The sequence below is a fragment of the Microcoleus sp. LAD1_D3 genome, assembly GCF_036702135.1.
Taxonomy (GTDB): domain Bacteria; phylum Cyanobacteriota; class Cyanobacteriia; order Cyanobacteriales; family Microcoleaceae; genus Microcoleus.
In genome coordinates this window covers 57,205-107,962 of sequence record NZ_JAUBSB010000014.1, presented here as the reverse complement: position 1 = coordinate 107,962, position 50,758 = coordinate 57,205, and the positions used below count along the sequence as shown (strand labels likewise).

The window sequence follows — 50,758 nt, the reverse complement described above, 5'->3', positions numbered from 1 at the left end:
AGGGTGAGAATAACCGCTTTGTATTTCAGGGTGTGCATATGCTGTTTGATGGCAGACCGGATCGCCCCTGGAAGCAAAATGAAACCCGCAAAAACGAATTGGTTTTTATTGGTCGCAATCTAGATGAAGCACAGCTAAAAGCAGGGTTTAAAGCGTGCCTGATATGAAAACAAAAACAAAACTAGAATTCAAAGAAACCTGGCGAGGTGGCTTGTCAGATTATGTCACGGCGATCGCGTGGTCGCCCGATCGTAGCAATCTGGCGGCTAGTTCTGCGGCTGGCGAAGTATCGTTATTTGCAGCCCCAACCTTTGGGGCAACTTCTCTACAAGGTGAAACTGGGCAATCTGTAGACTGCTTGGCGTTCTCGCACGATGGGCAATTTCTGGCAATTGGAGGGCAGGATGGACAGGTTAAAATCTGGTCGCTTCAGTCAGAGGTACCAGAACTAATCACTACCCTAAAAAACAAATCTGTTTGGGTTGAGCGCCTCTGCTGGAGTCAAATAACTCATCAACTTGCTTTTAGTTTAGGCAAATACGTTCAAATCTGGGATGCAGACACCTGCGAAGTGGTAACAACGCTCAACTTTGAATCCTCAACAGTGCTAGATCTAGACTGGCGCAGCGATGGAAAGTATCTCGCACTGAGTGGCTATCAAGGAGCTAGAATCTGGGATGCGAGTGACTGGGACGCAGACCCAGAAACGTTAGAAATTCCCTCTGCGACAGTGGCGATCGCTTGGTCGCCTAATAATAAATTCATCGCAGCAGGCAATTTAGATAACACGCTCGCGATCAGAGAGTGGGATGATAATCCCTATCCCTGGATTATGCGTGGCTTTCCTGGTAAAGTACGGCAACTAGCATGGTCACAGATGCCAACTAGCATTGGCGTGCCGATGTTAGCCTCCTCTAGTGGATCTGCTGTCGTAGTATGGGAACGCGATCGAGATGAGCGGATAGGTTGGGCAAGCCAGATGTTAGGGAATCATGAAGCGACAGTACAGGCGATCGCCTTTCAGCCTAACTCACTTTTACTGGCATCAGCAGCAGAAGATGGTTGGGTTGCCCTTTGGCATAGAGGGACTCGCCTGATTCAATCTCTAAAAGGAGCGCCCAATGGCTTCTCCTGTCTTACTTGGCATCCGCAGGGACATCAGCTTGCCGCCGGAGGACTTAATGGTGAGTTACTCGTGTGGTCACTCCATGAGCGGGGTCAGGGTTTTGGTAGGCGATGAACACTTTTCCCAGTAGGTATTGTTGTCCATTAAAGAATTATTTGTCATTTCATAACTCTCCCCTACCATGTAATATCAGATCTGGTAGGGCACAGGCAATCGCCCGGCACAATTGTGTGAGAAGTTGGTGGCAGGGTGCGATCACTCCTTATAGTTTTTCGACCTTCTTTCGAGGAAAGACGCGACAAAAGAGACATTGAAGCGTAATAAATCCCTCATTATCGCTGGGAACCGTTATTTGAAAAGCTACATCAGCCATATTACTTGACCATACAGTTGTGCTGACATTATTTCCGAAAGCATCTGCCAAGCAAATCGCCTCAAACCTTCTGATTGCACCGAGTCATCCTTCCACCCGCAGCCGGGAGGAGGACAATCCCCCGCAGCGGTACCCTTAAATTATCAGCAACGGGAAAACACTCGCTCGACACCCCATTTGAAAGTGCAGCCGACTAATCCCCCAACAAACACCCAGAACGCGCATTGAGGCCACACACTTAACACCACAAACTCATGCGGCCACGATTGCCACAAGCGAAACATGATTGCAGCGATCGTGGTCAGTAAGACTATTTTGCCAACAGTTGCTTCACCGATCGTCCAACCGCGGTACATTCCCCGGCAACAGGCGATCGTAAATTCAATAAACAGCACCAAGTTCAAAACGCTGATGATGGCGCTGTTGATGTTGCTGTTGATGTTGTGCAAAAAAGTTAGTGAATTCATAGGGTTGATTTTTTAGACTACTCCTCAATCTAGCAAGCTTAACAGAAGTTGTGTAGCCACTGCTTTTCAAGTTTCCTCACCAACGCTCGTCATCCCAGGAATCACAAACTAAAAAACCCAGGGGTCGCCGGGACTGTGTGCGATCGTCAAGCGAGTTTCTACTGCTGTGTACTTTGTGTGCTCTGATTTGGCGATCGCTCAAGAGTCAGACAAGCGTGAAATGACTGACTCGCCGCTCGAACAAATCAATTTGCTGGACACCGACTATGCCCACATCCTTGCCAGCAGCAGCCATCCATCATTTGAACTACAACTGGCGGGGATTAACCAATCAGAAGCCCACATCAAAACCAATTTCCTCACTCTGGTGCGCCAAAAACCCGAGACTCCCGAACAATGGGCTACTTTAACCGAAGCATGGGAAATAGCTTGCGAGTATGAGCCCACCGTTGAAGATTTTCGCTTATTGGCAGAATTTCTGTGGGAAAATCAAGGAAGCGTTGAAGTTGACCTTAACTGCTGATAATTTTGAATTGAATTTACTTAACAGAGTGATCGCCCTATTTTAAAAAGATGAGCTTTTACCGCTATGCCTAAACCAAAGAGGTATCCCGACAATTGGCAAGAGATTGCGCTCTCGGTGAAAGAAAACGCGGGGTGGCGTTGTGCTAAGTGCCATCAACAATGTCTCCGACCCGGTAAACTCCGACCCGGTAAACAAAGCGGCTTAACCAAATCAGAACGGTGTGCTTTAACTTTGGCGGTGCACCATCGCAATCGGATACCGGAGGACAACCGCCCTGAAAACTTAATCGCTCTGTGTACCGCGTGTCACCTGTCCTATCACAACCGCGGTCAGTCTAACGTATCTCCAGGGCAGTTATCCCTGTTCCCTGATGATGGCATTGATTGGGATATCATTAATTTTTCTGAGGAATCGGCACGGGGCAATTAATTTGATCCGAATCCCCTGCCATCTTCTTCAGGCAATCCAGCGCCGCCAGACAATCTTCCAACGCTCGGTGGCCTCCACCAGGCAGGGGAAAATACTTATAATCTTCGTAATAGTAGCTCCAATCTCCTCCCCACTGTGCTGCCCATTCCATGAGGCATTCGGAGCGCTTGGATAATTGCAGTACGGGTAGATTGTGAAGCCTGCAACAATAAGCCAATATTTTGATATCGAAACTAGCATTGTAAATAATCACTCGTTTCTTTTTCAAAGCTGCATCAATGCGGGGATAGACTTGGGGAAAAGTAGGAGCATCGGCTACCATTTCATCTGTTATCCCGTGAATATCTGTTACTTCTGCGGGGATGGGAATTGAAGGTTTGATGAGGGTATCGAGCAAGGTTTCTTCAGTGCGATCGATAATTGCTATCTCTACAATTTCAGCATCATCTAACCCCGTAGTTTCAGTATCCAGAATCACCCAATCGTTCTGGCTTAATTGTTCTCTTGCCCAAAGAACAGCACTCACTCTATCTCGTTCTATGAAACCTACTTCTCGATACCATTCCCGATAATCCCGCTTGATTTTAGCTTTGAGGCGATTAGCGGCCAGGGTTTCCAATTGCTTGGCAGAGGGCTTTCTTTTGGGTCGGCAGGATTCAGGATTAGTCGAATCGTAGAGGAACACGTCGTATTTTCGCGTTTCGATGATGCCTGAAGGTTTCAGAGGCGATAGACCAAGTTCTCCGAGTTGCTTTTTAGTTTTCAGGTGCGGTGGCGGTTCGTTAGGTTCGCCCCACCAACTGTACTTTGGGAGTTCCACCATTGCAGTTTCCCTATCTCTGCCATTTTATTATCGCATCATTGAGGAAAATGAAAGCAACTACAAATACAGTATTTGTTGGTAACTAAGCGCCTGACTTTTACTCAAGTTTCTGATGCAGTGACCGGATGTGATATTGCCAATGCACTGATGCACTCGAACAAACCACCAGATTGTCTGGTGAGTTATTGGTTTTGTCATGGTCAAGATGATGGACAACTTCACCGGGTCGGAGTTTGCGCCCGATCGTCTGTTCGGCGATAACGCGGTGCAAATAAACAACTTGGTAGCTCATGAGTTTTCTAGGTAAATTGGGAAAATTGCTTGAGATGTGTCCAAAGTAGGGGTATGGGTTGAGGCATGAATCTGCTCAAACCAATCTTTATCAGATTCAAAAACTGCTGCCAGAGCCGGGATTAACAATTGCCATTGTTCATACGGAATATCAGCGCAATCATTTTCTATTCGGCTGAATTCACAGAAACTTCCATTTTTTCCTGTGTGAGCGGTCAATCTACGAGCCAGTTCTATTTGACTCATAGATTGATACAATCAGGCAGTTTTGATTAATCTGCCCAAGGTCATTTTGCAGTTCATAAAGCTTGAATTAATTGCTAAGATTTAGTCATGGGTTGTTGACGTTGCTGACTTCTTATTATTCAATGCCCAGTTTACTGCTTCGTTGAAAGCTTCGTCAGTCGGGTTATCTAAGAAACCGATCGAACACAGCCATTTTAGTTGTATGTCTCGTCCGCCACGACAGATTTGCGTGTTATTGGTGCTATGACAAATGTGTTGCCCGTTTCCCATCAAGTTTTCGTAGTAGACGGTCAACTCTGATGGAGATAGAGGTAATGGTTTTTCACCACTAAACGGACAAGTTTTGCATGGCTTTTGTCGAACCGGGTAGGTTCTCATGTCATTTGGATCGAGTGTCATCAAATTGTTCCTAGTTTACGAAAATCAGGGACTGGTCGTTGGTCGAGGCAATGATAAAGATGCAGACAGAACTCATGAACATTTACCCATTCAGATCGAGGAGGCAGAACCTGAAGTGCTACAGTATCCGCACCTAAGAAAAGCTCTTTGACTTTGACCAAATCTATCCAGGTCGGAACTGATTTCTTCCGAGACAGTGAGAGATGAACCCACCAATGACCATCTCTTTCTATGCAACAAGAAATTATTACAATCAAACCGTCACGACTTTTATAAGCTCCGCCATCAGGTCCGATCGCCTGAACTGACCAATTACATGGCAATTCTTCAGCAGTCGGGGGATTCCACTCAACAGTTGTAGATTTCATGAGACTGCCGGGAGCGACCCGGCTATGCGCTGATTAATTAGTGAGAAATTCCGCTCGGTGGTAGTTCAGAACTAACGACAGCATTGACTGAATCGCATTCAGATACTTGAATCGCTTGATAAACTTCACTGAGTGCCTGAATAGCATCTGCCAAACCTAATTCGTTTTGTGTGACAAAATTCTCACGGCTGGCGAGCGTGTGGTACTCGGGCTGATTTAGTAACAGTCGCAGTGTTTCTTCAGCACCAGCAATGATTGACATGATTTGTTCGACTTGCATTGCCATGAATCTTATTCCTTAATTGATTAAACTCATCAACTCAAAGCGAAGCATTCAAACTTAATCACGGTAAAGTTCAACCTCAATAATGGAACAATGAGGATGCTCAGAATCTTGGTTCTCTTGAACTAATCGTTGTTGAGCTTCCGATCGAGTATCAAAGAAATGGGCTGCTTCAAATTCTTGACTCCACATCCCTTTCATTTCGAGTAACCAGTAAACGCAGCCATATTCAGTAGCACTGCCAACCCATTGGAGTTTAGACTAAGCACAAATTGACTCAGCTAACGCTGAGTGAAATTCTAGTGAATTTAGAAAGAGTTTTCCAGGTTAAATTACGAATTTGGGAGATTTTTGGAACCGACCTTTACCCTTTTTGACCACGGGATAGCGACATCTTTGAGCGCGAAGTTTACCGGGTGACCATCCAGCCGATTTTCCTCGGAGTTTGGGAGCAACAGCCGGACTCCCAATCCTAATTAAAAGTGGAAGCATTGATTGTGCAACCCTTCCAGGTGTCAATTCAGGGAGAGGCTTTTGCCAGGGTAGACGAATTTCCCTGACTAAATCTTGAGCTAACCATAATTGCCAAGTTAGCAATGGCATTAAATCACTCCATCGTGCACATTGTTCTGGAGTGCTTAGCTTCGGAATTGTCCAATGCAAGGTTTGTTTCGCTAAACGATACCAGTGTTCGATGGCAAAACGACGTAGATATAGTTGCCAAATTTCTGTAAGAGGTGGCATTTGAACACCAACCCAAACTAACCACAAAGGTTGAGTTTTTAATTGACCCGTGAAAGTGTCTAAGCGTTCTACTAAAATCAAAGTCATCGGATGTTTGGGACTACCTCGAAAATGTAAGTTATCCCATGTTCTCAACCTGATTCGTCCGAGTTTCGGCTCAAGGGATTCCAGGGTTTGTTCTGGTTCCCACCAGCTTGAGGAGTCGTTAAGCTTAAACTGGTTTCCATGAATTTTTGGTCTGCCTCTACCACTATAGGATGAAGGTGCTGACCACAAGCAACGATTAGAACGAAGACGCATTAGCTTATCGGCGGCGATTGCTGCGGTGGCTTTTACCAGAGGGGCACATCCATACTCACTATCAAATAGGGCTAGAGGTCGATGCTGAAGATCTTGACACACTTGTGCTAATTGTTCAGCGCCTTTAGCAATCGGGTTTTCCCAACTGGTAATACGTTCGTGTCTTAAGGGGAGTGCCCAACTGCCACTGGTCGAAGGTATCCAGGCAATCGTACTATAGCCTTGACCGATACCAACAGGTATGCCATGAGGTGTGGCTGTGGGTTGATGTTCATAGATCCGCTCTTTGAGGGTAGGTGCATGGGGTCTTAACCATGCCGTATGATCGATGGCTAATACTGGACGTTCTACCTCTGACATCTGCTGGATGTATAGTTGCATCAATTGTTCTCGGTCTGGTCTACAGTCTTGTAGTGCTTCGTAGACGCTTGACCACTCACGCCGAAATAAGGGATTGAGGGCTAAATCTCCTAAACATGAGACGTGGCGAGTCGTCATTATCGCGTCTGCTAGTTCAAAGGTGGCGTCTTTGGCATTGCCGAGACATTCATAAGCAAGTTGACGAAATTCCCGTAATTGTTCAAACTTCATTGCAGGTAGATTTGAGATTTTTTAGCTGAATTCTCAATCTTCTACCCTGATGCTGTCTGTTGAAACTATCGCAGACAGTTTTTTTCTCTTGTTGCAAGTCTCGGAGAACGTCAACGCTCGCTGGTATCTATCTTATGGTTGAGTCTGATAGCTGGTCGCCAGCTACCGCCGTTCTTGAGAACTGTTCCCTACTCTCACAGCGATCACACTTTTTAACCTGCTTAGTCTAAACTCCAACAACCCAATAACTCGCTTTAAGAATCGCAAACTTGATTTCAGACTTAGGCTTAGACATAATTTAAGACCGGGAGCGACCCGGCAATCACGCTATTCACTGCACAGTTGATAGGCAAATATCAAGCACAGGATGAAATTGCTTTCCAATCCGTAGCCTTCCCAGCGACTATTTCTGATTCCAACAATGTGACGGCATCGCTTAAGCCATTCAACACCGCCTCGTTTAGTAATTTCTTCAAAGAGTCGTGGATGTTGCTGTAATTTGCACACAATGATTTCTGTCATAATCTCGATCGCTTCCTGCATATCACGACTTTTGTACTCTTGATAGGCAGATTCAGCATCACGGAAATTCACGCCTCTGAATGTTACCGGGTAGCGATTTTTGATGTTGCCCTTTCGGAAAGCTAGCTCTGTGGGATTGGTCAAAGCTGCACCAATCCCAATATCAGAGCCAGACCAGATATTAATGCCTTCCATCTACTTATTAGCTCCAACTAAATAGACTGAGCGATTTGATAGGCTTGCTGATAGAGTGGATCATTACTCTTTGGCTGCTGACCTTCTTTTTGATCGCTGACGGCTAAAGCTACCTTGATTTTCTGACTTTCAGTTTGTGAAGGTAGTGTTTGATTTTGCTGGTAGTAATTGGCAGAAGTCTGAAAAAAGTTAGGGAGGTCGGCTTCATATTTCAGAAACCGAACTAATTCTTTTAAGTTCATAGCATTGAGAAAAGCAACACTACCTCAAAGCGAAGCATTACTCTGACTTGTGACGGTTGCCTTCAAATTCTTCGAGTTGAATGCCGATCTGATAAGCTTCCTGATATTCACCAAAATATTTCTCAATTTCTTGGGTTTCTTTCTGTGTCTCTATCTATAGCAAATAGATAGTAGCAGTAGCAGTCAAAGTGATGGCAGTTAGACTTGTAAGTAAAAATTTTTGCATTCTCAGGGAAATAAAGCCGGGAGCGATCCGGCCAAACGCTCTTGAATTAGTGTTGAATCAGTCGATCAAACTTTTTAACTATTTCGTTGGGGGTTTCTTGGCAATCAGCCCCGCCAAACCGTTTGAGCATGAGATTTGCCCAAATAAAATTGACAATCCCTGATGCTGCACAGACTTCATCTTCGTTGCGATCGCCACTCATCCATGAATCCCCCCAGTCAACCGGGTCAGCATCAGAATGAATGCCAGCAACAGCCTGTAACAGCATTCCGTGTCCTGGTTTCCGACATGAGATTGAGCCACCGCTGTTACCGATCGGCGCCTGAAAAGAATTGATTTCACCAGAGCGAGAAACTTGAAAACAGTTTTCACCCCAGCTTGGACAAAAATAAATCTCCGACAACTTGGGAAAAAGCTCTAGGGTAATCTTCTGTTCCTCGATCGCATCCTCTAAACTTTTCCGTGGTTTGTTGGTAGCAGGGTCAATTGCAGCACATCCACCTTGATTGGTGATGCCAATGAGAATGAATCCGATCGAACTCAAATATTCGGTTGCTGCTAAAGCTCCGGGAATGGCTTGTTGATCATCTGGTCGGTTAATGAATGTTTCTCCGCTTTTCGTTTGGCGGAGTGTACCGTCTAGGTCAAGGAAAAATATTTTCATAGGTGAAAGGTCAAAGTAGATTGAACTTGAATTTTGCCGAAAATCGGCAGACTTACACATTCCGACGCGGAGGTGATGCCCTGAGCCTTGCACTACCCTTCGACGTAGTTTATCCTGAGCGTAGTCGAAGGGCTCAGGAACCGCGTAGCCGAAGGGTAGCCAAAGGGTGATGTGTAAGTATTTCTAACTTTTATAACCACAAATCCTCAACTTGAATCAGAGTTCGATCGGCTTCAAGTTTTTGTCGCAGAGAGCGGACATTCAGGGCGTCTGTGAACTGAAGCACTGGAACAAATTACCAGATTTTCTGGCGAGTTGTTAGATTTGTTCTCGTCCAGGTGATGAACAACTTCACCGGGTCTGAGCTTACGATTGATGCTGTGTTCGGCCACCACCCGATGCAGATACACTCTTTTATAGGTCATAGGTTTTGCGATTGAAGTAAATGGGAAATACTGCTACGGCCTTTTCTAAGTCCAGAGGCTCAACTTCGGTTTGTTGACGGATTGCTTCAAGCCAAACAACATCAAGAGCAAATATTGCAGCAATTCTGGGTATCAGCCAGTCATACTCATTCGATCGCACATTAACTCGGTTGTTTTCGATTTTTGCTAGCAGGCAGCGGTCGATCGTCTGAAAACTGTCTGACGGTAAAATCAGCAATTTACACAAGTCTTTCTGGCTAAAACCATGCTGTTGTCGAGCAGTTTTAATGGTTTTGCCTAACGTTATCTTGCTTTGGTCGTACATGATAAGAGTTCTGGGAGCGACCCAGATATGCGCTTTTAAAGTGTTAGATGCCCAAATTGTTCATTTGCTAATTTGAGGATTTTCTCAATTAGTTGATCTCTTTGTGCCTCAAATTCTGCATGAGGCAGTTTGGTTAGCCGATGTACTTCGGAACGTGACCATCGGCTCTCAGAGTCATATCCTTGATCGCCACTCATCACTACAATCTCAATTGATGTAGTTTTTGGCCATCTGGTAATTTGCAAATGATACTCGCTCCAATCATCGTGACTACTAAGCTGGCGAGTTTCTTTTGTGTATTTTACCAATTTGCCATCTTTACCTGTCCAAGTACCATTTTCTATGTCGAACTCTAGCATTATTTTACCTCCATCTCAAACCCTCACAAGCGAAGCAAAATCTTAGTATTTGCTAGAAACATTACAAGAAACGTTACCAGAAACATTGCTAGAAACGAGAAACAAGAAACCGTTATTATATCAACCACCAATTTAAAGACTGACTCAAGAGTGTAGCTTTATTGATAACCTGAGTAACGATCGACTTAGAAATAATCGGAGTATTTGATAAACCTAATTCAGAAACAGCATCAAGACAAGCACTTTCCCAAGCACTATCCTTGTTTAGAAAGAGTTTGATTGGTGTTTTTCCGATCGTCACATATTTTTGTTGATAAAAACAAACCAATTTGGCTGCGTTACCGGGGAAAAAATGGGGGGCAACGACTTCATGATTGACCTCACAAGGTACGAGTTCACCTTCAGGGTTAATCCATGAAGCTTCTTCAATTACAAGACATATTCTAAGTTGCTTTTCGACTTCTTGAGGTATTGAAAAATCTGGGTTGTGCATAATACTATCCGCTAAATCACTACTTTAGGGCGAAGCTAATAATGTTCGCTAAGTAAAGAATAGCGTTAAAATAGAATAATATTGAGTTTAAAAGTGAGGAAATATGGGTGAAGCAAAACGGAGACGACAAAAAGCAGTAGGATTTGGTAAACCTGAGCCTGAAAGTTTAATTATTGGATGCTATCTTGCTCCAGCAGTAATAAGTGATCGACATACAGTTTACTTAGGAATCAGGAGAAAGAACTGTAATGTAGTAAGCAGCACACCGTTGTCTGTGCATACAAAAGTAACAGATGCTTTCCAAGTTCTGACAGACTGTAATAAACTCTTGAAAAAATGCTCTTTTTCAATGAACCAATCAGATGAAAAAGTTTTTGAGTTATTCAAGGAAATGCTACTGTCTGAGTACGGGAATCATAGTGAGCAAGGCGATCGATATCAAGTATCAGGGAACATAGATGCTTTCTATGCCTGGATGAACCAAGGCAACTACCGAGATAAGAATAATCCACCGCCAGGGGTGACAATTACCCATTTAACATCGGTAGTTAGGAAACGCTACAGAGTTTTTAGCAGTGGGATCAGAGAAGAATCACCTAAATTCTATGGAAATCCCGAAGATAACTCGGTATTTCATGTAGGCGAAAGCTTTGACCGTCCCATTGCCGGAACCCAAAACGAAATGTTTGTCTGGCAAAGTTATGTAATTGCAGGATTCTTCGCTGATTACCTGAATGATCATGATAAAGATTCCCTGAGCGCTGAGGAAGCCCAAAGACTAACTCACGAAGTACAGGATTTGATGAATCAGGAGCGATCGCCAGGAGTTACCATAGGACGCTCTTGAAACTATCTTCATCAGTTCCGGGGCTTTTTTGTATTTGTTACCAAAATGCCGATACGCTAAGCCCCGTAAGCAGCGGGCAACTTAACGAGAGCCAAAATTAGTCTTGTTTATACAGTGTCTCAAAAAGTTGCCTAAACTCTTCTATGCTCTTGGTCTTTCCAACTTTTTTGATTAAACTAAACGAATAATCTTCAGGGTTAAATTTGAGGTTCAGTTTTTTGTATTTAATACCTCCCCCACCGAGCGAAAAAATTCGTTTTTTTGAATTTTGTGCCGAGGAAAAAAGCTCCCACCAACAAGTGTTACAACTTGAACTTAATTTAATCATTTCATTTATATTATTTTTCCACCCTAAGTGAGGTATAAAATCTCTTGTAGGTTCTTCTCTTCCTAGGTGACTTACGAACAAAAAAGAGGTTTGGTAATCACTCGCTAACTTCCTCAGTTTTAAGCAACTAGCTTCACTTAGATGAATGGAGGCGCTAAAACAGTCAATAATTAATAAGTCGGGTTGAAAATCTTCTAAGTGAGTCGCTAGCATTTCTATTTGGTCGATGCTCCAACGCAGAATAACACGGATATTTTCAGCATTTTCCGTAGAGAATCCTCGGCGAGTTAAGCTATGTCTGAGTGACTGAGGAGAGTCGCTGGATATAATTAGCACTTTCCCTTGTTTAGTTTTTTGTTCTAAAAAGCAAGAGTTTCCTGTAGCTACACAGAACGCTAAGTCGATCGCTAACTTGCTTTTACCAACTTTAGAGTTCCCAAACAACATGGTTATTGTGTTGGGCGGTAAGTATTTAGACAAAAAATTATTAGTTGGCATTCCGTCTTAAGAGGGAAATGAGCGATGGACAATATCAACTCTATTTATTGGATTTAATATATCACTAATTTTTTCGTTTTGTATTTCAAACCACAACTTCCAAAAATTTAGATAGCGACTAGGAAAACAAATATAGGTTGCCCCCTTCGCATCAGCTTTAAAAACGATGCCAGCAATTGCAGTAGAGTTTCCTGCGGGTAATATCACAAAAGCGGGAGGCTGTCTCAAATGTTCCGATTTAGTTGCATGAGGACAGACAGAAACAAACCTATTTATTAATTGTTGTAATACAATATCTATTTTAAGTTTTAACTCTAGATGTACCATTTCTGTTGGGTCTTCACACGGTAATAATTCGTCATCACATATTAATTTGTATATATCTTGAGAGTTTACTAGACCTGTCCAGAAATCTAAAATACTAAAACATTCTATTGCTGTCCATGAAGGCTCATCCAATAAGTTGGTTAAACCTGTTAAATCCACCATTGTCTTTACCTTTTATTTTCACGATTAAAGTTTATTACAATTTCGATCGACTGGTCGAACAAATAGAAACGGGAATAACGCCCGTCTCTATTATAATCGGTTTTTAGAAATGGTTATACAAAAACTCTTCTAAAGTTAGATGAGCTTCCTCACCAAAAATTGATGCCAAATCGCTAATAGTGCCAATGTGTCGAGTAGCTTCATTGTCAGGAAAGTTATCCCATTTACGCCAGACCATCACTCCATCGAATCGTATGCTATGTTCTGCATCATCTTGCGAGATTTCTCCCGCTTTATAAGCCTCATACCAGCGTCGTAAAGTTGCTTCAATTCCCCCTGGGTTGAAAGGGTTCCGTACAGTAATTTTTTGACCATCAGAGCCAAGAATATAATCTGTCATGTTGATTACTTGAGTGAAGAGTTGTTGACGAGCGAAGCAGTCTATGAATTGAGATAGGCTTCTTCTTGGGGTGTAAAAACCGCTTCTGAAGTATATTCAAGTTCACCGAAACTGTAAAAGGCTCTGTTGCGCCAATCATCACCAAACAAGTTCACCATTTCTTCTTGAGCCGTTTGGTGGCATTCTTTCATGCCTTCCGACATGAGGGCTTTAATTTCTTCGGCTGGTGTACCGTCTTCAAACTCACAGACATGGAGGTAGGCTGGTGCACACTTTTTAACCTCACTCAGCAACACAGAAGAACCAGCAACTATCGACTTTTTCGCTTCATACCAGCCTTCGTTGTTGGTATGAAAAAGTGGCACGATTACATGAGTTTTAGGCATTTTCCTTTTCCTGGTCGGTAAAAAACGGTGGTAAATCAAACTTTTACTCGCGTCACTGGGCACTGCCGATGCTGAAGTGACAGTGCCAGTAACGAATTAGGAGTGTCGCTCGATTTGGTCGGCTACACTGCCATCTCCAAGTCTAGAGCAATCGCAAAACAGCAGATAACCGATTGGCTCTTGGTCGTGTTCTGCAACGACAGCATCAGTTTCTCCATAGTCTGCTACGAAAGTCCGGGGGTCGTAGAAAACTCCTTTCCGACTTTGGCGGTCGGCAGCCGACAGATTGGCAATAACATCTTTGAGTTTCATGGGGTGCTCCTGTAGGTGTGGGTGATCGCATCCTGCTCAGAATGTGATCGTAATAATTTACTCACTGCGTTTGCAGACTTTGCCATCTCGAAACCCAAGTCCATGTCCGGGACATACCCTCTGGCATCCGTCAGGGTCTAAGAGGCTTGGAAAAGTTTTGTAGCCCTGGTGCGGGCAAATGTCGTTGACCAGGGTGTGGTCTTTGTAAGCTTCCTCCAAAGCAGGGATGAAACTGTATGAGGGAGCCAGGAACGGCATCTCTCGAACGCAAACCATTTTTTTCAGGAACGGTTCACCCATCACGTCCTCCGCCCGTTGGATGCGAGATGGCCAGTCAGAAGGATTTTCATAGATCAAATCATTGAAAACCTCTTCAGCCAATCCTTTCCACCAGAAACGGTAGTCATAGTGCAAGTGTGGGTCATCAAAACCAATGATTTTTGAGTCTGAGTGGGGAGGATAGGGGAGAATGGGCAGTACCGGAAAATGCTTATAATTACGAAGTGCAGAGCTGTACATTGTACTTGCCACACAAAGAACTGATGCCACTTGTCCGATCGCTACTTCGTCAAGTTGAGTTTTCATATTATTCAAGGGTGCTGTTTGGAGTAGCTGGAAAGCAGCCAGCATTTAACTACTTTCCCAATTGCAAAAAATTACACCGTTCCTAATTAAATGCGTTCCAAATAGTCCGATAAGTTATCAAATGGCTGAAGGTCGGCAACGGAAATTTCTACAGTATCACCGTGGAGGTCGGCAGCCGGGAGAAAGCCCAAAAGTTTGACTTTATCTAATGGGTCAGGTAATTGGACAAAGATATAGGCAATGCGATCGTCTCGAACTGATAGAGAAATAGCTGTTTCTTCTTCAGAAATTTTACAGCATTCAATCTTTCCGATTCCTGGCAGCATCAAATCAGCAACATCTAAAATTCCTTGAAGTACCTGATTCCCACTCTCATTTTTGTCTAAAATGGTTTCAAGTTCCATCCATCCCAAGAGATGATTGACCGCCCACACTGTTAGCGTATTGTAGAAAACTCGTTGACTTTTTTCCAAATCGGCTTATTCTGAAGCAAAAGCTAAAGCTAAATTGTAGGTTTTCTGATCGATCGTCCAGTCAGTCAAATAATCTTCCATTATGTGTGCTTTCTCAACTAAGTCACACCATAAAAGCGAAGCATAGCGGGGTATTACTCCCGCTGTTGCTGCTGGGGGAAAAGGGCGAAACGGGCGATCAAATGGGCTATCGATGGCTAATTAAACACCTAAAAGCTCTTCAAAAATGGGAAGTAGACTCCGGTGAAGCCCTTGATTTAGAATTCGGTCTTTCAAGGGTTGCGGGATATTTCTACGATTTACTTCTTCAGCATAACTATCAGAAGCATAGTTGAAATCTTGTCCAAACTCTAGAATAATTTGTCGTCTAAGTTTCTCAGCCGACAAAATTTCAAACAAAGGATTTAACGGGAGATATTTGGTATCGTTCTTATCTATTTCATTCCAATTCCCCGGCGAAAACCAAATACTTTGCGAATCGCCTCCGAAGAACCATTCGTGATTGTAGGTGTTTTTAATTCGATCGAGGAGCTGGTTGCAGGCAATCAGCAGTGTATCATTTGGGTCATTTGACTGGGAATTACCGTATAAATACCAGCCCAGGTCTTTGGTTATGACAGTTTCCCTCAAAACCTTGCTGATGCAAATGTTAGCAACAGATATCACCGTTGGGTCGATCGATTCATCCTGAAGCAGCTCAACTATCAAATCGAAACCAGCCTCGCCATATTTGAGAGCTTCAGATATTCCAGCAATCTGTATTTCCATGTTTGACGAATTTAAACGGTTTCTGAGTATCGCATCATATTCGGTGGATTCTTGTTGTGTTGACATAATTTTAATCAAGGATTAAGTCTTCAAATGATGCTGAAACCAACGAGGAAAAAGATTCTTCAAACCAAGGAAGTAAACTGTGATAAATACCTTGCCTTAACAATCTCGGTTCAATATTGTCAGGAAACTTATTTCTAGGTACTTCCTTCTGATAGGCTACGCCAATATCATAATATGTTTGGCAGTAGTAAACAAAATTCAAAATTATTACTCTTCTTAGCTTTTCGGCTGAAAGAATTTGTACTAAGTGGTTGATTAAATCACTCAAAGTTTTTCTGTTGCCTTTAGCCCATTCCCAATCTTGAACTTGAGAAAAAGTAATATAACTGTAGCCTCCCGTCAAATACCATTTCTTTTTCCCGTACAACGTGTGTATGTAAGCAAGAAGCTTTTCACAAGCTAATCGCAAAGTATCTATTTTGCTTTCAGGGTAGAGCTGTCGATGTCCAATAAGATACCAGCCCAAATCATCAGTCACTAAAGTATCATTTAACATTGAATAAACGCAAATTTTTCCCGCACTTTTTACTGTTGGGTCGATCGATTTATCTTTCAAAAACTGAATCATCAAATCAAAACCAGGCTCACCATATTTGCAAGCTTCAGACATGGCACCAATTTGCGATGCTAGATGAGGTGATGCCAAACGGCTCCTGACACCGAATAAACCTCCGAGCACCGCAGCGCCTTCGGGAACTAAGACTTGACTGCCGAGTACCGCGTCATATTCCGTGGGGTATGTGGCATCTACCATTGCTATTACCTGATTAAATGTGATGTGGGGCGCAACTCCCACGTAAATGCGTTGAAATTGATGCTAATTACTGACTATCGATGCGCTACGCGGCCGCAAGCTACGATAATTCAGTCATAGTTTTTAAGAAGTTGAGGAATTATGGATTTAACTTGGGTTGCACTTATCAAGAAAAACTTTTCATTCGTGTCAATCCCAAGAATCACAAGTAAACCTCGCAATTCTTGTCCGTTTTTAGCGACAAAGTTTACTTCACCCTCCGCACCAGCATTACTTAAAATCACCAAACTCTTGTCAATAAACTGATGTTCTGTGATTTCTAAGAAGGCTTGGTCTTGGACTTCTATGTTCAAATCCAAAAGCTCACGAATATTAGGTAAAAGTTGGTTTTTGGAGAATCGAATGTCTAAACCTTGTTCTGAAACTACAACGTAATAGAGCATAGACGTGTCGATCGTATATTTTACTCTGGGTCTACCGTTGATGGTTTCTGTCGGGACTGACTTGATTTCAATTCCACCATTCTGCAAAGCCAAAATAATTTGATTAACGTATTCTCCTGACAAATCTCCCAATTGAGTCCCTATGTCTTCTGGGTAAAGTGGCTCTGAAGTTTTAAGCAGATTATAGACACTTCGAGCAGTGTACAAACCTGACCACGGTAATTCATCCCCCCCAGCAATTACCCTGGCATATTGAATAATTCTTTGGTAAAGATTCTTATCCATTTTTTTGTGTTGTTCCTTTGATAGATGCTAAGAAAGTTGCCATCACGCCCCAGAATGAGGGGCATGATTTTGTTAGAGCTAACGTAAATTTGCTTGATAGAGTTTGGTTTCTCGTTTCACAAGCTCTACCTGCTTCTGAGTTAACAGACAGAAATCTGCAATTTGCGGATCGCTCGCCACAACGAGAACTTGTCCCTGAAGAATCACGCGCTTTGGAGTAAGCATAGTTGGCTGATGAGCCTTTAGCAAGAATTCGTCATCACACAAAACCGCGAGTGACAGGTCAGAATAACAGTGGTACACCGCCTCAAAGAACGCTTCTTCCCCTGGAATTCCTACAAGCTTTTGAAGTTCGGGGATTTGTGGCAGTTCGGTTGCTGCTACTTCTTCAATTCCTGTTGAGTTAATTAAAACGTAAAATCGTGTCATGCTGGCTCCCGTTAACGGTGGCAATTACAGAAAATCAATCAATATCTCACAGCGAAGCACTAAAATCGTGTTCTGGCTTGGGTGGTTTTTGGTGCAATCTGAGTTCTTTTTTCACCATTTTTACTTGTTCAAGATTTAGCAAGCACAAATCTAAGAGTGAGTTATTAGTTCCAAGAATAACTACCTGACCAAAAATCACGTCTCCCTTTTTAGTTACACAAGTCGGTTTCAGCGCTTTCGGTTCCACGTCATCATCACAAATTATGACAATCTTGGGGTCAGAAAAATTAGAAGAATCTAGCACCTCAAAAGTGGCTGGCTCTCCTTCAATGCCAACCAAATCTTGAATTTCTTCTGTTGTCAACATTTCGCGAGTGGTGTAGACATCTATCTCTTGTTCGTTCGTAACCAAAATGTAGTAAGGCATGAGAGAAAACTGGGAGCGACCCAGTTATTGCGCTATTAATTTATAAAGTTAACCCGAAGTTTTAGGGATTGGTTCACACAAAACTTTGGCTGCCTCAAGATCCTCAGGGGGAACATAGAGGCTAAATTTGCCTTGATAAACGTAAAACTCTAGTTGATGAGGGATTTTGTTGATGGCAGTAACAACCGTGTGATGCTGATTCGATGGAAAATCTCCTACCTTGTGAAATCCTGAAATATTGATGTCAGATGATGAAGACATTTGTTAGAACTGGGAACGACCCAATTATTACGCTAATAAGGTTTTGTGCTACCAAATAAATTACCAGATTGTTGGCAAATTCGATCGCATTTTGAATCAATTCAGCTTTTTGTCTAGCAAATTCTGTATGGGATAACTTTGCTAAACGATAAACTTGCTTTTTTGACCATCGGCTTTCTGCGTCATAGCCTGGATCTCCACTAACCACCGAGATTTCAATTGTGGTATTTTTGGACTATTTCGTGATTTGAAGGTAGTAATCATTCCAGCCGTCATCAATGAGAAGTTGACAACGCTCTCTTAGATATGGGATTGATTTACCTTCTTTGGTTTTCCAAGAACCCTGTTCTGAGGATATATTTAGTTCTAATTCGCTCATTTTTTATGCTAAAAACTCACAAGTTCAGAGCGAAGCATTCTGGATTTTAACTGGGAGCGACCCAGTTATTACGCTATTATTTGTTGGATTTGTTGGCAAATTCGATCGACATACAGAAAGTTCTAACTGCTTCGAGATGTTCCTCTAAAACATAGACTCTAAAAGCACCTTGTTTCCAGAGCGCAGCAGGATCAAACGGATGAAACTTTATTAGGTATTGAAACTCACTATTTTTCAGTGCAGTTTCGATTAACTCATGGTGATGTGCATAAAAGTCACTCACAATAATAAACCCGTTTTCAGCAATCTCGGGCAATTCGTTGGACTCTGATTCTGTCATTGTGCAGTCGTTATGAACGGTTGTCATCATGGTAAATAAGAGAGAACAAATCAATACCTTTCTGCGAAGCACTAACGCAGAGAGTTAAGTTAACTCCCGTTTGTACTTTCCTGAAAGTGTGTAGTAAGCAGTTGTTGTTTCATCTTCATCGGCAGTCAAAGTTAACCGAAACACAGAGTTATTCCATTTATAGATTTCGGGAGCTTTGAATGCTATTAACTCAGTTTTGAAGGCTGTAGACCAGCACTGACGGCAAGCGTCGTACATCCGCAAACATACGATTATCTTTCGATCGTAATCTTTGATTAGGTAGCGTTTGATGCCTTGCAGTAGACGAAATTTTGAGAGTTTTTCTAGTTCTTTTTTGGCAAAGTCAAAGCCTGTATCACCGAAGTAAGTTGCTCGTTTTTCATCATAAAACTGGTCATCAAACGGGATAAACTTTGGTATATCCCACATTTCAGGATTTGAATTAGCTAAATCATGAGTTCTGTACAAATAACCTACTAACTCGGTTCCGTCACCGGTGAACTGTGTAACCTCCATTTCCCCGAGCAATTTCAGGACTTCGATATAAGTTTTCGAGACAATTTCTGGAGAGTTTTCAGCAGCCAGATAGCGATATTCCTGTGCTCGAACAATGTAGCTGTCCTCGTCAATCGTTACAACTTTTATGGAATCATCAAGCATGATGGTAAATAGGAGAAGACAAATCAATATCTCAAAGCGAAGCAGTAACGGAGAGACTTAACCCTAGTAATTCCGATGAAAAACTAGGGTTAAGTCATCAAACTAAAGCATTAGGTAAGTTAGCTTCAGCACCCCAGGCATCCCAGTTTGGGCGTTGTTGCCGAGCAAATAGTTCAATTCTTGACGGCTGCGATAACTTGCCCAACCTCTCACAATTTTCTAGTCTCTGACCTAGACTATTGGCAAGAACCCAAAACTCTTCAGGTTTCTTTGAATGTTCCTGACGACGGGCACGAATGATGTTAGGAACATTGGTCATTCCGAGTGTAGTCATGCTAGGAGCATTACCCTTTGTTCCTACTAATAAGTGTTCGGTACAGTTGCGACCATAATGCCCCATTCCCATGTGGGGTTTTCCAGCGATCGTCACCTTCTCCCAAGTGAATGTACTTTTATGTTCATATCCCCACGCTAGGAGACATTTGAAGGCTAAGAATTGGTGATTGTTCGTTGTCCACAAAAGGATATAGGAATCATCACCTCCGAGCGCACCGATCGGCATATCCAAAATCTGCTGGTCAGTCATGGCGGGATATGGACACCGCCCACGGTGGCTAGGATCTGTTTCTCGTAAACCATATAACCAAGGAGGATCAGCAACTATCAAGCGATAATCCTTGCAAGGAACCGGGGGGAGATTTGGGATTAGATTGATGGCGATCGATAGTTTCAGTTGTCCTACTGTGTCATCAGCTTTGTAAGTCTTCATCCTAATTTCTACTTTCTTTTGAGGTTTGTTTAGATACTTGCTGCTGCCGTTTTTCTTCTTCAGCCTGTTCTTTGTTGATAAGTAATCCGTTATAGAAAAGTTCCTGTGCTTGTTTAATTTTCACAGTATTCTTATCTATGGCTTCAGCAATCAAATACTTGAGAATTTCCACTGAAGTTTGACCATCTAATCCCGTAACATTTTGAACAAGTTGAGAACCAATGGCAATATATGCTAAGTCAAATTCTGTTGCGCCTGCTAGAACTTTAACTGCAAATTGTTCCAAACTCCAGTTATTCGATCGAGCCGTTTCAAAGACTTTATCAACCTCTGTTTGAATTCTTGCAGCTTCGTCTATTACTTGTTGTTCTCTTTCAGCATCCATGATATTCACCCCAATTTCTTTACTTCTGAAACTTTGATACTTCGTAAAGCGCAGCCGTATATCTCGATATAGATATAGGTGATGATTTGACCTTCGATCGAATCTTGAGCGGTTTTACGATTAAACAAGAAAAACATTCCCCACCAAGTTAAAATCATTGGCGGTTCCTCCAAAACTTCTGCTGTCAGATTATTTTCATCAATGACTTCTAAGATGACAATGTGTTTCATGGTAACTATTTGATTTGAGAGGAAAACAGTTAAGATTAACGGCTTTCCTCAAACCTTAAGAGCGAAGCATTAATTATGGCTTTAACGACTGACTAACACCATTTACCAGCAACTATGATAACTTCACCATTTTCTTCAGTTTGAGACTCAATATTAAACCCTTGACTTCTCAATACTGCTAGAGTATTTTCCCGTGCATACCAGGGTAAAAGTTCCTGCATAAATTGTTTGGCAGCATGGATGGAACCATCACGAGTTAAGAACTCATATTCGTCTGTCCCTTCTATCAATTTAAAGCCAAAGTCGTAACCACCTTGATAGCTTTGTTTGCGCCGAATAACAAACTCTGCTAGCTTACTGTTACCGAAGGGGTCATGGATATGGGTATTTGTTTCGAGGTAAGCTCCAGCAAGAATTCCATCAAGTCCTGATTGAATCATTTTCTGAAGAATCTCTTGTAGGACGATCGGATTCTTTATCTGGGTTCGGATGTGCGTAAGGTGTGACATTTTCTAAATTTCCTCTAAAGTTTCTGCAAAAGTTGCTCGTTGTGCGCCATCAATCTCAAGCTCTTTCATTTGGTTCGTAGCTTGCGGGCGCGTAGCGCATCGCATCAATACCAATCGCAGAGGTAGATTATGGTTGCGAAGTTGGTTGTAAATCCAGCCTACACATTCAAGCAGTTTTTCCTCAGTGGAATAGTGACAGCCCATTGCGATTTTAGGACTTGTCAATTGCTCAAAGAAATCTAGATGTGGATTAGCGATCGTCTCTTTTAAGTCTTCATGATTTTCCCGGTTATAGCCAGGAATTTTGCTCAAATTTCGGTCAACTTTCCACGGACAATTAGCGCATTGTTTGGTTTGTGTGAGGGGCATAATTAGTATTTGACTGATTTAATTCGATCGAATTCGTCTCTGATAATTTTTGGACTTTTGTTAATATGAATCCCACACTTTCGGCAAGTATAATGTCTCAAGTAGCCTAACTGACCAAGAAACATTAGCTGACCACTACAGACTTTGCACGTCAAATTTGCCATTTTCGTTTTCCTCTTTAAGGGTGTTGTTGATAATTAAACCTTGATTGATTAAATCGACTGCCCATTGTGCGATCGAAGCATCTTTTTCAACAGTTCCGTTAGCTAAATATCGCAGAAATTGCAGTAATTCATCTCCCAAAAAAGTTGTGCTGTGGTGAATCATGCGACAGGCAATTGCCACATAAGCTTTTTTATCTAACATTGCATTGACCCAAATTTCAATTGCAAAGTCAGCAGTTTTGACCTGATTAGTAATTGCTTCAGCAAAAATTGTGTTAACTTCTGCCTGCAATACTTCCAGTTGTTGATGCTTTTCTTGGAGTGTCAATTCAGAATTTTGTTCGCTAGCAGTCATTCGATTTGCTCCTAATATTATTTGAATGATATAGTGCAAAATTTTGTCCAGTCTCCAGAGTGGGAAAACTGGACAAGCTCTTAGTGCTTAATTTTCGCTTGGCAACAGAAGGACTTTCTCTTGTAAATAAAGCTTGATTTCGGGCAAGGGAAAATCGGTAAAGGGTATCTGCTGAATAATGACAGGTTGAGTTTCGGGAGTTGGTGAATCTTCCCAACAAGTCAAAACAGCAGCATTAGGCGACCGAGGCTTAATAAATTCATGGGTATTTCCGACATGAAGGAACCAAACTTGAAATTCGGTTAAGCTGTGTTTTCTCCTTGCTCTGAGCTGATGGGAGGCGATCGCATCAATCAACCAGTAGCATTCAGCATTTTTAGCCAAGTATTTGACTCCATCGGTGTACTGAATTCCAAGGAAATGCTTGTAATATTCCTCAGTTCCACAAAAGTGTTGCAAATTCTGCGACAGTGTTTCAGCATCCATCATTGCCATAATCTGATTGCTAAATTAAAAACATCATTTTCTTACAGCGAAGCATTACATCATTATTTCAAGGTTCTGAACCTTTACTTGGTTCAAATGCTTCGGCTAATTTGTCATCAATCGCAAAGGCAATAATTGCGATCGCACCCGCTATAGCTGCTTCGTTTCCTGCTTTAGAAGCTTCGAGAAAAGTAGGGATTTCATGTTTATTAGTAAATAGTTCGGTGGCTATTGCTAAAGCATTTGTGTTGCCAGTGACGGCGCTTGTCCAAATCATTGAGGCAAATGCCCAACTATTCATTACTTCTTTTTGACCTTCATCAGTATCAATGGTTTCCAAGCTTGATAAAGGATGAACAAAATGTGGTTCCATATTCTGCCTCAATTTATGTGGGCAATTCCTAAATCAAAAAGCGAAGCATTTGTAACCTTTGGCTTCGCTTTTTGATAATGATTAATTTTCGTCAACCTCAAGAGGTGAAAGATGAGAGTAGGGAGTTACAGATGTTTCATTCCGATCGGCAACACTAGCGGATTTAGCGCCCGATCGAATTGCCCAATTTTTCAGTTCATCAATCTGACCTTGAGCAATCCGCGCTAACGGGACGCAGCCAGTAATTGCTATGGTCAAATCTCGCTCTGTGAATTCGCGTCCGGCACTGAAGCCTGTTTGCATCGCATCAAAAACTACCTGCTCAATCTCTGCACCGGACAGGCAGGCTGACTGACTTGCCAGCATTCCGCAATCGAAATCCCCTGACTTAACTCGCTCAGGACGGACACGGGTGAGGTGAACTCGAAAAATTGCTTCCCGCTCTGAGTGATTTGGCAGGTCAACCCAGAAAATTTCATCAATCCGACCTTTGCGGATCAGTTCGGCTGGTAAGACTTCGGCGCGGTTGGCAGTCATCACCACAAAGACCGGAGCAGTTTTTTCTTGGAGCCAAGTGAGCAGAGCACCAAATACTCGCTGGGAAGTTCCCGAGTCACCGTCCATGCCAGAGGTGATGTTGGCGAACGCCTTATCAATTTCATCGATCATCAAGCAGCATGGTGCGATCGCCTCTGCCAACTTAATGACGTGTCTGATTCGGTTCTCGCTCTCACCGACCATGCTGCCAAAGACCCGACCAACATCAAGGCGCAGCAGCGGGAGTTTCCATTCAGCAGCAATGGTTTTGGCTAAGAGACTTTTGCCTGTTCCCTGAATGCCGGCCAGCAGTACCCCCTTGGGGTTGGGGAGTCCATACTCACGGGCTTCGTCACTAAAAGAGTGCGATCGAACCTTCACCCATTGCTTGAGATTTTCGAGTCCGCCGACAACTTCCAGACCTGACTGAACCGGGATAAATTCGAGGATGCCTGTCTCTCGGATGGTTTGGCGTTTCTCCTCGATGACCGCAGCAAGGGCCCGAATATCAACTTTTCCCAGAACTAAGCACTTGGCAAGGACGCGGGCAATTCGGCACCGAGTCAGCCCCTGGCAAGCCTTTACGAGCTGCTGCCGTTGTTCCGCGGTGAGCTTGAAATCGGGGGCAGGCACTAATCGAGTGAGCAACTTCGATATCTCCTCGATGCCTGGTAAGGAGACATCTACCACGGTAATTTCTTCCCGCAGTTCTTGAGGAATTCGCAGTTGGTCAGAAAGGATGACCAGGCAGCGACGGTCACGGGCGATCGCCACCGCTAAATTTTTCAGTTCGCGGACGATCGCTAGTTGGTTACTTGCTATCTGCCCATTCGCACCCGGTGCAATCAAAGTCGCAATGTCTTTCATGACGAACAAAGTGACTTGTTCCATTGCCGGCGCTTTGCTGATCCGCTCCAAGGCTTGCATTGGATTTCCTTTGGCTGTCCCGTTATCTGTCCAGCCACGAGCAAAATCCCAGAAATAGATTTGCCCTTCCTTTGCTTTTGCTATGTCGAGCAAAATTTCTTCGGCTGTTTCCTCTTCTGGGCTTACTAGCCAGAGCAAAGGAAATCGTGCCAATAACATTAGCTGAATTTCTTTTTTTTGATCTATCATGTCTTTAATCCAATTATCAATTGCTAATTACTCTCTACCCAGCAATCGAGCTTTTGAGTCACCACTTTTGCTACAAGTCTTGAGCTACCCACTCAACACTTATTAGCTCTCTAGCAATACCCATTCTTCCTTCAAAGCTCAGTAACAGTAACAGCAACTGTTACTGAGTTTTTGTTTCTGTCTGTTTCTGTTTCTGTTTCTGTTTCTGTTACTCATTTAGCCGGCTACTCATTTAGCCACAGCAACTTTTGGCTTTTTGTTTCTGGGAACAGGTTCAAAGGGCTTAACTGGAGGTTCAACAGACTCAGAGTTAACAGGGTCAGAGTCAAAGCCAGAATCAGAGGCAGAGTTAACAGGTTGTAAAAGAGGGTTAACACTAGAATCAGAAAAGTCTGAAACTGCTTCAAGAAGTAGTTCTGGGAGTATTTCAGGAAGTAATTCAGCTTGAGATTCAGAGTGAGATTCAGCTTGAGCGACGGGAGTTTTAGCAAGAGCAGCTTTCAAGATTTCAATTTCTCTGAGAGCTTCCGACAAATCAGCATGGAGTGTTTCGTTTTCGAGCATGAGCTGAGCATCAGTGACCAGCTCCTCATCGGAATCATCTAAAACTCGATCGACTTGTAAAGCGCCACTAACTTTCTGTTGAGATTGTAAGTGGGTAATTGTTGTGGAAGCCTCTTTAAGTTGAGCTCTCACTTGTTCTAGTTGAGATTCCAGGACTTCTTTCTCACCAACTTGTGCGTGGAGAGTTTGAATTTGAGCATGAAGGCTAGAAACTTCACGTTCCCGTGCTTCGATTTTTCCTGTGAGTTGTGAAATTTCAGAGAGTCGATCGCGAGAAGCTGCCTCAAATTCAGCGACTTCGAGCAACCGTTGTTCAGCAAGTGTAAGTTTTGCTTGTAATTCGTTGCGATCGGCTTGTAGGGAGTCTAACCGATGACGAAATTCTTCAGAATCTGCCAATTGTTGCTTGTTCAGATTCATGTACGCTTCTTTGAGTTCGACTTTTTGACGTTCGTACTCCGCTTTGTAAAAGTTCAATTCGTATTGAAGTTGTGGAAATTCTTTGACCTGTTGCCGAAGCACGTCATTCTCCTGTGCCAGCGATTTCATGCGATCGCCACTAATACTGGTATCGGCTTTTTGGTAAGCGAGACGGTAAATGGCAAATCCCATTTGCTTCATGACTGCCAGGAATTCTTCAGGTACTTCAGATTCATCAAGCAATCCGTCATCTACGGCTTCCAGCAATGCACTTGCTAAATCTTTTTCAGATTTTCCTTGCTTGAGGAGTGCCAGATTTTCTGATCGCCATTCCTTGACCAGTTTGCATACTGTGTCCGTACTTCCTCCGTAACCGTAGATTTCCTTGAGGGCTGCATTTACTGAGCGGACTGCAATCCCTACACGGTTTTTTTGAAGGGCAGCACAGGCAAAATCCACCATTTCTCGGCTAATTCCTGTGTATCCTGGGTTTTGCTTCTTGTGATTATCTAAGTCAAACCCCGATAAGTCAAGGCTGGTAAACGTTGTTGCTAGTTTTGCCATTGCTACTCATTGGTAAATAGTGCTGGTAAGTTAGTTACCAGTATAACGCTATTTACCAGTAGTGGTAAATACATTGATTAAAAAGTCGCAAGGGAAATAGAAGGATTCAGGAGGCAATCCGCTCGGCAATAACCTGGAGTACCACAGCAAGCTCCTCCTTTGAAATAGTACGAACTTGCTGTACGAGTTCTTCTAATCGGCTGGGTTTCCGCTTCCCAGCAAGGACTAGCTTGAATTCTTCAAGAGTTTCGCCTCGGAACTTAGCGACACGTTCAAGATTTTCTAGGTCGGGAACTCCTTCAAGATTTTCCCAAGCTTTGATGGTGGGATGAGTTACGCCAAGTAAGCGACCAAATGCTCGATATGGCCGATTTGCACGCATTTCATAGATCACCTCAGCAAATTTTGCCCTGGTGCGATCATCCATCACATATCGCTGAGGTTCCCTCTGGCTGTCGTTTTCAGGGTTTGTAGAATCATTGTGAGGAGGATGTTGATGGTTCTGACGATTGTTCTGGTAGCCACGGGGAAGATGTTGCACCTGGAGGGAAGATTCACTTTCCACATCTGGATAGTCGCCGTCCGAAAAACGAAATTTGGTATGAGATGGGGTATCCATTTGGTAAATAAGGTATTATTGTGGTAAATACGCATGGTAAGAGAGTTACCAAGCATCCTATTCGCAGGTACAAGGCACAGAGCACAGGGGAAGGTAAATAAGCAAACTCAAGCTAGTAATAGCTTAAGCCATAGCAGACATTGAGTTAATCACATTCTGAGCCGTTCGGAACCTTAGTTTGCTTTGAGCTGTTCTGGATTCTCAATCACCACACCCTTAAATGCTTTGCGGTCTTAGCCTGTCCTGACAGTGAAACAGGTACTAAGTCCGCCTTGCTTTAGCGTAACAACTTCGCCGTACATTAGCAAAGCTCCATCATTCTTCTTTGAGCTTGGCAGATTTTGCGATGAACGGGCAACCATAACACGCAGTCAGGAAATTTTAAGCGTGGACGGCTACCAATCTCTTACTCACTCCCTATTTTCTTTATATGATGACAGATTCCTTACCAGTAAGCTCAACAGTGTTACTTGACGCAATCACTTTGCCTCATAAAAGTAAGAAAACCAAACGGACTTTATTAATTTCAGAAGAACTAGACCACAAAGTTCGTGTTTTAGCAGCGGACAAAAGAATTAGTGTGGGTTCTTTAGTTGAAGCAGCTTTAATTGTTTATTTTTCTCAGAATATCTCTCAACAAAATACTGAAATGTAAAAGCTCAGAGGTTCTGATGACAATAAACGGATGGTGCCGTACCAACTATCACAAAGATGGTAAACGTCGTTTTGCGAAGTTGACGGACGGCTTGTGCTGTGAATGTATAGCCGATCGACTTGCTAAAGCAACTACTGAATCACTTAATGAACCAGTCGCTGAGCCTAAAGAAACGCCACAAAAAACTGCACAACAGAAGAAGGAAACAGCCGATCGCAGAAAAATCACTTGTCTCCAACAAAAAATTGTAGATATGGAGGTAGAACGCAACCTTTTAACTGCCCAAATTGATCGTTTGCAATTTAAATTGCAGACTCTTATCAGCTCCTTAAACCAATCGCGAGTTGAAAAACCAAGAATAAAATCAGGAGTAGCAAAGACGTGAGTAAGAAAATAGTGATCGATCGTGAATTAGCAGAAAAACATCTCAATTACCTGGGATATGCACCGGGTGAAGCCTACTTGAGATTTTTGTATTATTCCACAGATCCCCGGAAGAAAAAGGATAAAGGGCGCAAAGTCTCAATTCTCAACTGGCAACAAATCGAACAATATCAAACTGATGGGCGCGGTGTGTATGTAGTCATTAATGGCGCTGGCGGTACTGGTCACACCGATGCTGATATCGCGCATTGTTGCGGTATCTTCTGTGAATGGGACGACATTTCGCTGGCTGAACAGTTTGAAAAATGGAGTTCTGTAGGCTTTGTAGAGCCAAGCTTCATGATATTTAGCGGTGGCAAGTCCATGCAACCGTATTGGTTGTTCGAGGAGCCTATTACACCAGAGCAGTGGCGCGAACTGCAAGTGCTTCTCATCGAGATAATGGAAGCTGATGAAAGTAATAAGAATCCCAGTAGGATGTTACGCCTAGCAGGGGCGTGGCACGTCAAACCCGGTGGTGAACCCATCAAATCAGAAATTGTCAGTGAATCAGGTATTCGATACAATTACAATGATTTGCGGGAACATCTTATTAAATTATTCACGGAACTTGAGCAAAGAAGAAAGGAGCAAAATCAGCAAAATTTACTCAATTTATTGCCGAGGCAGATAATTGCTGAAAATACTACCAACGGTACAGGAAGTGCGGGCACTTCAACGGCAACACTTATAAAACCGACAGAAACTATCCCCGCGCCAGGAACCAAAAAGATAAAATTCAAGGATCTGAAGGTTCCGGTGCCGATCGCTATCCCCTTGGATTCCGCCTTGGGGAAAGCCAAAGTTTATTTAAATGGAGTCGAAACTCAAAGAAATACATCGATGGCAATGCTCGCCAGAGATTTACTTGGAGTTCAGGCTGAATTTCACCGCCTGGGACAACTTACAGATGACGATGCTTATACATTATTTCTGGATGCTTGTCGCCGTTGTTCACCCGGTGGTGGATGGGATGAGGATGAATGGCAGCAGGTATGGGATTCGGCTGTTAAATCCAACCCCATATCCTCTATCAAACACTATATTCCTGATGGAGTAGAAAGCTGCATTAAGGGCGTATACTGGCGCTTTCTAAAAAACCAGCGACCCTTTGATTTAGATTTTTTACCTGAGCCTGCTTCTATTTCTTTTCCAGCTTCTCTTCCTGATTCTGTTGCTGAGTTAGAAAATCCCAAGTCATCGGATTTTAATATTTTCAATTCTGATGACAAGATGATTCAGGATTACCAAAAGTTGAACAGACATTTTGGGAAGCGGATTAGACTAAACACACTCAGCAAACGAATCGAAATAGATGGAAAACCAGTATCTCTCGATCGAGTCCGTCTTCAACTCGCAATCAGACACGGAGTATTAGTCAGATCGAGTAGAGAAGATGTCCAAGACATTCTCACAGAAATAGCCGTGGACAATCAATATTCACCCATTCAAGAGTATCTGAATTCTCTCCCAGTGGCTTCAGATACTTCAATTTTAGATACTCTGGCTGAAAAATACTTTGGTGTTAACGATCCAATTTATGAAATGTTCGTCCGAAAAACACTGATTGGCGCTGTCAAGCGGACTTTTGAGCCAGGCTGCAAAATAGACACAGTTATGATTCTGCAAGGGAAACAGGGCTATAGAAAGTCCACTTTTTTTAAGATACTTGCCGGAGACAAATATTTTGACGATTCCCTGGGAACGGTGTCGGATAAAGATGAACGGCTGAAATTGCACCAAGCCTGGTTTGTTGAATGGGCAGAACTAGAAAGCGTTTTCAGACGGCGCGATGTCTCTGCCACAAAAGCGTTTTTATCGACCGGAACCGACAAAATCCGGCCGCCATATTGCCGAGATATTGAAGACTTCAACCGACCCAGCATCATTGTCGCAACCACAAACAAGCAAGAGTTTTTGGCTGATGAAACAGGCAACCGGCGATTTTGGGTAATTCCGGTCAAACACCGGATCAATACTAAATTGCTGAAGAAAGAACGAGATGCAATTTGGGCTGCTGCGATGCTGGCTTACAAATCAGGGGAAGAACCTTGCCTTGAATATGAAGATGAAGAAACTGCCGAACACATTGCTCAAGAATTTCAATCATCAGACCCCTGGGAAGATGTCATCGAAAATTACATTGAGCATCGCGACTATATTCGGCTTAGCGATCTGCTTACTCATCTCCAAGTTGACCTGAGCCGACAAGAGCGATCGCACCAAATGCGCTGTTCGGCAATTCTCAAAAGAATGGGGTGGGAACGAGAATTCCGATCGATCTCCAGCAAACGAGTCAGAGTTTGGTGCAAAACTGAACCAGTCCCCGAACCAGTCCCCGAATCCGTCCCTGTTGAGGCTGCTGATCAACCTTCATTTTTGAAAAACCCCTTAAAAATGGAGGTTGATCACGAGGTTGATCACCTTGCTACATCTGGCTTTGATCAACCTGATCAACCTGATCAACCTATTTCTCAAACTTTACTAATTCCTGAACACACCCCCGATTCTTCCCCCCCTTCTTCCCCCGACCAAACCTCCGATTCAGCTCCCGATTCAGCCTGTGAGCAAGCGACGGATGGTGAGAATGTGATCGCCCAATCATGTGAACCGATAGCAGATTTGGCAAACAAGGACGCGACGGCAGCAGCAGATTTAGAAAGTTTGGGTGAAAAGGTCGATCAGGTCGATCGGGTCGATCAAAGCCATAGCCAGAGTGAGTTTCAAAACGATCGACCTTCTGAAAATGAGGTTGATCTTCAAAAAATTGAGGTCGATCAGCAAACTCAGCAGCAAATAGAGGAGGCAGAATTACTCAAATATATTCGCACAGTGCTCGAAGCCGGCGACCCGAAATTAGCCAGAAATATCCAGGGCATTCTGAAGGAAGTTTGCGGAAGCGGCGCTGCCGATCGCCAGAAAGTCTGGGCAAGCCTAACCGAAGCCGAAAAAGCTGCTTTCAGCGCCTTACTCACACTTCCTGACCCTGACTCTGACTCTGAAACTGCTGAAAACCTACCTGAAACCAGCAACGCACCAACTACACCCGCATCTGAATCTACCTCTGAACCTACCTCTGAACTTCTACATGAACCTGCCCAGGAATCTATACCGGCTACACCAGCCACAACTATGAGTGAAGCGATACCAACATCAAATTCTGTGCCCACATCAACCACACCTGAACCCGTAGCCGAGCAATTAATTAGTGAAGAAGATGCCCAGAAAATACGAGAAATAGCATTGATTTGGTGGAATGAATACCATCCCGATCGGATGCAAGCTCTGCTAACACAAATGTACGGTTGGCAGACACCGGGGACTAAGTACGACGTGGCTGTGATAATTCAGTGGCTTGAGGGAGAAAGTGCGGAGATTCGCGATCGAATCAATCAATTGATAACCCTCAGAAATAACAATTCCTCAACCGATGCTCTATCAACGGATTCTCTAAAGGAAAAAGACCAGGAAACAGACGCTTAAAACAGTAGAGATTATGACCAATGAACAAACAGGGGAAGATGAAGGTCAATCGAATAAGCTCTCAACTGAACTTACGGTTGAACAGCAATTTAAACTTAAAGTTTATTCGGATGAGACTCAATCACTTTCTGCTGAAGAAGCGCAGATTTTGCTCATCGAAATGGTTCGGAGAAACATGATTAAGGACAATGTTATTAAACATTTAATCAATCATCATGACGGCGAACTTCACCATTTTTAAGTTGGTTGTTAAGAGTTTCAAGAGAGATTCTGACACGACTATAGCGACAAAATTTTGTCCTAGCAATACTGCGGGTCAATGTTTAGATGAGTAAAAGTGGAATAGGAATTTCAGAAATTTTTGCAGTCGATCGTACCTCCTCCAGCGCTCGTAAAAATTGGCTCATCTTTATGCTCAGCTTGCCACTTTTCAGGTCGGCGATCCAGCCGTAATTTTTGTTCCGCCCGACAGATTGGGGTCCCCAGTTTTTTTCATACCCACTTAAACGTTCGCCGAGCAAAATGCGCTCGGACAGGGCCGCCATTTCAGGGCCGCCATTTCAGGGCTGCTGCTTCTCTGGCTTAAGCTTTTGGGTGTCTCGCAACCAGTTCCCTAAACTTCTCGGCAACTTTCTCAGAAACAGAGAAACACGCTTTGTTTCCGAAAAACAGAGAAACGTGTTTCTGTAACCCAAAATATTTAACTCGATTTTACAGTGGTTGTAATTGACCAATGGGTCAAAGAGGTCAGAAACAGAAATGGATTCTTGTTTCTGGGGCCGATACTACGACCCCAAAGTAGTTTCAATTTACTTGTAATACTTACTGGATATAGATTTTTAGCATTTTCAATAACTGATATATCGATTTAATCCTTTTTTTAAGAATTCTCAGAATTTTCAGATTCTTCAGATTCTTCAGATGGGACAGCTTCCCGTTGCTCCAGCCATTCGAGCACAGCCATCCTGACGATCGATGCCAGTGACTGACTCGGCTCAATCGCCTGAGCTTTTAATCGCTCCCGCAATTGCCCCACGTCGAATGTAACGCTGATCCGATCGCGACTATCCCTACTTTTTGCCATGAAATCTCATAAAATCCCATAAAATCCTTTGACTACTCAAATCAGGATAATGGAAAACTTAGAAAGTTTCTAAGTTTTTCTTGACGTAACACTAATTTAGTGTTACATTTGCAAAAACGCCTGGTAAACGTGCGTCAACACGTTCACCAGACTTTCCACCAATGCCGCCAGACGGCACTAGGAGACAGAATTATGTTACAGCAACAGCATCTAGTTGTGGTTGAACGTTCGTTCAACCCCAACTGCATTGTCAGAGGTTTCGGCAAAACGGGTCAAGAAGCAGCTCGCAAAGTTTTGGAACAAGCACGGGAATATGGCTACTGGGACGCAACGAAAACTTACCCCAAAGCTAAAAACCCTGAGCCAGCAGTCCCAAAAGGAAGTGGACGGGACGATGGCGCGTTCGCGCCCCGCAAGCTACGATAATTTTTTTTGCTCTGGCTGCGATCCAATTAAAGTACCCAAAATCCAGTAACTGTAAATAGCTCGTGAGATACGCAAAAAAATGCCGTAGACCATACCCGGCACAGTTTGAGCAGCCAAATGGAAAGCGCAATTATTGGACTCGGACTCAGCTCAAAGAACTACTGGGACAGGTAGGTAAAAAGAAGCGCAAAAACGCCCCAGCAATGTCAGAGGGTTCGTTTAAGCGAAGGCTGGCACTGCTGGAGGAATGCCCAGAAGCAGAGCGGGCGATCTACACCCGCCAATTCTCAGATTTCACAAAATGGTGTCTGGTTCGCATACAAGAAATTTTTCTGAATGAATGCGATCGAAACCTAGAAAGAACCCGTACTTACCTCAAAGAAAAAGGACTAGAAACAGATGAATACTTCGCGCAATGATCTGAAATGGGAACTCGGATTGGGGACTGTCAAAGAGATCACGAATGTCCGCAAAGCGCTTGGGCAGACGGATTGGCAGCAAACGACAATCTCCGAAGCAGACACTTTAGAAGTTCGCCAATACTACAAGCTGATCCGTGAGGATAGGCTGTCGGTGCAGGAAGCTATTTTAGCGATCGCCAATGCCCGCACCGGCACCGCAGCCGAATTTCAAAACGACAATATTGACGAGAACGCGATTGACCACAGCGAACACCGCGATGCTCAAGAGGAAACCAATGAGTTAGTATTCGCAGTGCAAACGGCAACAACTGAGGCGGCCTTGGCGATGACAGATGTGGGTGCTGGCGCAGCAGCCGTGGCAGTTGACGCTTTCTTTGTGTCCCTGGGCAGCAATGTTGCCGAGCAGTTGCATTCCCGGTCAGCCAACATTCGATCGAATTTCAAACAAGTAGTTCAGGCAGTGCAAGATGCTCCCCTGGATTTACGGAATGGAAGCTTACCAGGAAAAAAAACCGAGCCACAGAAACGGATAACTGGAGCCTGGGGTTAGTCGAAGCCTGTCTCGAACTAGCCCAAGCTTATAGCTCACGGCTAGTTCTGGAGGAGCAAGCTCGTAATGCTCAGAATCAAAAACTACTCACTACCTTAGTTATCTATTCGAGCTTGCTTTCTTCCTCTCCTTCCTCTTCTCATCCTGATTCATCAATATCATCAACTTCATCAAGTATTTCAGAAAATAGTTCAGAAAGTATTTCAGAAAAGGAGAAAAGAGCAATGTTCAAATGGTTGCTATCAATTTTTACTGCTCCTGTTAACCCGTACCCAATTAGCTCAGCTTCAGTTTTCATGACAGGAGTTTGCTAAATGCTAATTTCCATTACTTCTGACCAAGTTTACGATTGGCATCCAGACCAGAGAATTTATGTCTACAGTGCTGATAAAAAATGCTTGCAACTGTGCCGAGTGATTGATTTGGATTTAACTTTAGGCGATCGAACCCGATTTATTGAACCCGTTGACGAAAATCTGCAACTCTGCAAACCAAAAGAACGAGAAATACCTCCTAACTGCGTCGGAGGTAGGCATTGCCCTTATCCTGGAGTTTGTTACCGTTTCGAGACTGAACAACAAGATTATGAATGCACTTTCCCCACTGTTGAAGATCAGTTGGCACTTGATGATTGTTGGAAATAATAGCGAAATTGAGTTAATACTTCTGACTAGCGTAATTCTAATCAGTTGCTTGATTCTTCTACTCAATATCGTCAATGTGTCGCGAAATGTTCGGCAACTCAACAAAGTTAAAAACATTCAATTCCGATACAAAAAACTGAAGGATGACAAAGGGTGGAAATAACGCCTGAAATACAAGCCATTCTCGATTTCTTGAAACAGTTTGGGAAAGGTAGTACAGCCGAAATTTCTTTCTGTACTCTAATCGAAGAATGGCGCGTAGAAATTGATGTTCAAGACATGGCTGATGAAGGTTGGGTACGACTCTCAACCGATGAAGCAAGCAATATCGTCGCAACACTGGTAAACCACAGTAAAGATTATTAGGAGATAAGGATGGTAACAAGAATCACAAGCATGAGTTATGACGAGCTTCAGGCTGAGCGGAATGCTAACCAACTGCTCAAAGATAATCTGAAAGATCAACTAGAAAAGGTCACAGATACAAAGCTGTCTTTGAAATTAAGTCAAGAACTTTTGCAGCTCTCGAAACGCAATGAAAAACTGGCAGAAAGACAATTAGTTCTGATGTCTAAAGTTAAACGACCGATCGAGATGTCGCTTGAAGAAATTGAAGCCGAACAAGAAAAGAATAGAGTTGGTATCGCCAAATTTGAAGAAGACCTGAACTCTACTGATTTTGATACACGGTTTAACGCTAGCCAAGAACTGCGGACTCTTTATACACGAACCAGGGCGAACGCATCTAAATTTCATGTTAACAGAATCTGGTATCTTGGAGAAGAATTATTGAGTAACTACAAAACATTTAATTAGGGTTTACCTGTATGAAACTTCAACCTAAAATAACTATCGCCGACCATTTTTCTGACTTAGAAGATCCAAGAATTGAGCGGACGAAACATCATCAATTAATTGATATTATCACCCTCTCAATTTGTGCCGTGATTTGTGGTGCTGATACATGGGTGGATATTGAAAGTTACGGGCGAGCTAAATACGAATGGTTAAAGAAAATTTTAGAATTGCCGAATGGCATACCTTCACATGATACAATTGCGCGAGTATTTTCTCGGCTCAAACCGGAGCAATTTCAGAAATGTTTTTTGAGTTGGATTCAATCTATTAGTTGCTTCAATCCCGGAGAAGTAATCGCAATTGATGGCAAAACTCTTCGCCATTCTTACTCACGGGGAGGAGATAAGAAAGCAATTCATATGGTCAGTGCTTGGGCGACGAGTCAAAGATTAGTTTTAGGACAAGTTAAGGTTGATAAAAAGTCTAATGAAATCACAGCTATTCCGGCTTTACTCAAAGTATTAGAATTAAATGGAAGCATTGTCACGATTGATGCTATGGGCTGTCAGAGGTCAATTGTGAAGTCAATTGTCGAACAAGAAGGAGATTATGTAATCACCTTAAAAAAGAACCAACCCTCCCTGTATGCCAGAGTAGAAGAGTTGTTTAAACAAGCAATTAGACAAGGATTTTCGGGATTTACACATACAGCTTATTCGACGAATAAAGAGAGTAAGCACGGTCGCTCAGAAATTCGACATCACTTAATGTTAAGTGACATCAAAGAGCTGATTGACCCCGACAATCAATGGGAGAAATTTCAGAGTATAGGTATGATAGAATCCGTAAGAATAGTGAAGGGAAAAACAACTATTGAAACTCGTTATTACATTAGTAGTTTACCAAATGATGCTCAAAAAATTGGTGAATCAGTCCGCAGTCATTGGGGAATTGAAAATTCTTTACATTGGGTATTAGATGTGGGTTTCCGTGAAGATGAATGTCGGATTAGAAAAGATAATGCTCCCCAAAATTTTGCTATTCTTAGACACATCTCGCTCAACCTTTTGAATCAAGAGAAAACTTCAAAAACTGGAGCAAAAAATAAGCGACTTCGAGCCGGGTGGGATGATGACTATTTGACCAAGATCCTCGCTGTTGCAGTTAACTAAATTCTCACGAATAACTCATTATTAACTCTTATACAACTTGGAAACAGTGGTTGTAAGAGTTTTATTGTCTCAAAATTAGCAGAAGCGTAAAAACCACCATTAATCAGTTACTGTTTTCTTACTAAAGTCATTACAAAGCGTGTCTGTAGCTTCTAAGAATGGTGAATTTATCTCAAAATATACTCACCACTGATGAACAGTGTTCAATAAGATGCGTTCCCCCTGATACACGAACTAGAGCATTAAATAAACAACGAATCGCTCTTTTGAATCATTCGATCGCTCTTTTGAGGCAAGAATTAAATGCGAAATAAAAACCCTAAGTCAACCCTATTTTTGAAACACCAAAAGCCACCTAAACAGCCAAAAGCTAAGAGAAAGAGTGATTATATCCCAGGGTTTAATTACATTTTTCAAGACGGTTATCTGTCCAAAGTTGGCTTGAGTGAGACACCAAAATCACGTCACTATTTCTTGTCACGAGAGTACCAAGCTCCGTTACAAATTAGGGCGATCGTATTCACCATGAATATGAGACTGACAGAAAAAACGATCCACAAAATATTTAAGCGTTGGAATGTTTACCGAACATACGGATTAGATGGTAGGACAGAATGGTTTGAAGCCCCTCCTTACAGGGTTTTACTGATGCAAGTCACGCTATTTCTTATCTGTTGGCTGGTTAATTTCGCTTATTTAGCTCTGGCTCTTTTAATTTTGATGTTTTTTTCCTCTCTGGTTTTTAGATGATGATCGAACATATCTTGAAATTATTCCCAAAGCTGTTGGCTTCTCAGCAAAAAGTTACTCAAGTTTCCCGAAAACTGAGTAATAAAATCTTTCAAAATTGTAATCAGGATGCTCGACATCTACTGCCAGGTTGCTATTTCTATGCAGGGTTGCAAATTCAAATCAAGTTTTTTTCTGCATCTTCAGAAATTCTGAAAGAAAATCTTGAACATTGGGATTGGTTAGTCTATGACGGTTTTGGGCAAGTAGTTCTAAAAACTGGTGTCGGAAATACCATAGATGATGCTAGAGCTTTAGCTCAAGTTTGGACAATTGAATTTCTTCAAGGCACAATACCTTAAAGGTGATGCAAATGGTTAAACAAGTTCTGAATCTGATACCAGTAAAGCTACTTCAAAAGATTGGTAGCTTAATTGTTGAAAACTTACACGATCGAGATGAGCTACGGCATTGGCAACCGGATCAATCCGATGTAGCCGAAACTTTCTGTTATATGGGCTTAGAAATCAAAATCATTGCCTGTGCAAAGTTGAATTACTGGTACTGGTATTGGTTTGTTTGCGATGGTCGAGGTGCCGACATTCTCAGCAACGGAACAGCTACTACCGAAAATGATGCGATCGCCTCTGCTGTTAAAGGGGCGAATGCGTTTCTAGCCGATGATGTTGATACTTTAGCTGAGGAAGAAATAGATGCTTAATTGGCTATTCGGCACACCTCAAACGATCAATCAATATTCTCGAAAGATTTACGTTATCAGCAGCCGTCGCCCAACCCAAATTTTTACACTTTATGCTGACGCGGAAATTTGCGTAATTCAGGCAATGAAACAAGTTGAGCGCCAACTTCCCAAACCGGAACCGGGAGAAATGGTGAAAATCACAGCTTACCTAACACCGAATGGTTTACCAGAATAATGCGTAAAAATTTCAAACCAATACTGAATCTGTTGCCTGATTCGATCGTTCTATCATTCACCAAACAGTTGTTGATCTACCTAAAACTCAAAGGTGCAATAACAGAATGGGTGATAGATCCACCAATCTCTGATGAATATGAACACTGTGGATTGATTATCCGTTTGCGATGCTTCCACATTGACGGAGATGAACGTTGGAGCGAACAGTGGATTTGGTATGTCTACGACGGTATGTATCGGTTTCTCGATCAAGGCATGACCTATGACTCCGCTTCCTCCCTTTTAGCAGCCCAAAAGTGGATTAACGATTTTATGAACTATGACACTGAAGAATTGGATGAGGTTAGCAATAATGTTAGATAAATTTTGACTGCATCACGTTTGATTAAACACAGTTTAACTAACAGGAAAAATAATGCAACAACAACTCGACCAAGAACAAGATGTTTTGACCTACCTTCTCTCAACCCTAGTCGGTGGCGCTCTTGATGCTGAAGGTGAGCAAATGTTGGATGAGGTTTTTGGCATCACAACTGCTAATTTGAACCAACTCACTCCCCAGGGCTGGGCTGCGATCGGTGATCGGGCAATCCAAGCAAAATGGTTTCTTGACCACATCAGCGAAATCAAAGAAAAGTTCAAGCTACTCATTGACGCACAAATCTGTTTCCGTGAGTTCCAAGCCTGGCTGATGGAAGCTGGCTATAAAGGCGCTGAGAAAATTAAGAAAGCTCAGATAGATGTTGCCGTTGCTCGTGCCAAGTATGGCGCAACAGTAGAAGTCGAAGATTATCGACTTACCAAAAGGCAAGAACAATTCACAGAGGAAACTGTACAAGATAAGCTTTTCTGGGACAACACGGTAATTGCTGCGATCGCCAAGAAAGTTGCCGAAGTTGATGCAGCCACTACAAAGATGCAAGGAAATCCAGAATTTGCTCAACAGTTAGCAGATTGGAAAGATCAAGAGAGCAATATCTATAAGCAAGCTGCATACGGTTTGAAACACGGTACTCATGGCTTGAGTCATCCAGCTCTCGGCGGTTCTGCTTCCTCTCCACTCCAAATTAGTCAGTCAAGTTTCTCTCAACCTCAATTTGTTTCAGCTTCAGGTTCAGGTTCAGCTACACAACGATCGGCAGTACAACGCTCAGCAACAACCAAAGCGAAGGATTCGATCAATGTAGCGGTTAACTGGTCAGGCGACATGGCAGGCAAAGTTAATGGTGTTGCTTCGCAGATAAATCGTGGTTTTTCAAGATTTACTAAATTCTTCAGAGGTGAAAGTTGATTATTTCTAAAGGTCACGTTTTCAAAGTCGTCAGCTCAATCGATTACACCAAAGGCACTGCTGCTACGACAAATACAGGCTGGGTAACGACAGATGACCATAAACCGGGAATAAAAGTACCCAACCCTTACGGATATTTAGTAGTTGCTGAAACTTCGGCAATACAGAATATCGAGATTTGCCCCAATTGTTGTCTGCTCTACGGCAAAATCTTCAATAAATGCACCAACCATGTTTTTACAACCTCCACAATTACCGCAAAACCAGAAGCCTGCTGTACAACAACAGCCACAAGTAGAGTCGATCGTCTATAAGCCGTCAGCGCAACTGAAACACCTCAAGAATGTCAACAACTGGCAATTTTTGGTAGTGAATTTTGCGATCGGTATCGGCATCGCGAATTTATTCCGGTTCTCAAAAGCGCATCTTTTCTTAGGGATTGTGGTGATAGTCATCAGCTCTCTCAGTCTGTTTTTCATGTTGCCAGGCGATCGCTCTTATCTCGGACTCTGGCGAACGGGCGGTGCAGCACTGGGAATCGGAGGCATTCTCTGCTTCTGGGATTTGTATTATCTCCTGACCTGGCAGCATGGTGTGGCGATCGCAATCTTTATCATTGTCGCGATGTGGATCATTGGTGCGGGTAGTAAATAACACTTACCTCCCTATTGGTACGGCTGTAGTCGTTTGAGTCAGCAGCAGGGAGATTTTAAGTTTTGGCATCACTCCTCACTCATCACTCATCAGTCATTAGTCATCAGTCATCAGTCATCAGTCATCAGTCATCGGACATCGGGCATCGGGCATCAGACATCGGGCATCGGGCATGGCATCGGGCATTAGATTTTGGGCATTGGATTTTGGGTATTGGGGATTGGGTAAAGGATAGGAGTCATCAGTCATGGGTAATAGGGTAACGGTCGGGTCATTTTTCGGAGCATTTTGCTGTCTCGGTTTGGCATTGATACCTCTTCCGTTTGATCGCTGGGTGGGAGTTCGGCAAGCCAGTTCGATCGCTGCGCTCGGCTGCGGATATTTCGGCTGGAAGGATAGCCAGAAACAGAAGGAACAACTTGAACGGCAAGAGCTTTGGGAGTTTGAGCAGCGACTGAAACAACAAGCGCTTGATGCTGCTGTTAATTCCGCCCTCACGGATGTCCTAGTTGAGGAGGTAGTAGTCAAAGAAAAGCTTCGGGCCGACGCCTCGGTTGAGGTCTACAAAGCGGAGACTCAGCAGAATTTTGTCCGAGTCATGGCTCACGATCACCCTGAAATTCTTGAGCATCTTCTCAAAAGTTCACAATCCCCAGTCTCAGAAACAAAAACAGATTTTGATTCTCACTCAGAAACAGAAATAGATTCTGTTTCTGATTCTGTGTTTGATAGTGTGCCTGGTGGTGTGGCAAGAGAGAAAACTGAAGAAGAGAAGAGAGCGGAATATATAGCTGCTGCCCGATCGAAGCTGTTGAAATTGATTGAGGAGCATGAAGGAGGCTGGATCGCACAACTGATGCACAAACCCATCCTAATTTATGGGGATATGGGTAGCTTTAAAAGTTACTTCGCAGCTTTTTTAGCACTGTGCCGGCATTATTTATATGGTCACAAAATCATTTCGATTGCCGACCCTCACTTTCACCAAAATTATGATGAGTGCTGGAAAACTCTGGTTAAACTGGGAGTTTCCGGCTACGGCGCAAACCAAAACTTTGATGAAGTTGGCGCACAACTTAACGCTATGTACGATCGATTCAAAGTCCGAACTCTAAAAGATGATTGGCTGACCTCTATCTTTGATGAAATGACACAATATGGCTTTGAAGAAGGTACGGCGGAACCTGCCAGCAAACTAACCAGAAAAGTTGTTGGCGACCCTCGCAAAGGCAAAGAAGCGCCCATCTTTATTGCTCACAATGATACTAACGCTGCTTTCGGCGGGGGCGACGGTTTCAGTAAATCGGTTAACTCTGGAGTCATCAAACTTCAGTTACGATCGGACAGTAAATATCAACCACTGTTCAAAGGAACTATTTCGGGTATCAAAGATGAAGAGGGAGAGTGCATCAAAGATTTGCCTATTTCTATTTCGCCATACTGGATACGTCCTGAATGGGTCTATGAGTTATTTAATGGCTTTAGTTCCGAGTCTGACAATCAAGTTATTAGTAATTCAGAAGTGAACCAGAAACCTGATTTAAACCTTAGCTTCCAAAACACAAAAACTGAGCTACAATCTGAGATAGAGCCTGAAGTAACATCGGACATAGACAAACTAAATCGTGCATTAAATCAGTCAGTATCGTGGGATTATTGGTTAGCCGAATCAACCACTGAAGAACTCGATCGACAAATAGAATTACATCGATCGCAAGGCATTCCCAACGCAGATAATTTGCCAGATAATTCAGCAGATAACTCAAGTGAGAAATTATCAGCTTTAGATAATGTTATCAAACCTGAGATAACTCCAGAACCCTTACACAGAGAGAATTATCCAGTTATCTGGGATGCCGAAGATTTCGCAAGATTACTGCCAAATGAGTCAGAAACAGCACTTTTTGAGCGCATTTTGAAATTATCCGATAAATATAAAAGTCCAAGTAAACTCATTCAGGTTGGTTTGGGTTTCACCCAAGGGAGGCGGAAGCCAAAAAGTTATTCAGATGTAGGTAAAAGATGTTTTCAATACCTCGTAATGAAACATGGCACACCTTCACTGATAGCTAAATTCAAGGATTACTTGGAAAAGAGTTAAGTCGAATCGATCCTTTATTCGTAGCTTGCGGGTCGCGTAGCGACATCGAATAAACGATCGATAATCAATTTCAACAATCAGTCAACCAAAACTAAGAGAGAATTAGGAGACAAAATGCGTAAACCAACACCAGGCGAATCGGTATTTTTGGCAGGAACATTGACAGCATCGGTATTAGCAACAGTCGAAATTGTTCCAGATGTTGCCAAAGAATTAGCAGAAGATGCACAGAGAACAGCTCAAGTTTACGCACAGCAAAAGTTGGTACATCCAGTAGATAGTTTTACCGCTGGAGCAATTCTCGGTATAGTAGCTGGTTCAGCAGTAACTCTGAAGGTTATCGCGGAAAAAATGAATAATCCGTAATTCGTAATCCGTAATCCATAACCAAAAAAGAAATCTCATAGTAAAATCATGTTAAGTTGATTTTACTATGAGATTCTGAGTGAGATTTATGAATCAGTTGACGATTTTTCTATTCGGTATTTTGTGCGGATTAATCGGAGTTTTACTAATACTATTACTCTCCCAGCTCATTCACTAATAATTCATGACGCTCTGACCGTAAATATGGTTGCTGTTGTTGCTGTCGATTTTTGGGAGTCCGAGGTGCTTTATTACTAAAAAATCCCCAGGCAATTAATGCAAAGCCAGCGACTAACTGACCATCTTCATTACTAATTTTGCCAGTAGCCACAAGTAATTCTGCAACACCAGCGATCGTTCCTAAAATACTAGAAATAAGGTCTAATTGATCAATAGTAGGCTTTCTAAATCTTAAGTTCATCGTTTTTGATTGAGTTCAGAAGTATCAGTCTTTATCAAGTATCAGTCTTTATCATCGTCAAAATGACTTTCGATCGATTCAATAATAGTGCAGGCAGCGATTTGTAGTTTGTGTTCAATAGCTTCGATTCTGCATTCCAAAGTAATGTCTCGAAGTTTATTCATATCCTGCCAGCGTCGCATTTTGTACCCGGCAGTAATCGTGTCACTCTCTTGTTTTTTAGTTAGATCATAGGTAAACTGGTCGATTCTACGAACTAAACTATCTTTAATTTGGCGAGAAGCTAACCAGAAAATATAGGTAGAAATGATGGCAACAGTTCCGATCGAAGCAGCAATATAGTCAAGAGTCTCTTGTTTCATCTGTGCATAAATTAGATAGGAGCAAACAATTTATCCCCTGCAATAATAGTTGTCGGATAGATAAATTCGGGGTCATGTTTGTATCTTGGGTCAGACTTAACACAATCCATGAAGTCAAAGTGTTGTTCAATATCGTGACCGACGAAACATCCAGCTCCGGCTGTGTGAATGTCATTCTTAGGATGGCCGTACCCATGATGCTGGTTGATGCCAAAGTAACCCTCATCGATCGCATCACCGGTTCTCATCATGTCCCTGTTCCAGTCGCGGTGCACCTTAACCAGCCCGACTTGGATAAGAGCTTCGTGGGGGTGAGAGTAACCATGTAGACCGACTTGCCAAGCTCGATACTGCCCAAAAGCAATTCTGGCAGCTCCATTAGGGTTCATGGGATTGTCGGTGTAGTAATAGCCTGGTTCGGTTGTCGCTTCCCAAGCGCCTTCGATCGTCGGCAGTCCATCCCGGAATCCTAAAATCAGTCGGGCATCGTTGAAATGGTTGGGAGTATCAGCGTTAAGGGTTCCGTTCGGGTTCATCCCTTCCACATAAATGATGTTTTTTTCTCCCTGTTTCCGAGCCAAGCTATATTTCTTGGCTTCCATGTATCTGACAATTCGTTCAGCTAATTTCATAGTTTTTCAGGATAAGGTTAATTTTTTGAACTCGTTAGGAAGAATTAGGTCAGGCTGTGACCAAAGACCTAATTTCTTACGGTTAGCACTGGCAGTTTCAGTAATAATTCCTCGGAGTACAGTCAACTCTCTGGTGTTGTAAGCAAAGCGGTTATATGGGAGGAAACTTACCCCCATTCCGCTCTTGCATTGAAGAATCTGGATATTTGTTGCTGCTGAAATTTTGTCAAAGTAACAGTCGCATATCCAGCGATCGAACTGGTCTTTCTCGATCGGAATGGCAATAATCGGTTTATTTGCCACCATATTCATCAATGCAGTTTTTGCCGTTTGCGCCCATTCCCAATGTTTAAGAACTCTGGGGTCTGTGCTAGTTACTCCCGGTCTTTGAGCTTCAGGAGTATCTATCCAGCGGAGTCGAACTCGTAAATCAGCACCTCGAAAATCGAGAGTTAAAGTATCACCATCAAAAATGAATTTAGAAAAACAGTTATATGTAGTCCCTGGAGTAATCATGGGGTTCAGCCTCGGAAGTATTTTATTTATTGTAATTTACTTTTAAGGCTGATGAACTGCTATTGTGGATTTACCCAAACAGGTTGAATCCAAAGCCGTTTACTATCTCTCCAGCGCTTACCATGACCTGATTCTAACACCCTCCAATGTCCTTGTCTCCAGTGGCTATACGGAGATAAATGAGTTCCTTTTTCTGCGGATAATACCGAGAATTTTTGATAGTTTTTGCCCAGCCAACGCGGATATTTTATATTAGAAGAACTCCGATCGATCGGTTTGAATCCCTTGCTTTTTGTTTTGATGTCGGAATCTGTCACACTCGTCAATAAGGATGGTGCAAATTCCATAGTCAAAAGTACATTGATTGCGAGATTTCTGATGCGTTGAAGAAATACTCTGTCTTCACTTGAGATAATATGTTTGCCAACACTCTCAGTTTCATCGTAAATCAAAGTACCATCACAGTTAACAGCAGTTCCAGAAGTCCAAACAGTTTCATTAGAATCAACTGTGCAAATCTGGAAATATCGATCGTGATCTAGGGAAAATGGTTGAATCTCGATATTATGCCATTTGCCGGAATTCCATTCAGGAAAGTCACAAGAACTACAAGAGATTGTCAGATAATCTACTTCACCGCCCTCGGGCGTGTTAATTAAGCCTTTGGGTATGGCTAGCAGAAAAGTAGGTAACGATGGTTGCCAATCCTTAAGCACGTAAGGTTTAGCAAGTGCATCTGTGTTATCGAATGCTTCAATTAATTGCTCAGTCAGACAATAAATAGGAGCATCTTTGATAAACCAAAGAGACGTACGGTAGCTATGGATGAATGCAGAAATATCAACTTTGGCATATTCAGAACCGCAACTTGACAGAGCTACCGCAAGAATTCCGGTCAAAGTATGCCAAGTGATGTAATTCGGGGGCATCTTGTAAGTGCGATCGCCCCGAATTTGTTTGAGTAAATCTTTGTAGAGTTCATCAAACCTTTTCAGGCTACGATCGCGGTTAGGATTCTTTTCGTCAAGGATGATTGATTTTAGTTTCATGATTTGGCTTCAAATTTTAACGTAAATGATTCGAGTTCTCTGCGGTGGCATCCCTCTCAAGTTGGCTTTAACTCCAAAACTTAGACCGTCGTAGACTGCCAACATATAATCGGCCGCTCGACTCATTTCAATATCTTGTGCTGGATACCGACCTGCATCAATGATTGGATATCCGAAATTTAGATCGCTTCCAGTTTCATAAACTTTAACGTTAGGATATTCCAGAATATTTAGAAACGCTAAAGCTAGTTGATCAAATCCGCGATAGTTCCCGATCAAGATGGTAGCATTTAGCTTGGTGATATTATGAATTCGCGTCCACATTTCCGCGTTCATTTTATCAAGTCTTTCGGTTCCGGTGAGAAATACTTGCATGATGAGGGTATAATTGATTTGGTGTTTTCACTGATGGAATTGACTGTTACAAGCGCGATGTAACAGTCACTTTTTGTGAGAACTTTTCTAAATTCTTTTGAGAAGCATGGCAATTCGATCGTACCGATCGGCATGACAACCGTTATCAAAAATTCCAAACTGTTTATCAGAATAGTTGATGCCCAATACCGAGATGATGCAGTAGTGACTGTAATAAGGGAATAATATTGAGCCTAAATATGGCTCAATATATTCCGTTTCAAACAAAGCTTTCGCTGTCAGTTTTTCATACTGTTGCTGGGTGTTTTGTCCCAAAAGTTCTAAACTTTGAGTGTTCATTCGTCAACGATTAGCTAAAAGACTCCCACTCTACAGCGAAGCTCTACGACTGTAATAATTCAATTGCTTCACTTCTGTAAGCTGATCGATCGACCACATTTGCGCTAAAAGTTTGCCAATTTTATCATAAGTTTCGGGAGACTTAGCAGCTTCAAAGCCCTGGGTTCTGTCTGCTAGACAACAGGTGTTACGGTAATAGCGAAAAAGTCTTTGTAGCTCCGGTTCAATATTTAATTTATCCCAACGTAGTCGGTTAGCTAATTTTACCGCTGGTCGATTGTATTGAATGGCTGAAGGATGGATAAAAGAATCATTGGAATCGTCGATTTTTGTGAGATAGGGTAGTGACATATTACTGTTCCTAGAAATCACTACCCTACAGCGAAGCATTACTGGCTACCTAGCACCACGACTGTAATGATTTACTTTTCTCTCTTCAGTTAGCTGTTCGATCGACCATAACTGAGCCAACCGCCGACCAATCTCATCATATTGTTCGGTACGAGAATGGTAAAAGCCGTAACCTTTTCCCACATATCCTTCATCACATCCAAACGTTAAAAAGATATATAGCAATCCTAAATCATTATCAAGACTATGATACAATTATATGCAATACTTGATTGTGACCATAAAAAAATGGATAACTTACAACTGCAACAAAAAGATAGAGAAAAAGAAATAGCCCAATTAGAATCTTTCATTAAAAGCGATATCGATGCCAGAGAACTCAAACGAGCAATAGCTGTAAGGATGGCGCTCTCAGGTAAGATCTACAATGAAATCAGCGAAATTTTAGGTGTAAGTAATTTTTTTATTGGTTATTGGAAAAAACAATTTAAAACCAAAGGCATCGCCGGAATCAAACTAGGACATAAAGGGTCAAAAGGGTATTTAACAGCTCGACAAAATACTGAAGTAATCGAGTGGTTAAAGAATAAAGAATATTGGAATTTAGATGAGTTGGTTACTTATTTAGAGCAAGAATTTGGTGTGACATATAAATCAAAACAGAGTTACTATGAACTTTTCGACCGGGCGAAAATTAGTTGGAAAAAAACTCAAAAAACCAATCCTAAATTTGATAAAGAACTGGTAAAAAAAAAGACGGAAGAAATTAACGATATTTTATTTAAAAACAAAGAGGGTATAGAATCTGGGGAAATAATAGTATTGTTTTTAGATGAATGTCATCTACTTCATGGTGATTTAACTGGTTATGTTTGGGGTCAATCAAAAATCAGAATAGAAGTCCCCATTACCAATGAAAAAGATAGACAAACTTATTTTGGCGCCCTCAATTATCAAAGCAAAGAATTCCATATTCAGAGCCATCCATCTGGTGATGGAAAATCAACAGTTAAATTCATAAAATACTTACAAAATAAATATAAAAATCGCAAGATTATCTTGATTTGGGATGGAGCTAGTTATCATAAATATGGCGAATTTAGAGACTTTTTATTAGAACTAAATGGTGACAAAGAACCTGAGAATTGGTCAATTACTTGTATTTTATTTGCTCCCAATGCTCCCCAACAGAATCCCGTTGAAGATATTTGGTTACAAGCTAAAAACTTTTTAAGAAAGTATTGGTATTTATGTAGGTCTTTTAAGATTGTCAAATTTTTATTTGAGTTTTTTACTAACGAACATAAATTTGATTTTCCCAAAATACGTCAATATACTTACGCACAGAAAATCATTTAGGATTGCTCTAGATATAGAAAATCATTTAGGATTGCTATAGCAGGTGTCGCCATAGGACGGGAACAGTTCACCCAATATAGGCTTAATATGTTTCTTTTCCCAGCGAAGTTTAGCTGTTAATTCCTGAAATACTAAGTCTACATCAAATCCAGAACCTGAAGATTCAGATTTAGATTCAGATTTAGATTCTGGTTCAGGATCAGGCTCACGGAACTTATCATTTTTATGCGGAATGCGAATTGCCATAATTATTTACCTCGACTGTTGTGATTAATTTTTTTGTCTTCGGTTACTTGTTCGATCGGCCACATTTTTGCCAACCGCCGACCAATTTCATCGTATTTGTCCAAGCAATCTCGATAGATTCCATAGCCTTCTCCTACATACCCTTCATCGCAGTTAGGAGTTAGAAAGATGTAGCAGTAGTCTTTGTAATAAGGAAACAGTTCATCCAACTCAGGCTCAACATTATTGATTTCCCAGGATAGTTTCGCCGTAAATTTCGCGAACATTGATTCCCTTGGCTTTGAATTAGAAGGCTCTGACTCTGACTTAGGTTCTGGATCAGGGTCAGAGTCAGGGAACTTACCATTTTTGTTAGGAATGCGAATCGCCATATTATTTGTCCACAAAACTTACAACTTTACAGCGAAGCACTATTTAGCAGGACTGACATATTTGTGATATTGCTTTTCCTGTCTCCGTTGCCGTTCTCGATCGACATGGCAGGGAATGCAAACACATTCGACTTCTAGATGGTTGACGGCATCGTAGCCCTTATGGTGATCATACTCATGGAGTCGTAGCTTGCGGGGCGGTACGCCATCGTCTCCTAAATGACCGCAATCCACACAGGGGATATTACGTGCACGCGGTAATTTATTGCGGGAGACTGCATAGTTTACGCGGTTGCGAGCTTGGTTTTTGTCGCCATCTTTGCCGGGTTTAGGGGGAAAGCCTCGGGGTTTACTTATTCCGATGCGCTACGCGCCCGCAAGCTACGGAATAGACTGATACCTTTTATTATCGAAGGCTCTACGACAGCTTATGCAACGGTTATCTTTGCCGTCGCGCGCATTTTTGCTCTGATTAAACAAGCTAAGCTTCAACCAGCTTTGACAGGCAAAACACCATTTCAAACCAGATTTCAGATTTTCTTGATATTTTTCAACAGAAATTCCAATTTTTCCAGCAGCGATTTTTTGTCCGCCGATTTTTGTGAGTACCATATTTGTTGAAAGATTGTAGGCAGTAGCTGAAATAAAAACCTCTGACAAACTATTGGCGCAGGTCAGAGGTTTTTTCTCAGGCAGGATTAGAGACAGAAAGAAGACGGCAAGGTTTTGAGTCTCGGAACAGGAAACTGACGAAATCTCACATCTTCGGGAAATTCATCGATCGTCCCGCCTTTTTTATCTTTGAGCTTCAGTTTTTGGTAAGTAGTTGCTACTCCGTCGATATAGCAGGCGCTGATGATGGGGTTTGAGCCAAGTTGTTTGACAAATATCGCCACGTCTTCAGCACTTTGACATTGGTTGACCATGAATCGAATCCAATCGAGGTCACAAGGACGCGCACCGAGCCCGGATTCACCGCCGATAATTACTTGGTCGATTTGATCTAGCCATTCTTTCTTAATCGTTACCCGTTCTAGTAACGGCTCACAGCTCAGAAACCAAACTACTGATTCTGTTTCTAAAAGGTAAGGAATTCTTTTAGTAGAGTCTTGATTTTCGATCGTCGTGCCAAGCCAGAGATTCGGAATCGGCCAGACAAACTCTGCCGGGGGTAGCTTGAGTTGTCGTCTCAAATCCTCAACGTGTTTTCTGATGGGTTCTTTTGCCGATCGAAAATATTCCGGCATCCGCTCCGGGCGTTTTGTCAAAACTTGAAAGGTATGCTGGGACGCTACCACCATATAAGCAAAAGCTAAATCGAGCATATCGTTGCTGACCCAATCCCCGAAGCAGTCAGTCATGGAGAAGGCGAAAACTCGTTCACCTTTTTTCATTCTCACCAGTTTCTCCATGATGATTGAAGAGAAAACCATGTTGACCGGGACTGTCCCGCTGTAGGCTAAGCCACTGGCAAAGACAAAGTAGTTGCTGAGATTCATTGTTTCAGCATAACAATGAAGGCATCCTGGGCTGATTTTGTGGCACCAGTGTCCGCCGTGTTTGCCATCGGCTTTGACCAAATGGATGGGATTACAAGTTATGCCAGTCCATTGAATATTGCTCATGTTTTTTAGATTGTTGAGGTTTATCACGCACTAATACGCGCGTATCGCTTGCGTTAATTAAGGCGCGTATGTGTATATAGGAGAAGCCGAGGATTAGCTGATGTTGGCTTCGGATTGGCTGATTGATTTGAGATACTGCAATCTCCATCGGCTCCATCTGTTCGTAGCTGGCGGGTGTGAAGCGCATCGAAGTGTTGACAGAAGAGTGGTTTCAGTTCGTAGCTTGCGGGCGCGTAGCGCATCGCTATGAGTCAAACGATCGAACTGAACTAAACTGAACTAAAGTGAACCAAGAATCTGATTGAGCCAGGATTATTCCCAGCTCAGCACAGATTAT

Annotated in this window: 86 protein-coding genes and 1 pseudogene (2 of these 87 running past the window's edge); 26 read left to right on the top strand and 61 right to left on the bottom strand. The window is 42.5% G+C overall.

The window, feature by feature from the left end; all coding sequences use genetic code 11:
• Together QUA74_RS11185 and QUA74_RS11180 are read left to right on the top strand one after the other, a co-directional pair.
• A protein-coding gene (locus QUA74_RS11185) for a GTP-binding protein (protein ID WP_333328207.1) crosses the window boundary here: on the top strand, positions 1-167 show its end. 805 nt of this gene lie to the left of the window's left edge; only the last 167 of its 972 coding nucleotides appear in the window; its start codon lies beyond the left edge, outside the window; the stop codon is at positions 165-167.
• The gene (locus tag QUA74_RS11180; RefSeq protein WP_333328204.1) at positions 164-1,240 is read left to right on the top strand and encodes a WD40 repeat domain-containing protein; all 1,077 of its coding nucleotides are present in this window, start codon (positions 164-166) and stop codon (positions 1,238-1,240) included. The genes QUA74_RS11185 and QUA74_RS11180 overlap by 4 nt, the downstream gene beginning before the upstream one ends.
• Before the next feature lie 402 nt (positions 1,241-1,642).
• On the opposite strand, the gene QUA74_RS11175 is transcribed toward QUA74_RS11180, so the two are convergent.
• Positions 1,643-1,966, bottom strand: coding sequence for a hypothetical protein (locus QUA74_RS11175; RefSeq protein WP_333328201.1), 324 nt, complete (start codon positions 1,964-1,966; stop codon positions 1,643-1,645).
• 166 nt (positions 1,967-2,132) lie between these two features.
• Between QUA74_RS11175 and QUA74_RS11170 the strand changes: the two genes are divergently transcribed.
• Positions 2,133-2,489, top strand: coding sequence for a hypothetical protein (locus QUA74_RS11170; RefSeq protein WP_333328198.1), 357 nt, complete (start codon positions 2,133-2,135; stop codon positions 2,487-2,489).
• Positions 2,490-2,555: 66 nt separating this feature from the next.
• Positions 2,556-2,921 carry an HNH endonuclease gene (locus QUA74_RS11165; protein ID WP_333328195.1) on the top strand — a complete coding sequence of 122 codons (366 nt, stop codon included), beginning with the start codon at positions 2,556-2,558 and terminating at the stop codon, positions 2,919-2,921.
• Here QUA74_RS11165 and QUA74_RS11160 read toward each other — a convergent pair.
• The 15 genes and pseudogenes from QUA74_RS11160 to QUA74_RS11100 form a co-directional block, all read right to left on the bottom strand.
• Positions 2,887-3,744, bottom strand: coding sequence for a 3'-5' exonuclease (locus tag QUA74_RS11160; protein WP_333328192.1), 858 nt, complete (start codon positions 3,742-3,744; stop codon positions 2,887-2,889). The two genes, QUA74_RS11165 and QUA74_RS11160, sit on opposite strands and share 35 nt — an antisense overlap.
• Positions 3,745-3,841: 97 nt before the next feature.
• Complete coding sequence (locus QUA74_RS11155; RefSeq protein ID WP_333328189.1) at positions 3,842-4,036, bottom strand: HNH endonuclease; 195 nt, start codon at positions 4,034-4,036, stop codon at positions 3,842-3,844.
• A complete protein-coding gene (locus QUA74_RS11150) occupies positions 4,033-4,281 on the bottom strand; it encodes a hypothetical protein (protein ID WP_333328186.1) in 249 nt (82 codons plus the stop codon). The genes QUA74_RS11155 and QUA74_RS11150 overlap by 4 nt, the downstream gene beginning before the upstream one ends.
• 81 nt (positions 4,282-4,362) lie before the next feature.
• Positions 4,363-4,680 (bottom strand): hypothetical protein, encoded by a 318-nt coding sequence (locus QUA74_RS11145; RefSeq protein WP_333328183.1) that lies wholly within the window; start codon positions 4,678-4,680, stop codon positions 4,363-4,365.
• A complete protein-coding gene (locus QUA74_RS29860) occupies positions 4,680-5,048 on the bottom strand; it encodes a DUF7694 domain-containing protein (protein ID WP_445302139.1) in 369 nt (122 codons plus the stop codon). Before QUA74_RS29860 ends, QUA74_RS11145 begins: the two co-directional genes overlap by 1 nt.
• Before the next feature lie 37 nt (positions 5,049-5,085).
• Positions 5,086-5,334, bottom strand: coding sequence for a hypothetical protein (locus tag QUA74_RS11140; RefSeq protein ID WP_333328179.1), 249 nt, complete (start codon positions 5,332-5,334; stop codon positions 5,086-5,088).
• Between the two features lie 54 nt (positions 5,335-5,388).
• Positions 5,389-5,532 (bottom strand): hypothetical protein, encoded by a 144-nt coding sequence (locus QUA74_RS11135; protein WP_333328175.1) that lies wholly within the window; start codon positions 5,530-5,532, stop codon positions 5,389-5,391.
• 126 nt (positions 5,533-5,658) lie between these two features.
• Positions 5,659-6,966: an NF041680 family putative transposase gene (locus tag QUA74_RS11130; RefSeq protein ID WP_333328172.1), complete on the bottom strand. Its 1,308-nt coding sequence runs from the start codon at positions 6,964-6,966 to the stop codon at positions 5,659-5,661.
• A gap of 327 nt (positions 6,967-7,293) precedes the next feature.
• Positions 7,294-7,683 (bottom strand): hypothetical protein, encoded by a 390-nt coding sequence (locus QUA74_RS11125; protein ID WP_333328169.1) that lies wholly within the window; start codon positions 7,681-7,683, stop codon positions 7,294-7,296.
• Between the two features lie 17 nt (positions 7,684-7,700).
• The gene (locus tag QUA74_RS11120) at positions 7,701-7,925 is read right to left on the bottom strand and encodes a hypothetical protein (protein ID WP_333328166.1); all 225 of its coding nucleotides are present in this window, start codon (positions 7,923-7,925) and stop codon (positions 7,701-7,703) included.
• A 272-nt stretch (positions 7,926-8,197) separates the two neighbouring features.
• Positions 8,198-8,815, bottom strand: coding sequence for a hypothetical protein (locus tag QUA74_RS11115; protein WP_333328163.1), 618 nt, complete (start codon positions 8,813-8,815; stop codon positions 8,198-8,200).
• Positions 8,816-9,150: 335 nt separating this feature from the next.
• Positions 9,151-9,240: pseudogene (locus tag QUA74_RS29855) on the bottom strand (hypothetical protein); the annotation flags it as partial.
• A complete protein-coding gene (locus QUA74_RS11110; RefSeq protein ID WP_333328160.1) occupies positions 9,230-9,565 on the bottom strand; it encodes a hypothetical protein in 336 nt (111 codons plus the stop codon). The gene QUA74_RS11110 and the pseudogene QUA74_RS29855, both read right to left, overlap by 11 nt.
• 35 nt (positions 9,566-9,600) lie before the next feature.
• Positions 9,601-9,924, bottom strand: coding sequence for a hypothetical protein (locus tag QUA74_RS11105; RefSeq protein WP_333328157.1), 324 nt, complete (start codon positions 9,922-9,924; stop codon positions 9,601-9,603).
• Positions 9,925-10,039: 115 nt separating this feature from the next.
• Positions 10,040-10,417, bottom strand: coding sequence for a hypothetical protein (locus QUA74_RS11100; RefSeq protein ID WP_333328154.1), 378 nt, complete (start codon positions 10,415-10,417; stop codon positions 10,040-10,042).
• Between the two features lie 349 nt (positions 10,418-10,766).
• Between QUA74_RS11100 and QUA74_RS11095 the strand changes: the two genes are divergently transcribed.
• The gene (locus tag QUA74_RS11095) at positions 10,767-11,264 is read left to right on the top strand and encodes a hypothetical protein (RefSeq protein ID WP_333328152.1); all 498 of its coding nucleotides are present in this window, start codon (positions 10,767-10,769) and stop codon (positions 11,262-11,264) included.
• Positions 11,265-11,361: 97 nt separating this feature from the next.
• On the opposite strand, the gene QUA74_RS11090 is transcribed toward QUA74_RS11095, so the two are convergent.
• The 26 genes from QUA74_RS11090 to QUA74_RS10965 all read right to left on the bottom strand — a co-directional run bounded on the left by QUA74_RS11090 (position 11,362) and on the right by QUA74_RS10965 (position 27,037).
• Positions 11,362-12,090, bottom strand: a complete 729-nt coding sequence (locus tag QUA74_RS11090; protein WP_333328149.1) for an AAA family ATPase — start codon at positions 12,088-12,090, stop codon at positions 11,362-11,364.
• 6 nt (positions 12,091-12,096) lie between these two features.
• Entirely contained in the window at positions 12,097-12,579 is a 483-nt protein-coding gene (locus tag QUA74_RS11085; protein WP_333328146.1) for a hypothetical protein, read from the bottom strand.
• Between the two features lie 103 nt (positions 12,580-12,682).
• Positions 12,683-12,979: a hypothetical protein gene (locus QUA74_RS11080; protein WP_333328144.1), complete on the bottom strand. Its 297-nt coding sequence runs from the start codon at positions 12,977-12,979 to the stop codon at positions 12,683-12,685.
• A 41-nt stretch (positions 12,980-13,020) separates the two neighbouring features.
• The gene (locus QUA74_RS11075) at positions 13,021-13,365 is read right to left on the bottom strand and encodes a hypothetical protein (RefSeq protein WP_333328141.1); all 345 of its coding nucleotides are present in this window, start codon (positions 13,363-13,365) and stop codon (positions 13,021-13,023) included.
• 96 nt (positions 13,366-13,461) lie between these two features.
• Complete coding sequence (locus QUA74_RS11070) at positions 13,462-13,677, bottom strand: hypothetical protein (protein ID WP_333328138.1); 216 nt, start codon at positions 13,675-13,677, stop codon at positions 13,462-13,464.
• A 57-nt stretch (positions 13,678-13,734) separates the two neighbouring features.
• Entirely contained in the window at positions 13,735-14,262 is a 528-nt protein-coding gene (locus QUA74_RS11065; RefSeq protein WP_333328136.1) for a hypothetical protein, read from the bottom strand.
• A gap of 86 nt (positions 14,263-14,348) precedes the next feature.
• Positions 14,349-14,735, bottom strand: a complete 387-nt coding sequence (locus tag QUA74_RS11060; protein ID WP_333328133.1) for a DUF1822 family protein — start codon at positions 14,733-14,735, stop codon at positions 14,349-14,351.
• A gap of 201 nt (positions 14,736-14,936) precedes the next feature.
• Positions 14,937-15,569 carry a hypothetical protein gene (locus QUA74_RS11055; protein WP_333328129.1) on the bottom strand — a complete coding sequence of 211 codons (633 nt, stop codon included), beginning with the start codon at positions 15,567-15,569 and terminating at the stop codon, positions 14,937-14,939.
• Positions 15,570-15,573: 4 nt separating this feature from the next.
• Entirely contained in the window at positions 15,574-16,323 is a 750-nt protein-coding gene (locus QUA74_RS11050; protein ID WP_333328126.1) for a hypothetical protein, read from the bottom strand.
• 110 nt (positions 16,324-16,433) lie between these two features.
• On the bottom strand, positions 16,434-17,051 hold the full coding sequence (locus tag QUA74_RS11045; RefSeq protein ID WP_333328124.1) for a hypothetical protein: 618 nt from the start codon (positions 17,049-17,051) through the stop codon (positions 16,434-16,436).
• 78 nt (positions 17,052-17,129) lie between these two features.
• Positions 17,130-17,480, bottom strand: a complete 351-nt coding sequence (locus QUA74_RS11040; protein WP_333328121.1) for a hypothetical protein — start codon at positions 17,478-17,480, stop codon at positions 17,130-17,132.
• Between the two features lie 46 nt (positions 17,481-17,526).
• Positions 17,527-17,907, bottom strand: coding sequence for a hypothetical protein (locus tag QUA74_RS11035; RefSeq protein WP_333328118.1), 381 nt, complete (start codon positions 17,905-17,907; stop codon positions 17,527-17,529).
• Between the two features lie 48 nt (positions 17,908-17,955).
• Complete coding sequence (locus QUA74_RS11030) at positions 17,956-18,168, bottom strand: hypothetical protein (RefSeq protein ID WP_333328115.1); 213 nt, start codon at positions 18,166-18,168, stop codon at positions 17,956-17,958.
• 455 nt (positions 18,169-18,623) lie between these two features.
• Positions 18,624-18,887: a hypothetical protein gene (locus QUA74_RS11025; RefSeq protein WP_333328112.1), complete on the bottom strand. Its 264-nt coding sequence runs from the start codon at positions 18,885-18,887 to the stop codon at positions 18,624-18,626.
• An 84-nt stretch (positions 18,888-18,971) separates the two neighbouring features.
• Complete coding sequence (locus QUA74_RS11020; RefSeq protein ID WP_333328109.1) at positions 18,972-19,577, bottom strand: hypothetical protein; 606 nt, start codon at positions 19,575-19,577, stop codon at positions 18,972-18,974.
• A gap of 97 nt (positions 19,578-19,674) precedes the next feature.
• Complete coding sequence (locus QUA74_RS11015) at positions 19,675-20,346, bottom strand: MT-A70 family methyltransferase (protein ID WP_333328106.1); 672 nt, start codon at positions 20,344-20,346, stop codon at positions 19,675-19,677.
• A gap of 1 nt (position 20,347) precedes the next feature.
• Complete coding sequence (locus QUA74_RS11010) at positions 20,348-20,731, bottom strand: hypothetical protein (RefSeq protein WP_333328102.1); 384 nt, start codon at positions 20,729-20,731, stop codon at positions 20,348-20,350.
• 5 nt (positions 20,732-20,736) lie between these two features.
• Positions 20,737-20,961, bottom strand: a complete 225-nt coding sequence (locus QUA74_RS11005; protein WP_333328098.1) for a hypothetical protein — start codon at positions 20,959-20,961, stop codon at positions 20,737-20,739.
• Between the two features lie 92 nt (positions 20,962-21,053).
• A complete protein-coding gene (locus QUA74_RS11000) occupies positions 21,054-21,470 on the bottom strand; it encodes a DUF1257 domain-containing protein (protein ID WP_333328095.1) in 417 nt (138 codons plus the stop codon).
• Between the two features lie 3 nt (positions 21,471-21,473).
• Complete coding sequence (locus QUA74_RS10995; RefSeq protein WP_333328092.1) at positions 21,474-21,839, bottom strand: DUF6283 family protein; 366 nt, start codon at positions 21,837-21,839, stop codon at positions 21,474-21,476.
• A gap of 135 nt (positions 21,840-21,974) precedes the next feature.
• Complete coding sequence (locus QUA74_RS10990; protein ID WP_333328088.1) at positions 21,975-22,358, bottom strand: hypothetical protein; 384 nt, start codon at positions 22,356-22,358, stop codon at positions 21,975-21,977.
• A gap of 87 nt (positions 22,359-22,445) precedes the next feature.
• Positions 22,446-22,847, bottom strand: coding sequence for a DUF6876 family protein (locus QUA74_RS10985; RefSeq protein WP_333328084.1), 402 nt, complete (start codon positions 22,845-22,847; stop codon positions 22,446-22,448).
• Positions 22,848-22,911: 64 nt separating this feature from the next.
• The gene (locus QUA74_RS10980; protein ID WP_333328081.1) at positions 22,912-23,217 is read right to left on the bottom strand and encodes a hypothetical protein; all 306 of its coding nucleotides are present in this window, start codon (positions 23,215-23,217) and stop codon (positions 22,912-22,914) included.
• 81 nt (positions 23,218-23,298) lie between these two features.
• The gene (locus QUA74_RS10975; protein WP_333328078.1) at positions 23,299-24,870 is read right to left on the bottom strand and encodes an AAA family ATPase; all 1,572 of its coding nucleotides are present in this window, start codon (positions 24,868-24,870) and stop codon (positions 23,299-23,301) included.
• Between the two features lie 228 nt (positions 24,871-25,098).
• Complete coding sequence (locus QUA74_RS10970) at positions 25,099-26,418, bottom strand: hypothetical protein (RefSeq protein WP_333328075.1); 1,320 nt, start codon at positions 26,416-26,418, stop codon at positions 25,099-25,101.
• A gap of 106 nt (positions 26,419-26,524) precedes the next feature.
• Positions 26,525-27,037 (bottom strand): helix-turn-helix transcriptional regulator, encoded by a 513-nt coding sequence (locus QUA74_RS10965; protein WP_333328072.1) that lies wholly within the window; start codon positions 27,035-27,037, stop codon positions 26,525-26,527.
• Positions 27,038-27,467: 430 nt separating this feature from the next.
• On the opposite strand from QUA74_RS10965, the gene QUA74_RS10960 reads away from it, so the two are divergent.
• The 4 genes from QUA74_RS10960 to QUA74_RS10945 are packed head-to-tail and all read left to right on the top strand — an operon-like array spanning position 27,468 to position 31,839.
• Positions 27,468-27,692 carry a hypothetical protein gene (locus QUA74_RS10960; protein ID WP_333328069.1) on the top strand — a complete coding sequence of 75 codons (225 nt, stop codon included), beginning with the start codon at positions 27,468-27,470 and terminating at the stop codon, positions 27,690-27,692.
• Between the two features lie 16 nt (positions 27,693-27,708).
• Entirely contained in the window at positions 27,709-28,077 is a 369-nt protein-coding gene (locus QUA74_RS10955; protein WP_333328066.1) for a hypothetical protein, read from the top strand.
• Entirely contained in the window at positions 28,074-31,598 is a 3,525-nt protein-coding gene (locus tag QUA74_RS10950; protein WP_333328062.1) for a virulence-associated E family protein, read from the top strand. Before QUA74_RS10955 ends, QUA74_RS10950 begins: the two co-directional genes overlap by 4 nt.
• A 13-nt stretch (positions 31,599-31,611) precedes the next feature.
• Positions 31,612-31,839, top strand: coding sequence for an NblA/ycf18 family protein (locus tag QUA74_RS10945; RefSeq protein WP_333328059.1), 228 nt, complete (start codon positions 31,612-31,614; stop codon positions 31,837-31,839).
• 82 nt (positions 31,840-31,921) lie between these two features.
• Here QUA74_RS10945 and QUA74_RS10940 read toward each other — a convergent pair whose 3' ends face one another.
• Together QUA74_RS10940 and QUA74_RS10935 are read right to left on the bottom strand one after the other, a co-directional pair.
• Entirely contained in the window at positions 31,922-32,143 is a 222-nt protein-coding gene (locus QUA74_RS10940; protein ID WP_333328056.1) for a hypothetical protein, read from the bottom strand.
• Between the two features lie 335 nt (positions 32,144-32,478).
• Complete coding sequence (locus QUA74_RS10935) at positions 32,479-32,682, bottom strand: hypothetical protein (RefSeq protein ID WP_333328053.1); 204 nt, start codon at positions 32,680-32,682, stop codon at positions 32,479-32,481.
• Between the two features lie 99 nt (positions 32,683-32,781).
• Between QUA74_RS10935 and QUA74_RS10930 the strand changes: the two genes are divergently transcribed.
• From QUA74_RS10930 to QUA74_RS10920, 3 genes are all read left to right on the top strand, one after another.
• Positions 32,782-33,108 (top strand): hypothetical protein, encoded by a 327-nt coding sequence (locus QUA74_RS10930; RefSeq protein WP_333328050.1) that lies wholly within the window; start codon positions 32,782-32,784, stop codon positions 33,106-33,108.
• Between the two features lie 62 nt (positions 33,109-33,170).
• Entirely contained in the window at positions 33,171-33,527 is a 357-nt protein-coding gene (locus tag QUA74_RS10925; RefSeq protein WP_333328047.1) for a hypothetical protein, read from the top strand.
• A complete protein-coding gene (locus QUA74_RS10920) occupies positions 33,508-34,080 on the top strand; it encodes a hypothetical protein (protein WP_333328044.1) in 573 nt (190 codons plus the stop codon). The genes QUA74_RS10925 and QUA74_RS10920 overlap by 20 nt, the downstream gene beginning before the upstream one ends.
• 139 nt (positions 34,081-34,219) lie before the next feature.
• On the opposite strand, the gene QUA74_RS10915 is transcribed toward QUA74_RS10920, so the two are convergent.
• The gene (locus tag QUA74_RS10915) at positions 34,220-34,378 is read right to left on the bottom strand and encodes a hypothetical protein (RefSeq protein ID WP_333328041.1); all 159 of its coding nucleotides are present in this window, start codon (positions 34,376-34,378) and stop codon (positions 34,220-34,222) included.
• 16 nt (positions 34,379-34,394) lie between these two features.
• Here QUA74_RS10915 and QUA74_RS10910 point away from each other — a divergent pair, with 16 nt between their 5' ends.
• From QUA74_RS10910 to QUA74_RS10860, 11 genes are all read left to right on the top strand, one after another.
• On the top strand, positions 34,395-34,724 hold the full coding sequence (locus QUA74_RS10910; RefSeq protein ID WP_333328038.1) for a hypothetical protein: 330 nt from the start codon (positions 34,395-34,397) through the stop codon (positions 34,722-34,724).
• A gap of 153 nt (positions 34,725-34,877) precedes the next feature.
• Positions 34,878-35,090, top strand: a complete 213-nt coding sequence (locus QUA74_RS10905; RefSeq protein WP_333328035.1) for a hypothetical protein — start codon at positions 34,878-34,880, stop codon at positions 35,088-35,090.
• A gap of 9 nt (positions 35,091-35,099) precedes the next feature.
• Positions 35,100-35,540 carry a hypothetical protein gene (locus QUA74_RS10900; protein WP_333328033.1) on the top strand — a complete coding sequence of 147 codons (441 nt, stop codon included), beginning with the start codon at positions 35,100-35,102 and terminating at the stop codon, positions 35,538-35,540.
• Positions 35,541-35,551: 11 nt separating this feature from the next.
• Complete coding sequence (locus QUA74_RS10895; protein ID WP_333328030.1) at positions 35,552-36,694, top strand: ISAs1 family transposase; 1,143 nt, start codon at positions 35,552-35,554, stop codon at positions 36,692-36,694.
• A 303-nt stretch (positions 36,695-36,997) separates the two neighbouring features.
• The gene (locus QUA74_RS10890; protein ID WP_333328027.1) at positions 36,998-37,444 is read left to right on the top strand and encodes a GIY-YIG nuclease family protein; all 447 of its coding nucleotides are present in this window, start codon (positions 36,998-37,000) and stop codon (positions 37,442-37,444) included.
• A 35-nt stretch (positions 37,445-37,479) separates the two neighbouring features.
• On the top strand, positions 37,480-37,785 hold the full coding sequence (locus QUA74_RS10885) for a hypothetical protein (RefSeq protein ID WP_333328024.1): 306 nt from the start codon (positions 37,480-37,482) through the stop codon (positions 37,783-37,785).
• Positions 37,786-37,796: 11 nt separating this feature from the next.
• Complete coding sequence (locus QUA74_RS10880) at positions 37,797-38,144, top strand: hypothetical protein (RefSeq protein ID WP_333328020.1); 348 nt, start codon at positions 37,797-37,799, stop codon at positions 38,142-38,144.
• Positions 38,137-38,361 (top strand): hypothetical protein, encoded by a 225-nt coding sequence (locus QUA74_RS10875; RefSeq protein ID WP_333328017.1) that lies wholly within the window; start codon positions 38,137-38,139, stop codon positions 38,359-38,361. Before QUA74_RS10880 ends, QUA74_RS10875 begins: the two co-directional genes overlap by 8 nt.
• The gene (locus QUA74_RS10870) at positions 38,361-38,726 is read left to right on the top strand and encodes a hypothetical protein (protein WP_333328014.1); all 366 of its coding nucleotides are present in this window, start codon (positions 38,361-38,363) and stop codon (positions 38,724-38,726) included. Before QUA74_RS10875 ends, QUA74_RS10870 begins: the two co-directional genes overlap by 1 nt.
• A 52-nt stretch (positions 38,727-38,778) precedes the next feature.
• Positions 38,779-39,654: a hypothetical protein gene (locus QUA74_RS10865; RefSeq protein ID WP_333328011.1), complete on the top strand. Its 876-nt coding sequence runs from the start codon at positions 38,779-38,781 to the stop codon at positions 39,652-39,654.
• 231 nt (positions 39,655-39,885) lie between these two features.
• Positions 39,886-40,308, top strand: a complete 423-nt coding sequence (locus tag QUA74_RS10860) for a hypothetical protein (protein WP_333328008.1) — start codon at positions 39,886-39,888, stop codon at positions 40,306-40,308.
• 117 nt (positions 40,309-40,425) lie between these two features.
• On the opposite strand, the gene QUA74_RS10855 is transcribed toward QUA74_RS10860, so the two are convergent.
• Entirely contained in the window at positions 40,426-40,557 is a 132-nt protein-coding gene (locus QUA74_RS10855; RefSeq protein ID WP_333328005.1) for a hypothetical protein, read from the bottom strand.
• Between QUA74_RS10855 and QUA74_RS10850 the strand changes: the two genes are divergently transcribed.
• A complete protein-coding gene (locus QUA74_RS10850; RefSeq protein ID WP_333328002.1) occupies positions 40,556-42,409 on the top strand; it encodes a hypothetical protein in 1,854 nt (617 codons plus the stop codon). The two genes, QUA74_RS10855 and QUA74_RS10850, sit on opposite strands and share 2 nt — an antisense overlap.
• Positions 42,410-42,523: 114 nt before the next feature.
• A complete protein-coding gene (locus QUA74_RS10845) occupies positions 42,524-42,775 on the top strand; it encodes a hypothetical protein (protein WP_333328000.1) in 252 nt (83 codons plus the stop codon).
• Between the two features lie 154 nt (positions 42,776-42,929).
• On the opposite strand, the gene QUA74_RS10840 is transcribed toward QUA74_RS10845, so the two are convergent.
• The 9 genes from QUA74_RS10840 to QUA74_RS10800 form a co-directional block, all read right to left on the bottom strand.
• The gene (locus QUA74_RS10840; RefSeq protein WP_333327997.1) at positions 42,930-43,196 is read right to left on the bottom strand and encodes a hypothetical protein; all 267 of its coding nucleotides are present in this window, start codon (positions 43,194-43,196) and stop codon (positions 42,930-42,932) included.
• A gap of 41 nt (positions 43,197-43,237) precedes the next feature.
• A complete protein-coding gene (locus QUA74_RS10835; RefSeq protein WP_333327994.1) occupies positions 43,238-43,558 on the bottom strand; it encodes a hypothetical protein in 321 nt (106 codons plus the stop codon).
• An 11-nt stretch (positions 43,559-43,569) separates the two neighbouring features.
• On the bottom strand, positions 43,570-44,190 hold the full coding sequence (locus QUA74_RS10830; RefSeq protein ID WP_333327991.1) for a hypothetical protein: 621 nt from the start codon (positions 44,188-44,190) through the stop codon (positions 43,570-43,572).
• A gap of 6 nt (positions 44,191-44,196) precedes the next feature.
• Positions 44,197-44,706 carry a thermonuclease family protein gene (locus QUA74_RS10825; protein WP_333327988.1) on the bottom strand — a complete coding sequence of 170 codons (510 nt, stop codon included), beginning with the start codon at positions 44,704-44,706 and terminating at the stop codon, positions 44,197-44,199.
• A gap of 59 nt (positions 44,707-44,765) precedes the next feature.
• Positions 44,766-45,755 carry a hypothetical protein gene (locus QUA74_RS10820; protein WP_333327986.1) on the bottom strand — a complete coding sequence of 330 codons (990 nt, stop codon included), beginning with the start codon at positions 45,753-45,755 and terminating at the stop codon, positions 44,766-44,768.
• Positions 45,756-45,764: 9 nt separating this feature from the next.
• The gene (locus QUA74_RS10815) at positions 45,765-46,130 is read right to left on the bottom strand and encodes a hypothetical protein (RefSeq protein ID WP_333327983.1); all 366 of its coding nucleotides are present in this window, start codon (positions 46,128-46,130) and stop codon (positions 45,765-45,767) included.
• Positions 46,131-46,217: 87 nt separating this feature from the next.
• Positions 46,218-46,469: a hypothetical protein gene (locus QUA74_RS10810; RefSeq protein WP_333327980.1), complete on the bottom strand. Its 252-nt coding sequence runs from the start codon at positions 46,467-46,469 to the stop codon at positions 46,218-46,220.
• 30 nt (positions 46,470-46,499) lie between these two features.
• On the bottom strand, positions 46,500-46,820 hold the full coding sequence (locus QUA74_RS10805) for a hypothetical protein (RefSeq protein ID WP_333327978.1): 321 nt from the start codon (positions 46,818-46,820) through the stop codon (positions 46,500-46,502).
• A gap of 45 nt (positions 46,821-46,865) precedes the next feature.
• On the bottom strand, positions 46,866-47,075 hold the full coding sequence (locus tag QUA74_RS10800; RefSeq protein WP_333327976.1) for a hypothetical protein: 210 nt from the start codon (positions 47,073-47,075) through the stop codon (positions 46,866-46,868).
• Between the two features lie 33 nt (positions 47,076-47,108).
• Here QUA74_RS10800 and QUA74_RS10795 point away from each other — a divergent pair, with 33 nt between their 5' ends.
• Complete coding sequence (locus QUA74_RS10795) at positions 47,109-48,179, top strand: IS630 family transposase (protein ID WP_333327972.1); 1,071 nt, start codon at positions 47,109-47,111, stop codon at positions 48,177-48,179.
• Between the two features lie 21 nt (positions 48,180-48,200).
• Here QUA74_RS10795 and QUA74_RS10790 read toward each other — a convergent pair whose 3' ends face one another.
• From QUA74_RS10790 to QUA74_RS10765, 6 genes are all read right to left on the bottom strand, one after another.
• Positions 48,201-48,425 (bottom strand): hypothetical protein, encoded by a 225-nt coding sequence (locus QUA74_RS10790; RefSeq protein WP_333327970.1) that lies wholly within the window; start codon positions 48,423-48,425, stop codon positions 48,201-48,203.
• A gap of 2 nt (positions 48,426-48,427) precedes the next feature.
• Positions 48,428-48,691, bottom strand: coding sequence for a hypothetical protein (locus QUA74_RS10785; protein WP_333327967.1), 264 nt, complete (start codon positions 48,689-48,691; stop codon positions 48,428-48,430).
• 144 nt (positions 48,692-48,835) lie between these two features.
• On the bottom strand, positions 48,836-49,030 hold the full coding sequence (locus QUA74_RS10780) for a hypothetical protein (protein ID WP_333327964.1): 195 nt from the start codon (positions 49,028-49,030) through the stop codon (positions 48,836-48,838).
• Between the two features lie 147 nt (positions 49,031-49,177).
• Positions 49,178-49,408: a hypothetical protein gene (locus QUA74_RS10775; protein ID WP_333327961.1), complete on the bottom strand. Its 231-nt coding sequence runs from the start codon at positions 49,406-49,408 to the stop codon at positions 49,178-49,180.
• Positions 49,409-49,494: 86 nt separating this feature from the next.
• Positions 49,495-50,421, bottom strand: coding sequence for a DUF5131 family protein (locus QUA74_RS10770; protein ID WP_333327958.1), 927 nt, complete (start codon positions 50,419-50,421; stop codon positions 49,495-49,497).
• A 333-nt stretch (positions 50,422-50,754) separates the two neighbouring features.
• A protein-coding gene (locus QUA74_RS10765) for a hypothetical protein (protein WP_333327955.1) crosses the window boundary here: on the bottom strand, positions 50,755-50,758 show its final stretch. The gene runs 752 nt beyond the window's last position; only the last 4 of its 756 coding nucleotides appear in the window; the start codon falls outside the window, past its right edge; it ends in the stop codon at positions 50,755-50,757.

What these genes read in the sequence shown, in the direction of transcription:
- QUA74_RS11130 (WP_333328172.1), bottom strand. Translation starts at nt 6,966, where the DNA reads ATGAAGTTTGAACAATTACGGGAATTTCGTCAACTTGCTTATGAATGT.
- QUA74_RS11005 (WP_333328098.1), bottom strand. Translation starts at nt 20,961, where the DNA reads ATGAAACACATTGTCATCTTAGAAGTCATTGATGAAAATAATCTGACA.
- QUA74_RS10990 (WP_333328088.1), bottom strand. Translation starts at nt 22,358, where the DNA reads ATGACTGCTAGCGAACAAAATTCTGAATTGACACTCCAAGAAAAGCAT.
- QUA74_RS10850 (WP_333328002.1), top strand. Translation starts at nt 40,556, where the DNA reads ATGGGTAATAGGGTAACGGTCGGGTCATTTTTCGGAGCATTTTGCTGT.
- QUA74_RS10965 (WP_333328072.1), bottom strand. Translation starts at nt 27,037, where the DNA reads ATGGATACCCCATCTCATACCAAATTTCGTTTTTCGGACGGCGACTAT.
- QUA74_RS10875 (WP_333328017.1), top strand. Translation starts at nt 38,137, where the DNA reads ATGCTTAATTGGCTATTCGGCACACCTCAAACGATCAATCAATATTCT.
- QUA74_RS10915 (WP_333328041.1), bottom strand. Translation starts at nt 34,378, where the DNA reads ATGAAAACTGAAGCTGAGCTAATTGGGTACGGGTTAACAGGAGCAGTA.
- QUA74_RS10985 (WP_333328084.1), bottom strand. Translation starts at nt 22,847, where the DNA reads ATGATGGATGCTGAAACACTGTCGCAGAATTTGCAACACTTTTGTGGA.
- QUA74_RS11180 (WP_333328204.1), top strand. Translation starts at nt 164, where the DNA reads ATGAAAACAAAAACAAAACTAGAATTCAAAGAAACCTGGCGAGGTGGC.
- QUA74_RS11165 (WP_333328195.1), top strand. Translation starts at nt 2,556, where the DNA reads ATGCCTAAACCAAAGAGGTATCCCGACAATTGGCAAGAGATTGCGCTC.
- QUA74_RS11095 (WP_333328152.1), top strand. Translation starts at nt 10,767, where the DNA reads ATGAACCAATCAGATGAAAAAGTTTTTGAGTTATTCAAGGAAATGCTA.
- QUA74_RS10790 (WP_333327970.1), bottom strand. Translation starts at nt 48,425, where the DNA reads ATGGCAATTCGCATTCCGCATAAAAATGATAAGTTCCGTGAGCCTGAT.
- QUA74_RS10995 (WP_333328092.1), bottom strand. Translation starts at nt 21,839, where the DNA reads ATGCCCCTCACACAAACCAAACAATGCGCTAATTGTCCGTGGAAAGTT.
- QUA74_RS10920 (WP_333328044.1), top strand. Translation starts at nt 33,508, where the DNA reads ATGAATACTTCGCGCAATGATCTGAAATGGGAACTCGGATTGGGGACT.
- QUA74_RS10980 (WP_333328081.1), bottom strand. Translation starts at nt 23,217, where the DNA reads ATGGAACCACATTTTGTTCATCCTTTATCAAGCTTGGAAACCATTGAT.
- QUA74_RS10815 (WP_333327983.1), bottom strand. Translation starts at nt 46,130, where the DNA reads ATGCAAGTATTTCTCACCGGAACCGAAAGACTTGATAAAATGAACGCG.
- QUA74_RS11050 (WP_333328126.1), bottom strand. Translation starts at nt 16,323, where the DNA reads ATGGTAGATGCCACATACCCCACGGAATATGACGCGGTACTCGGCAGT.
- QUA74_RS10775 (WP_333327961.1), bottom strand. Translation starts at nt 49,408, where the DNA reads ATGGTACTCACAAAAATCGGCGGACAAAAAATCGCTGCTGGAAAAATT.
- QUA74_RS11090 (WP_333328149.1), bottom strand. Translation starts at nt 12,090, where the DNA reads ATGCCAACTAATAATTTTTTGTCTAAATACTTACCGCCCAACACAATA.
- QUA74_RS10970 (WP_333328075.1), bottom strand. Translation starts at nt 26,418, where the DNA reads ATGGCAAAACTAGCAACAACGTTTACCAGCCTTGACTTATCGGGGTTT.
- QUA74_RS11030 (WP_333328115.1), bottom strand. Translation starts at nt 18,168, where the DNA reads ATGTCTTCATCATCTGACATCAATATTTCAGGATTTCACAAGGTAGGA.
- QUA74_RS10955 (WP_333328066.1), top strand. Translation starts at nt 27,709, where the DNA reads ATGACAATAAACGGATGGTGCCGTACCAACTATCACAAAGATGGTAAA.
- QUA74_RS11070 (WP_333328138.1), bottom strand. Translation starts at nt 13,677, where the DNA reads ATGAAACTCAAAGATGTTATTGCCAATCTGTCGGCTGCCGACCGCCAA.
- QUA74_RS10940 (WP_333328056.1), bottom strand. Translation starts at nt 32,143, where the DNA reads ATGGCGGCCCTGTCCGAGCGCATTTTGCTCGGCGAACGTTTAAGTGGG.
- QUA74_RS10835 (WP_333327994.1), bottom strand. Translation starts at nt 43,558, where the DNA reads ATGAAACAAGAGACTCTTGACTATATTGCTGCTTCGATCGGAACTGTT.
- QUA74_RS10935 (WP_333328053.1), bottom strand. Translation starts at nt 32,682, where the DNA reads ATGGCAAAAAGTAGGGATAGTCGCGATCGGATCAGCGTTACATTCGAC.
- QUA74_RS10910 (WP_333328038.1), top strand. Translation starts at nt 34,395, where the DNA reads ATGCTAATTTCCATTACTTCTGACCAAGTTTACGATTGGCATCCAGAC.
- QUA74_RS11120 (WP_333328166.1), bottom strand. Translation starts at nt 7,925, where the DNA reads ATGAACTTAAAAGAATTAGTTCGGTTTCTGAAATATGAAGCCGACCTC.
- QUA74_RS11175 (WP_333328201.1), bottom strand. Translation starts at nt 1,966, where the DNA reads ATGAATTCACTAACTTTTTTGCACAACATCAACAGCAACATCAACAGC.
- QUA74_RS11065 (WP_333328136.1), bottom strand. Translation starts at nt 14,262, where the DNA reads ATGAAAACTCAACTTGACGAAGTAGCGATCGGACAAGTGGCATCAGTT.
- QUA74_RS11155 (WP_333328189.1), bottom strand. Translation starts at nt 4,036, where the DNA reads ATGAGCTACCAAGTTGTTTATTTGCACCGCGTTATCGCCGAACAGACG.
- QUA74_RS10890 (WP_333328027.1), top strand. Translation starts at nt 36,998, where the DNA reads ATGCGAAATAAAAACCCTAAGTCAACCCTATTTTTGAAACACCAAAAG.
- QUA74_RS11135 (WP_333328175.1), bottom strand. Translation starts at nt 5,532, where the DNA reads ATGAAAGGGATGTGGAGTCAAGAATTTGAAGCAGCCCATTTCTTTGAT.
- QUA74_RS11140 (WP_333328179.1), bottom strand. Translation starts at nt 5,334, where the DNA reads ATGGCAATGCAAGTCGAACAAATCATGTCAATCATTGCTGGTGCTGAA.
- QUA74_RS10805 (WP_333327978.1), bottom strand. Translation starts at nt 46,820, where the DNA reads ATGTCACTACCCTATCTCACAAAAATCGACGATTCCAATGATTCTTTT.
- QUA74_RS10830 (WP_333327991.1), bottom strand. Translation starts at nt 44,190, where the DNA reads ATGAAATTAGCTGAACGAATTGTCAGATACATGGAAGCCAAGAAATAT.
- QUA74_RS11150 (WP_333328186.1), bottom strand. Translation starts at nt 4,281, where the DNA reads ATGAGTCAAATAGAACTGGCTCGTAGATTGACCGCTCACACAGGAAAA.
- QUA74_RS11040 (WP_333328121.1), bottom strand. Translation starts at nt 17,480, where the DNA reads ATGACACGATTTTACGTTTTAATTAACTCAACAGGAATTGAAGAAGTA.
- QUA74_RS11020 (WP_333328109.1), bottom strand. Translation starts at nt 19,577, where the DNA reads ATGCTTGATGATTCCATAAAAGTTGTAACGATTGACGAGGACAGCTAC.
- QUA74_RS11125 (WP_333328169.1), bottom strand. Translation starts at nt 7,683, where the DNA reads ATGGAAGGCATTAATATCTGGTCTGGCTCTGATATTGGGATTGGTGCA.
- QUA74_RS11145 (WP_333328183.1), bottom strand. Translation starts at nt 4,680, where the DNA reads ATGACACTCGATCCAAATGACATGAGAACCTACCCGGTTCGACAAAAG.
- QUA74_RS11035 (WP_333328118.1), bottom strand. Translation starts at nt 17,907, where the DNA reads ATGCCTTACTACATTTTGGTTACGAACGAACAAGAGATAGATGTCTAC.
- QUA74_RS10895 (WP_333328030.1), top strand. Translation starts at nt 35,552, where the DNA reads ATGAAACTTCAACCTAAAATAACTATCGCCGACCATTTTTCTGACTTA.
- QUA74_RS10825 (WP_333327988.1), bottom strand. Translation starts at nt 44,706, where the DNA reads ATGATTACTCCAGGGACTACATATAACTGTTTTTCTAAATTCATTTTT.
- QUA74_RS10840 (WP_333327997.1), bottom strand. Translation starts at nt 43,196, where the DNA reads ATGAACTTAAGATTTAGAAAGCCTACTATTGATCAATTAGACCTTATT.
- QUA74_RS10860 (WP_333328008.1), top strand. Translation starts at nt 39,886, where the DNA reads ATGTTTTTACAACCTCCACAATTACCGCAAAACCAGAAGCCTGCTGTA.
- QUA74_RS11110 (WP_333328160.1), bottom strand. Translation starts at nt 9,565, where the DNA reads ATGTACGACCAAAGCAAGATAACGTTAGGCAAAACCATTAAAACTGCT.
- QUA74_RS11105 (WP_333328157.1), bottom strand. Translation starts at nt 9,924, where the DNA reads ATGCTAGAGTTCGACATAGAAAATGGTACTTGGACAGGTAAAGATGGC.
- QUA74_RS10975 (WP_333328078.1), bottom strand. Translation starts at nt 24,870, where the DNA reads ATGATAGATCAAAAAAAAGAAATTCAGCTAATGTTATTGGCACGATTT.
- QUA74_RS10880 (WP_333328020.1), top strand. Translation starts at nt 37,797, where the DNA reads ATGGTTAAACAAGTTCTGAATCTGATACCAGTAAAGCTACTTCAAAAG.
- QUA74_RS11115 (WP_333328163.1), bottom strand. Translation starts at nt 8,815, where the DNA reads ATGAAAATATTTTTCCTTGACCTAGACGGTACACTCCGCCAAACGAAA.
- QUA74_RS10845 (WP_333328000.1), top strand. Translation starts at nt 42,524, where the DNA reads ATGCGTAAACCAACACCAGGCGAATCGGTATTTTTGGCAGGAACATTG.
- QUA74_RS10810 (WP_333327980.1), bottom strand. Translation starts at nt 46,469, where the DNA reads ATGAACACTCAAAGTTTAGAACTTTTGGGACAAAACACCCAGCAACAG.
- QUA74_RS10855 (WP_333328005.1), bottom strand. Translation starts at nt 40,557, where the DNA reads ATGACTGATGACTCCTATCCTTTACCCAATCCCCAATACCCAAAATCC.
- QUA74_RS11160 (WP_333328192.1), bottom strand. Translation starts at nt 3,744, where the DNA reads ATGGTGGAACTCCCAAAGTACAGTTGGTGGGGCGAACCTAACGAACCG.
- QUA74_RS10945 (WP_333328059.1), top strand. Translation starts at nt 31,612, where the DNA reads ATGACCAATGAACAAACAGGGGAAGATGAAGGTCAATCGAATAAGCTC.
- QUA74_RS11075 (WP_333328141.1), bottom strand. Translation starts at nt 13,365, where the DNA reads ATGCCTAAAACTCATGTAATCGTGCCACTTTTTCATACCAACAACGAA.
- QUA74_RS11000 (WP_333328095.1), bottom strand. Translation starts at nt 21,470, where the DNA reads ATGTCACACCTTACGCACATCCGAACCCAGATAAAGAATCCGATCGTC.
- QUA74_RS10770 (WP_333327958.1), bottom strand. Translation starts at nt 50,421, where the DNA reads ATGAGCAATATTCAATGGACTGGCATAACTTGTAATCCCATCCATTTG.
- QUA74_RS29860 (WP_445302139.1), bottom strand. Translation starts at nt 5,048, where the DNA reads ATGAAATCTACAACTGTTGAGTGGAATCCCCCGACTGCTGAAGAATTG.
- QUA74_RS10785 (WP_333327967.1), bottom strand. Translation starts at nt 48,691, where the DNA reads ATGTTCGCGAAATTTACGGCGAAACTATCCTGGGAAATCAATAATGTT.
- QUA74_RS11025 (WP_333328112.1), bottom strand. Translation starts at nt 18,887, where the DNA reads ATGACAGAATCAGAGTCCAACGAATTGCCCGAGATTGCTGAAAACGGG.
- QUA74_RS11010 (WP_333328102.1), bottom strand. Translation starts at nt 20,731, where the DNA reads ATGGATGCTGAAAGAGAACAACAAGTAATAGACGAAGCTGCAAGAATT.
- QUA74_RS10795 (WP_333327972.1), top strand. Translation starts at nt 47,109, where the DNA reads ATGGATAACTTACAACTGCAACAAAAAGATAGAGAAAAAGAAATAGCC.
- QUA74_RS11085 (WP_333328146.1), bottom strand. Translation starts at nt 12,579, where the DNA reads ATGGTGGATTTAACAGGTTTAACCAACTTATTGGATGAGCCTTCATGG.
- QUA74_RS10865 (WP_333328011.1), top strand. Translation starts at nt 38,779, where the DNA reads ATGCAACAACAACTCGACCAAGAACAAGATGTTTTGACCTACCTTCTC.
- QUA74_RS11055 (WP_333328129.1), bottom strand. Translation starts at nt 15,569, where the DNA reads ATGTCAACACAACAAGAATCCACCGAATATGATGCGATACTCAGAAAC.
- QUA74_RS10960 (WP_333328069.1), top strand. Translation starts at nt 27,468, where the DNA reads ATGATGACAGATTCCTTACCAGTAAGCTCAACAGTGTTACTTGACGCA.
- QUA74_RS10870 (WP_333328014.1), top strand. Translation starts at nt 38,361, where the DNA reads ATGCGTAAAAATTTCAAACCAATACTGAATCTGTTGCCTGATTCGATC.
- QUA74_RS11045 (WP_333328124.1), bottom strand. Translation starts at nt 17,051, where the DNA reads ATGGATAAGAATCTTTACCAAAGAATTATTCAATATGCCAGGGTAATT.
- QUA74_RS10900 (WP_333328033.1), top strand. Translation starts at nt 35,100, where the DNA reads ATGGTAACAAGAATCACAAGCATGAGTTATGACGAGCTTCAGGCTGAG.
- QUA74_RS11080 (WP_333328144.1), bottom strand. Translation starts at nt 12,979, where the DNA reads ATGACAGATTATATTCTTGGCTCTGATGGTCAAAAAATTACTGTACGG.
- QUA74_RS11100 (WP_333328154.1), bottom strand. Translation starts at nt 10,417, where the DNA reads ATGCACAACCCAGATTTTTCAATACCTCAAGAAGTCGAAAAGCAACTT.
- QUA74_RS11015 (WP_333328106.1), bottom strand. Translation starts at nt 20,346, where the DNA reads ATGAAGACTTACAAAGCTGATGACACAGTAGGACAACTGAAACTATCG.
- QUA74_RS10820 (WP_333327986.1), bottom strand. Translation starts at nt 45,755, where the DNA reads ATGAAACTAAAATCAATCATCCTTGACGAAAAGAATCCTAACCGCGAT.